49 protein-coding genes and 1 pseudogene (2 of these 50 only partly in view) are annotated in these 57,671 nt (G+C 73.7%); 19 read left to right on the top strand and 31 right to left on the bottom strand.

From position 1 onward, the window contains the following. The 5 genes from sufC to Q3W71_RS24385 form a co-directional block, all read right to left on the bottom strand. Positions 1–650, bottom strand: the 5' portion of a protein-coding gene (gene sufC / locus Q3W71_RS24405; RefSeq protein ID WP_302921768.1) for a Fe-S cluster assembly ATPase SufC. The gene continues 124 nt to the left of window position 1, outside the view; the window shows 650 of its 774 coding nt (coding positions 1–650); the start codon lies at positions 648–650; its stop codon lies beyond the left edge, outside the window. Next, complete coding sequence (locus Q3W71_RS24400) at positions 650–976, bottom strand: non-heme iron oxygenase ferredoxin subunit (RefSeq protein ID WP_167185851.1); 327 nt, start codon at positions 974–976, stop codon at positions 650–652. Before Q3W71_RS24400 ends, sufC begins: the two co-directional genes overlap by 1 nt. Further along, positions 976–2,118, bottom strand: a complete 1,143-nt coding sequence (gene sufD / locus Q3W71_RS24395) for a Fe-S cluster assembly protein SufD (protein ID WP_302921766.1) — start codon at positions 2,116–2,118, stop codon at positions 976–978. The genes Q3W71_RS24400 and sufD overlap by 1 nt, the downstream gene beginning before the upstream one ends. A gap of 160 nt (positions 2,119–2,278) precedes the next feature. Further along, complete coding sequence (sufB, locus tag Q3W71_RS24390) at positions 2,279–3,709, bottom strand: Fe-S cluster assembly protein SufB (protein WP_302921764.1); 1,431 nt, start codon at positions 3,707–3,709, stop codon at positions 2,279–2,281. Then, the gene (locus Q3W71_RS24385) at positions 3,706–4,509 is read right to left on the bottom strand and encodes a metalloregulator ArsR/SmtB family transcription factor (RefSeq protein WP_302921762.1); all 804 of its coding nucleotides are present in this window, start codon (positions 4,507–4,509) and stop codon (positions 3,706–3,708) included. Before Q3W71_RS24385 ends, sufB begins: the two co-directional genes overlap by 4 nt. A 98-nt stretch (positions 4,510–4,607) precedes the next feature. Between Q3W71_RS24385 and Q3W71_RS24380 the strand changes: the two genes are divergently transcribed. Further along, positions 4,608–5,573, top strand: coding sequence for a heme A synthase (locus Q3W71_RS24380; RefSeq protein ID WP_302921761.1), 966 nt, complete (start codon positions 4,608–4,610; stop codon positions 5,571–5,573). Between the two features lie 299 nt (positions 5,574–5,872). On the opposite strand, the gene Q3W71_RS24375 is transcribed toward Q3W71_RS24380, so the two are convergent. From Q3W71_RS24375 to Q3W71_RS24365, 3 genes are all read right to left on the bottom strand, one after another. Continuing rightward, positions 5,873–6,793 carry a RimK family alpha-L-glutamate ligase gene (locus Q3W71_RS24375; RefSeq protein WP_302921760.1) on the bottom strand — a complete coding sequence of 307 codons (921 nt, stop codon included), beginning with the start codon at positions 6,791–6,793 and terminating at the stop codon, positions 5,873–5,875. A gap of 2 nt (positions 6,794–6,795) precedes the next feature. Then, complete coding sequence (locus tag Q3W71_RS24370; RefSeq protein WP_088992902.1) at positions 6,796–7,131, bottom strand: hypothetical protein; 336 nt, start codon at positions 7,129–7,131, stop codon at positions 6,796–6,798. Between the two features lie 324 nt (positions 7,132–7,455). Beyond that, positions 7,456–8,415, bottom strand: coding sequence for a heme o synthase (locus Q3W71_RS24365; protein ID WP_302921759.1), 960 nt, complete (start codon positions 8,413–8,415; stop codon positions 7,456–7,458). 266 nt (positions 8,416–8,681) lie between these two features. On the opposite strand from Q3W71_RS24365, the gene tkt reads away from it, so the two are divergent. From tkt to pgl, 6 genes are all read left to right on the top strand, one after another. After that, positions 8,682–10,820: a transketolase gene (tkt, locus tag Q3W71_RS24360; protein ID WP_302921757.1), complete on the top strand. Its 2,139-nt coding sequence runs from the start codon at positions 8,682–8,684 to the stop codon at positions 10,818–10,820. A 15-nt stretch (positions 10,821–10,835) separates the two neighbouring features. Then, positions 10,836–12,014: a transaldolase gene (gene tal / locus Q3W71_RS24355; RefSeq protein ID WP_302921756.1), complete on the top strand. Its 1,179-nt coding sequence runs from the start codon at positions 10,836–10,838 to the stop codon at positions 12,012–12,014. A 58-nt stretch (positions 12,015–12,072) separates the two neighbouring features. Beyond that, complete coding sequence (locus Q3W71_RS24350; RefSeq protein ID WP_302921755.1) at positions 12,073–13,722, top strand: glucose-6-phosphate isomerase; 1,650 nt, start codon at positions 12,073–12,075, stop codon at positions 13,720–13,722. A 2-nt stretch (positions 13,723–13,724) separates the two neighbouring features. After that, a complete protein-coding gene (gene zwf, locus Q3W71_RS24345) occupies positions 13,725–15,275 on the top strand; it encodes a glucose-6-phosphate dehydrogenase (protein ID WP_302921794.1) in 1,551 nt (516 codons plus the stop codon). A 49-nt stretch (positions 15,276–15,324) separates the two neighbouring features. Beyond that, the gene (locus Q3W71_RS24340; protein WP_302921753.1) at positions 15,325–16,341 is read left to right on the top strand and encodes a glucose-6-phosphate dehydrogenase assembly protein OpcA; all 1,017 of its coding nucleotides are present in this window, start codon (positions 15,325–15,327) and stop codon (positions 16,339–16,341) included. 82 nt (positions 16,342–16,423) lie between these two features. Further along, positions 16,424–17,188, top strand: a complete 765-nt coding sequence (gene pgl, locus Q3W71_RS24335) for a 6-phosphogluconolactonase (protein ID WP_302921752.1) — start codon at positions 16,424–16,426, stop codon at positions 17,186–17,188. Between the two features lie 95 nt (positions 17,189–17,283). On the opposite strand, the gene Q3W71_RS24330 is transcribed toward pgl, so the two are convergent. From Q3W71_RS24330 to rapZ, 8 genes are all read right to left on the bottom strand, one after another. Then, positions 17,284–17,628, bottom strand: a complete 345-nt coding sequence (locus Q3W71_RS24330) for an RNA polymerase-binding protein RbpA (protein WP_302921751.1) — start codon at positions 17,626–17,628, stop codon at positions 17,284–17,286. 137 nt (positions 17,629–17,765) lie between these two features. Continuing rightward, positions 17,766–18,026, bottom strand: coding sequence for a preprotein translocase subunit SecG (secG, locus tag Q3W71_RS24325; RefSeq protein WP_088992894.1), 261 nt, complete (start codon positions 18,024–18,026; stop codon positions 17,766–17,768). 93 nt (positions 18,027–18,119) lie between these two features. Then, the gene (gene tpiA, locus Q3W71_RS24320; protein WP_302921750.1) at positions 18,120–18,911 is read right to left on the bottom strand and encodes a triose-phosphate isomerase; all 792 of its coding nucleotides are present in this window, start codon (positions 18,909–18,911) and stop codon (positions 18,120–18,122) included. Beyond that, positions 18,911–20,110, bottom strand: a complete 1,200-nt coding sequence (pgk, locus tag Q3W71_RS24315; protein ID WP_302921749.1) for a phosphoglycerate kinase — start codon at positions 20,108–20,110, stop codon at positions 18,911–18,913. The genes tpiA and pgk overlap by 1 nt, the downstream gene beginning before the upstream one ends. Continuing rightward, entirely contained in the window at positions 20,107–21,111 is a 1,005-nt protein-coding gene (gene gap / locus Q3W71_RS24310; protein WP_302921748.1) for a type I glyceraldehyde-3-phosphate dehydrogenase, read from the bottom strand. The genes pgk and gap overlap by 4 nt, the downstream gene beginning before the upstream one ends. Positions 21,112–21,375: 264 nt before the next feature. Further along, the gene (whiA, locus tag Q3W71_RS24305) at positions 21,376–22,356 is read right to left on the bottom strand and encodes a DNA-binding protein WhiA (RefSeq protein ID WP_076467662.1); all 981 of its coding nucleotides are present in this window, start codon (positions 22,354–22,356) and stop codon (positions 21,376–21,378) included. A 54-nt stretch (positions 22,357–22,410) separates the two neighbouring features. Next, the gene (gene yvcK / locus Q3W71_RS24300; RefSeq protein ID WP_302921747.1) at positions 22,411–23,385 is read right to left on the bottom strand and encodes a uridine diphosphate-N-acetylglucosamine-binding protein YvcK; all 975 of its coding nucleotides are present in this window, start codon (positions 23,383–23,385) and stop codon (positions 22,411–22,413) included. Continuing rightward, entirely contained in the window at positions 23,382–24,269 is an 888-nt protein-coding gene (gene rapZ / locus Q3W71_RS24295; RefSeq protein WP_088997526.1) for an RNase adapter RapZ, read from the bottom strand. The genes yvcK and rapZ overlap by 4 nt, the downstream gene beginning before the upstream one ends. Positions 24,270–24,590: 321 nt before the next feature. On the opposite strand from rapZ, the gene recQ reads away from it, so the two are divergent. After that, on the top strand, positions 24,591–26,444 hold the full coding sequence (gene recQ / locus Q3W71_RS24290; RefSeq protein WP_302921746.1) for a DNA helicase RecQ: 1,854 nt from the start codon (positions 24,591–24,593) through the stop codon (positions 26,442–26,444). A gap of 73 nt (positions 26,445–26,517) precedes the next feature. On the opposite strand, the gene Q3W71_RS24285 is transcribed toward recQ, so the two are convergent. Next, a complete protein-coding gene (locus Q3W71_RS24285; RefSeq protein WP_302921745.1) occupies positions 26,518–27,363 on the bottom strand; it encodes an NAD(P)H-binding protein in 846 nt (281 codons plus the stop codon). Positions 27,364–27,445: 82 nt separating this feature from the next. On the opposite strand from Q3W71_RS24285, the gene Q3W71_RS24280 reads away from it, so the two are divergent. Both Q3W71_RS24280 and Q3W71_RS24275 read left to right on the top strand, forming a co-directional pair. Beyond that, positions 27,446–28,087 carry a TetR/AcrR family transcriptional regulator gene (locus Q3W71_RS24280; RefSeq protein ID WP_302921744.1) on the top strand — a complete coding sequence of 214 codons (642 nt, stop codon included), beginning with the start codon at positions 27,446–27,448 and terminating at the stop codon, positions 28,085–28,087. A 117-nt stretch (positions 28,088–28,204) separates the two neighbouring features. Continuing rightward, entirely contained in the window at positions 28,205–30,517 is a 2,313-nt protein-coding gene (locus tag Q3W71_RS24275; RefSeq protein WP_302921743.1) for a WD40 repeat domain-containing protein, read from the top strand. Positions 30,518–30,540: 23 nt separating this feature from the next. Here the strand turns inward: Q3W71_RS24275 and uvrC are convergent, their stop codons facing one another. The 4 genes and pseudogenes from uvrC to rsgA all read right to left on the bottom strand — a co-directional run bounded on the left by uvrC (position 30,541) and on the right by rsgA (position 37,779). Beyond that, a complete protein-coding gene (gene uvrC, locus Q3W71_RS24270; RefSeq protein ID WP_302921742.1) occupies positions 30,541–32,598 on the bottom strand; it encodes an excinuclease ABC subunit UvrC in 2,058 nt (685 codons plus the stop codon). 150 nt (positions 32,599–32,748) lie between these two features. Beyond that, positions 32,749–33,231 carry a Rieske (2Fe-2S) protein gene (locus Q3W71_RS24265; protein ID WP_302921740.1) on the bottom strand — a complete coding sequence of 161 codons (483 nt, stop codon included), beginning with the start codon at positions 33,229–33,231 and terminating at the stop codon, positions 32,749–32,751. A 251-nt stretch (positions 33,232–33,482) separates the two neighbouring features. Beyond that, a pseudogene (gene uvrA / locus Q3W71_RS24260) lies at positions 33,483–36,380 on the bottom strand (excinuclease ABC subunit UvrA); the annotation flags it as partial. A gap of 319 nt (positions 36,381–36,699) precedes the next feature. After that, positions 36,700–37,779, bottom strand: coding sequence for a ribosome small subunit-dependent GTPase A (gene rsgA / locus Q3W71_RS24255; RefSeq protein WP_302921738.1), 1,080 nt, complete (start codon positions 37,777–37,779; stop codon positions 36,700–36,702). A gap of 169 nt (positions 37,780–37,948) precedes the next feature. On the opposite strand from rsgA, the gene Q3W71_RS24250 reads away from it, so the two are divergent. After that, complete coding sequence (locus tag Q3W71_RS24250; RefSeq protein WP_302921737.1) at positions 37,949–38,665, top strand: maleylpyruvate isomerase family mycothiol-dependent enzyme; 717 nt, start codon at positions 37,949–37,951, stop codon at positions 38,663–38,665. 8 nt (positions 38,666–38,673) lie between these two features. Continuing rightward, complete coding sequence (locus Q3W71_RS24245; RefSeq protein WP_302921736.1) at positions 38,674–39,327, top strand: MBL fold metallo-hydrolase; 654 nt, start codon at positions 38,674–38,676, stop codon at positions 39,325–39,327. Positions 39,328–39,635: 308 nt separating this feature from the next. Here the strand turns inward: Q3W71_RS24245 and Q3W71_RS24240 are convergent, their stop codons facing one another. Together Q3W71_RS24240 and Q3W71_RS24235 are read right to left on the bottom strand one after the other, a co-directional pair. Continuing rightward, positions 39,636–40,244 carry a DedA family protein gene (locus Q3W71_RS24240; protein ID WP_302921735.1) on the bottom strand — a complete coding sequence of 203 codons (609 nt, stop codon included), beginning with the start codon at positions 40,242–40,244 and terminating at the stop codon, positions 39,636–39,638. 100 nt (positions 40,245–40,344) lie between these two features. Next, positions 40,345–41,040, bottom strand: coding sequence for a methyltransferase (locus Q3W71_RS24235; RefSeq protein WP_302921793.1), 696 nt, complete (start codon positions 41,038–41,040; stop codon positions 40,345–40,347). Between the two features lie 174 nt (positions 41,041–41,214). Between Q3W71_RS24235 and Q3W71_RS24230 the strand changes: the two genes are divergently transcribed. Next, positions 41,215–41,418: a cold-shock protein gene (locus Q3W71_RS24230; protein ID WP_088992880.1), complete on the top strand. Its 204-nt coding sequence runs from the start codon at positions 41,215–41,217 to the stop codon at positions 41,416–41,418. A 45-nt stretch (positions 41,419–41,463) separates the two neighbouring features. Here the strand turns inward: Q3W71_RS24230 and Q3W71_RS24225 are convergent, their stop codons facing one another. The 5 genes from Q3W71_RS24225 to Q3W71_RS24205 form a co-directional block, all read right to left on the bottom strand. Continuing rightward, entirely contained in the window at positions 41,464–42,771 is a 1,308-nt protein-coding gene (locus Q3W71_RS24225; RefSeq protein ID WP_302921734.1) for an MFS transporter, read from the bottom strand. Next, on the bottom strand, positions 42,768–43,343 hold the full coding sequence (locus tag Q3W71_RS24220) for a helix-turn-helix transcriptional regulator (protein WP_302921733.1): 576 nt from the start codon (positions 43,341–43,343) through the stop codon (positions 42,768–42,770). Before Q3W71_RS24220 ends, Q3W71_RS24225 begins: the two co-directional genes overlap by 4 nt. A 212-nt stretch (positions 43,344–43,555) precedes the next feature. Further along, positions 43,556–44,440, bottom strand: coding sequence for a hypothetical protein (locus Q3W71_RS24215; protein WP_302921732.1), 885 nt, complete (start codon positions 44,438–44,440; stop codon positions 43,556–43,558). 158 nt (positions 44,441–44,598) lie between these two features. After that, positions 44,599–46,260, bottom strand: a complete 1,662-nt coding sequence (locus Q3W71_RS24210) for a CocE/NonD family hydrolase (RefSeq protein ID WP_302921731.1) — start codon at positions 46,258–46,260, stop codon at positions 44,599–44,601. A gap of 5 nt (positions 46,261–46,265) precedes the next feature. Beyond that, complete coding sequence (locus Q3W71_RS24205) at positions 46,266–46,778, bottom strand: MarR family winged helix-turn-helix transcriptional regulator (protein ID WP_302921792.1); 513 nt, start codon at positions 46,776–46,778, stop codon at positions 46,266–46,268. Positions 46,779–46,940: 162 nt separating this feature from the next. On the opposite strand from Q3W71_RS24205, the gene Q3W71_RS24200 reads away from it, so the two are divergent. Then, positions 46,941–49,061, top strand: a complete 2,121-nt coding sequence (locus tag Q3W71_RS24200; RefSeq protein ID WP_302921730.1) for an efflux RND transporter permease subunit — start codon at positions 46,941–46,943, stop codon at positions 49,059–49,061. Positions 49,062–49,153: 92 nt separating this feature from the next. Here Q3W71_RS24200 and Q3W71_RS24195 read toward each other — a convergent pair whose 3' ends face one another. After that, positions 49,154–50,557 (bottom strand): DedA family protein, encoded by a 1,404-nt coding sequence (locus tag Q3W71_RS24195; RefSeq protein WP_302921729.1) that lies wholly within the window; start codon positions 50,555–50,557, stop codon positions 49,154–49,156. Between the two features lie 136 nt (positions 50,558–50,693). On the opposite strand from Q3W71_RS24195, the gene typA reads away from it, so the two are divergent. After that, positions 50,694–52,562, top strand: coding sequence for a translational GTPase TypA (gene typA / locus Q3W71_RS24190; RefSeq protein WP_302921728.1), 1,869 nt, complete (start codon positions 50,694–50,696; stop codon positions 52,560–52,562). Positions 52,563–52,802: 240 nt separating this feature from the next. On the opposite strand, the gene Q3W71_RS24185 is transcribed toward typA, so the two are convergent. After that, the gene (locus tag Q3W71_RS24185) at positions 52,803–53,309 is read right to left on the bottom strand and encodes a tetratricopeptide repeat protein (RefSeq protein WP_302921727.1); all 507 of its coding nucleotides are present in this window, start codon (positions 53,307–53,309) and stop codon (positions 52,803–52,805) included. Positions 53,310–53,421: 112 nt separating this feature from the next. On the opposite strand from Q3W71_RS24185, the gene Q3W71_RS24180 reads away from it, so the two are divergent. From Q3W71_RS24180 to Q3W71_RS24170, 3 genes are all read left to right on the top strand, one after another. Then, positions 53,422–54,390 carry a DUF5937 family protein gene (locus Q3W71_RS24180; protein WP_302921726.1) on the top strand — a complete coding sequence of 323 codons (969 nt, stop codon included), beginning with the start codon at positions 53,422–53,424 and terminating at the stop codon, positions 54,388–54,390. Positions 54,391–54,489: 99 nt separating this feature from the next. Continuing rightward, a complete protein-coding gene (locus Q3W71_RS24175; RefSeq protein WP_302921725.1) occupies positions 54,490–55,422 on the top strand; it encodes a serine hydrolase in 933 nt (310 codons plus the stop codon). A 236-nt stretch (positions 55,423–55,658) separates the two neighbouring features. Beyond that, entirely contained in the window at positions 55,659–56,360 is a 702-nt protein-coding gene (locus Q3W71_RS24170; protein WP_302921724.1) for a lysoplasmalogenase, read from the top strand. On the opposite strand, the gene Q3W71_RS24165 is transcribed toward Q3W71_RS24170, so the two are convergent. Beyond that, the gene (locus Q3W71_RS24165) at positions 56,326–57,123 is read right to left on the bottom strand and encodes a tyrosine-protein phosphatase (RefSeq protein ID WP_302921723.1); all 798 of its coding nucleotides are present in this window, start codon (positions 57,121–57,123) and stop codon (positions 56,326–56,328) included. The genes Q3W71_RS24170 and Q3W71_RS24165 overlap by 35 nt on opposite strands. A 124-nt stretch (positions 57,124–57,247) precedes the next feature. Between Q3W71_RS24165 and Q3W71_RS24160 the strand changes: the two genes are divergently transcribed. Next, positions 57,248–57,671, top strand: the 5' end (the start) of a protein-coding gene (locus tag Q3W71_RS24160; RefSeq protein ID WP_302921722.1) for a mandelate racemase/muconate lactonizing enzyme family protein. Its footprint extends 674 nt past the window's final position; 424 of the gene's 1,098 nt are visible here — the first part of the coding sequence; it begins with the start codon at positions 57,248–57,250; its stop codon lies off the right edge, out of view.

The raw sequence follows: 57,671 nt of genomic DNA, 5'->3' as shown, positions 1-57,671 counted from the left end.
GGCTTGATGTAGCGCAGGATCCGGGTGTAGTGGGTGATCAGCAGCAGGCCGGTGTCGCCGGTGTCGCGGACCCGGTTGACCCCCTCGCTGACCACGCGCAGCGCGTCCACGTCCAGGCCGGAGTCGGTCTCGTCGAGGATGGCCATCTTCGGCTTGAGCAGCTCCAGCTGCACGATCTCGTGCCGCTTCTTCTCACCGCCGGAGAAGCCCTCGTTGACGTTGCGCTGGGCGAACGCCGGGTCCATCTGGAGCCGCTCCATCGCCCCGCGCAGCTCGCCGCCCCAGGTGCGCAGCTTCGGCGCCTCGCCGTCGATGGCGGTCTTGGCGGTACGCAGGAAGTTGGCCACCGAGACGCCGGGCACCTCGACCGGGTACTGCATGGCCAGGAAGAGGCCGGCGCGGGCCCGCTCGTCGACGGACATGTCCAGCACGTCCTCGCCGTCGAGGGTCACCGAGCCGCCGGTGATCTCGTACTTCGGGTGGCCGGCGATCGAGTAGGCCAGGGTGGACTTGCCGGAGCCGTTCGGGCCCATGATCGCGTGGGTCTCGCCCGAGCGGACGGTCAGGTCGACGCCGTGCAGGATCGGCTTGAGCTCACCCTCGGGCAGCTTGACCGACACCTGCAGGTCACGGATCTCCAGGGTGCTCATTATCGGGTCACTCCATTGCTCGGCGTGAGGCTGACGTAGATGTCGCCGTCGCGGACTTCGACGGGGTAGACGGGTACGGGTTCGGTGGCGGGCAGCCCGGTGGGCTCGCCGGTGCGCAGGTCGAAGCGGGAGCCGTGCAGCCAGCACTCCAGCGTGCAGCCCTCCACCTCGCCCTCGGAGAGGGCGACCGCGGCGTGCGAGCACTCGTCGTAGACGGCGTAGAACTCGCCGTCCTCGCCGTGCACCAGCGCGATCTGGGTGCCGTCGACGTCCGCGCTGATCGCGGTCCCCTTCGGCACGTCCTCGGTGGAACAGATCCGGATCATCAGGCGCCCGCCTTGGCCAACCGCGCCTCGATGGCCTCGCCGAGCCGCTCGCGCAGCTCCTCGACCGGGATCTTGTTGATCAGCTCGGCGAAGAACCCGCGCACCACCAGGCGGCGCGCCTCGGCCTCCGGGATGCCCCGGGCCATCAGGTAGAACAGCTGCTCGTCGTCGAACCGGCCGGTCGCGCTCGCGTGCCCGGCGCCGGCGATCTCGCCGGTCTCGATCTCCAGGTTCGGTACGGAGTCCGCCCGCGCGCCGTCGGTGAGCAGCAGGTTCCGGTTGATCTCGTACGTGTCGGTGCCGGTCGCCTCGGCCCGGATCAGCACGTCGCCCACCCAGACGGTGCGCGCACTCTCGCCCTGCAGGGCGCCCCGGTAGCCGACGTAGCTGCGGCAGTCCGGCACCGCGTGGTCGACCAGCTGCCGGTGCTCCAGGTGCTGGCCGGAGTCGGCGAAGTAGAGGCCGTACAGCTCGGCCTCGCCGCCCCGCTCGGTGTACTCCACGCTGGTGTACTGCCGCACCAGGTCGCCGCCGAGACTGACCTGGACGTGGATCACCTTGGCGTCCCGGCCCAGCTTGACCTTGAGGTGCTGCGCCTGCACCGCGTCGTCGGCCCAGTCGGCGATGGTGACCAGGGTCAGCTTCGCCCCGTCGGCCACGCTCACCTCGACGTTGTCGGCCAGCGTGGCCGAGCCGACGTGCTCCAGCACCAGGGTCACCTCGGCGAACCGGCCCACCTCGACGAAGGTGTGCCCGAAGGCCAGGCCGTCGACGCCCGAGCCGACCACCCGCACGGTCGCCGGCTCGGCGACCACGGCGTCCCGCGCGACCTGCACCAGCAGCGCCTGCTCGGCCCGGCCGTAGGCCAGCGCGCTGATCCGGTCGAACGGGGTGAGCACGCTGCCCACCCGCGGATCGTCCTTGCCGACGCGCGTGACGGTGACGCCCGCCGGCAGGTCGCCGTGCTCGTGCCGGACCGTGCCGGCGGCGGGCTGCGCCCCACCGGCCAGCCCACGCAGGCGCTTGAGCGGAGTGAAGCGCCACTCCTCCTCCAGGCCGGTCAGGGCCGGGAAGTCGGCGACGTCGTACGAGCGGAGCGCCTGCGACTTGGTGCTGGGCGGCGCGGAAGCCTGGGTAGTCATCTCTTCCTTGGTCTGTTCTGCGACGACGGTGTCATTGGTCGGAGGGTCGGTCGGTGTTCGCGCGGCCCGGCCAGACGGTCGGCGTCCGCGCGGCCCCGCAGTGGGCCGGCGTCCGCGCGGCCCCGCAAGCGGGTCGGGCTGGTCGCCGCCCGGGTCGGGGTCAGCCGACCGCGCCCTCCATCTGGAGCTCGATCAGGCGGTTGAGCTCCAGGGCGTACTCCATCGGGAGCTCCTTGGCGATCGGCTCGATGAAGCCGCGCACGATCATCGCCATCGCCTCGTCCTCGCTCAGGCCCCGGCTCATCAGGTAGAAGAGCTGGTCCTCGCTGACCTTGGAGACGGTCGCCTCGTGCCCCATCGACACGTCGTCCTCACGGATGTCGACGTACGGGTAGGTGTCGGAGCGGGAGATGGTGTCGACCAGCAGCGCGTCGCACTTCACCGTGCTGGCGCTGTGGTGCGAACCCTCCAGCACCTGCACCAGGCCCCGGTACGAGGTGCGGCCGCCGCCGCGGGCGATCGACTTGGAGACGATGGTGCTGCTGGTGTGCGGCGCGGCGTGCACCATCTTGGCGCCGGCGTCCTGGTGCTGGCCCTCACCGGCCATGGCCACCGAGAGCACCTCGCCCTTGGCGTGCTCGCCGGTCATGTAGACCGCCGGGTACTTCATGGTGACCTTGGAGCCGATGTTCCCGTCGATCCACTCCATGGTCGCGCCCTCGTGGCACACGGCGCGCTTGGTGACCAGGTTGTAGACGTTGTTCGACCAGTTCTGGATGGTCGTGTAGCGGCACCGGGCGTTCTTCTTGACGATGATCTCCACCACCGCGCTGTGCAGCGAGTCGGAGGAGTAGATGGGCGCGGTGCAGCCCTCGACGTAGTGCACGTACGCGCCCTCGTCGACGATGATCAGCGTCCGCTCGAACTGGCCCATGTTCTCGGTGTTGATCCGGAAGTAGGCCTGCAGCGGGATCTCCACGTGCACGCCCTTCGGCACGTAGATGAACGAGCCACCGGACCAGACGGAGGTGTTCAGCGCGGCGAACTTGTTGTCGCCGACCGGGATGACCGTGCCGAAGTACTCCTTGAACAGGTCCTCGTGCTCCTTGAGGGCGGTGTCGGTGTCGAGGAAGACGACACCCTGCTCCTCGAGGTCCTCACGGATCTTGTGGTAGACCACCTCGGACTCGTACTGGGCCGCCACGCCGGCGATCAGCCGCTGCTTCTCGGCCTCGGGGATGCCCAGCTTGTCGTAGGTGTTCTTGATGTCCTCGGGCAGGTCCTCCCAGCTGGTGGCCTGCTTCTCGGTGGACCGGACGAAGTACTTGATGTTGTCGAAGTCGATCCCGGTGAGGTCGGCGCCCCAGGACGGCATGGGCTTGCGGTCGAACAGCCGCAGGCCCTTCAGCCGCAGGTCGAGCATCCAGGCCGGCTCGTTCTTCTTGGCCGAGATGTCCCGCACCACCGCCTCGTTGAGGCCGCGCTGGGCGGAAGCCCCGGCGACGTCCGGGTCGGCCCAGCCGTACTCGTAGCGGCCCAGGGCGGCGAGCTGCTCCTCCTGGGTCAGGGGCTGGACGATCTGCTCGGTCATCTATCTGTCCTCACAGTGGTGACGGTCTTACCGGACTGGGCACGCCCCGGCTGGGTCGGGATGTGCGTGGTGCACACCCCGTCGCCGTGCGCGATGGTGGCCAGGCGCTGCACGTGGGTGCCGACCAGACGGGAGATCACCGCGGTCTCGGCCTCGCACAGCTGGGGAAACTCGGCGGCCACGTGCGCCACCGGGCAGTGGTGCTGGCAGAGCTGGCCACCCGAGGCGATCGTGGACGCGTTGGCAGCGTAGCCCTCGGCGGTCAGCGCGGCGGCGAGCGCCTCCGCCCGGGCGAGCGGGTCGTCGCCGGCGTCCTCCATCGCCGTGCGGCAGCGCGCCTCCAGGGCGGCGACCTGCTCGGCGGCGAACGCCGCGACGGCCGCGGACCCGCCGTCGCGGGCGATCCAGCGCAGCGCGGCGGTGGCCATGTTGTCGTAGTGGTGGGTGCCGCAGCGGACCCGGGCCGCGTCGGTCAGCAGGAACACCTTCGCCGGGCGGCCGCGGCCGCGGTGGCCGCGCACGGTCTGCTCGCGGGCGACCACGTCACCCTCGGCGAGCATGGCGTCGAGGTGCCGGCGGATCGCCGCCGGGCTGAGCCCGAGCGCCGAGCCGAGCTGCGCGGCGGTGGTCGCGCCCCGCTCCAGCAGCAGCTGGGTGACCCGGTCGCGGGTGGAAAGATCCGTGGCGGACGCGGACGACTCCAGCTCGGCGCGTCTCACGCCGCGCGGCGACCTGGCGCCGTCGCCGGCGACCGGAGGGGTCGCCGGCTGGTGCCCGGGAAGGCTCGCCGCGTTTTTCACAACGCCAACGTTACGTAATTCGCTGGGGGCCCGCAAACCCGGGTCCCGGTGATCCGAACCACCGTCCGGGCGGAGTCGTACGATCCTCGATCACTACGGTGCGTAGGATTTGCGCCGTGAAGCGTCCCGTCCGGTTTCCGGTGTCCGCCGCCCTGCTGCGCCGACTCGCCCTCGCGTCCATCATCGCGAACGTGGGGATCGTGGTCACCGGCGGGGCCGTCCGACTGACCGCCTCGGGCCTCGGCTGCCCCACCTGGCCGCGGTGCACCGACGCGTCCTACGTCGCCACCGCCGAGATGGGCGTGCACGGGGCGATCGAGTTCGGCAACCGGCTGCTCACCTTCGCGGTGGGGATCATCGCGGCGGCCGTGGTGCTGGCGGTGCTGCTGCACCGGCCCCGGCGGCAGGGGGTGCTGCCGCTCGCGGTCGCCGTGCTGTTCGGCATCCCGGCCCAGGCGGTGATCGGCGGGTTCACCGTGCTGAGCAACCTGAACCCCTGGGTGGTCGGGCTGCACTTCCTCGCCTCGATGGTGGTGATCGCGGCCGCGTACGCCCTCTGGCGGCGGATCAAGGACCCGGACGTGCCGGCGGTGCCGGTGGTGCCCGCCCCGCTGCGCACCCTGACGCTGCTGACCACGCTGGCGAGCGTGGCGGTGCTCGTGGTCGGCACCTGGGTGACCGGCAGCGGCCCGCACGCGGGCGACCAGGGAGCCAGCCGCAACGGCCTGGACCCGGAGACCATCTCGCAGGTGCACGCCGACGGGGTGTTCCTGCTCATCGGGCTCTCGGTGGCGCTGATCTTCGCATTCCGGGCGGTTGGCGCCCGGCGCGCCGAGCGGGCCGCCGTGGTGCTGGTCGCCGTGGAACTCGGGCAGGGCCTGATCGGCTTCGTGCAGTACTTCACCCACCTGCCGGCGCTGCTGGTCGGCGCGCACATGCTCGGCTCCTGCCTGGTGCTGCTGGCCACGCTCTCGGTGCTCTGGTCGACCCGGGAACGCCGCCCGGTCACCGTCGAGCCCGTTCCCGCCGCCCCGGCCGCCGAACCGGTCCCCGCCACCGCCTGACCCCGCGCCCGGCGCGGCCCCACGCTCACCGGCCGCCTCAACCGGGCTCCCCCGCCCGGCCGGCGACCACAGGGCGGCCCTCGCGCTGGCCGCTCACCCGACCCGGAAACGCGCACCGGCGGAACATCACCACATCCGCGATGTTGCGGACTCCCCCGCCGTCGAGGCCGCTACATCCGGCACGTGGTGCGGCGGCTGTGACGGCGGAAGCCGGCCGAACGTGGGCCGGCCCCGCGGTCCGCGGCGGGGCGGACCGGCGGGGCCGGTGGGTGTGCCTGGCGCCGGTCAGGGCCGGCGGGTCAGGGCCGGCGGTCGAGGTGGGTGCGGATGGCGGCGGCCAGCCGCTCGGGGGCGCCGTCGGCGTGGCCGAGGAAGAGCGACGGCTCGGTGAGCTCCAGCTCGACCAGGACCGGCGCGCCGTCCGCGCCCGGAATCAGGTCGACCCGGGCGTAGAGCAGCCGCTCCGCGCCACCCGGCACCGCCGCCAGGGTCTTCTCCGCCACCGCCAACTGCTCCTCGGTGGCGGTTCGCGCGGTGATCTCCTCGGGCCTGTAGAGCCCCGCCACGCCGAGGTCCGGGCCGGTGAGCATCGGCCCCTTGCGGATCGCGTGGCTGAACGCCAGGCCGTCCGGGCCGGCCAGGAAGAGCAGCGCGGTCTCGCCGGCGGTGTCCACCGCCCGCAGGTACGGCTGGACCATGGTCACCCGGCCGGCGGCGGAGAGCCGCCGGACGTGCGCCACGGCCAGTTCCCGGTGCTCGGGGTCGGCCAGGTCGTACCGGCCGGTGTCCTGGCTGCCGGCGCTCACCGCCGGCTTGACGACGTACTCGCCGGAGTCGGCGGGCGGCTGCCAGCTCTCCCCGGGCGCGACCCAGGACGTGGGCACGGTGGGCACCCCGGCCGCGGAGAGCTCGGCCAGGTAGCGCTTGTCGGTGTTCCAGCGGACCACGTCGGCCGGGTTGGCCAGGGCGGGCACCGTGGCGGCCCAGGCGACGAACTCGTCGCGGCGCAGCGCGTAGTCCCACGGGGAGCGCAGCACGGCGAGGGCGTAGCCGGCCCAGTCGACGGCCGGGTCGTCCCAGACCACCGGCTCGGCGGCGACGCCGTGCCGGGCCAGCGGGGCGAGCACCAGCCGGTCGTCCGGGTCGAGGTCGCGCAGTTCGGTACAGGTGACGAGAGCGACCCGGGGTTCCCCCCGGGTCGACTGGTGGTGGTCGGTCAAGGTCAGCGGGCCATCGTGCGTCGTGCCATGGACCGCCAGAGGTCGTTGCTCGGACGCATCTGGTCCATCAGCTCACGCTCCCAGGCGTTCTCGACCGCGACCCCCGCCTTGGCGCAGGCCTGCCGCGCGACGACGGTGTCGTCGGCGAACTGGTCGCCCCACGCCCCGTCCGCGCCCACCAGGACGATGCGTGCGCCCCGCTTGCCGACGTACTCGATGACCGCCTTCGCGCCGCCGTGCCCGGCGGCGAACGACTTGATCCCCGCGACCAGGCCGTTCGGGGCCTGCTCGGGAGCGGTCTGCTCGGCCGTCAGCGTCGTATCGGAACCATCTGCCATGACGCGAAGCCTAAGCAGACTTCCACCCGGGCGGGCGAGAACCATGAACCTTTTGTGATGCCAATTACCTCGAGGTTTAAGGAGAACCACAGGCGATTCGCCCGGTTATATCCGGACTTCCGCTGGCAAAGCGGCCCGGCAAACCACTGCGGCCCGGTACAGGTTGAGCCCATCGGACTCATGCCGAAAGTTACTCGGATGTGACGCGATACCCGGACAACTCATCCATGATGGTGATTTGTCGAACCCTGCTCGCCCGCCCGGAAGCTGTCCAGCCGCCCCGCGGCCCGGCCGACACGGGCCGGCCGGCCCGTCGGGCGTGGGTCAGATCAGGGCGTCCAGCGCGACGGCCGCGAAGAGGATGGTCAGGTAGGTCGTCGACCAGTGGAACAGCCGCATCGGCTTGACCGCCTGCCCCCGGGCGCTCCGGCGGGCCAGCTTGTGCGCCTCGACCAGGAAGATCGCGCCGACGACCAGGCTGGGCAGCCCGTAGATCGGGCTCATCCCCAGCGGCCAGACCGCCAGCGACGACGCCACGGTGAGCCAGGCGAAGATGATGATCTCGGCGTTCACCCGGCGGGTGGAGGCCACCACCGGCAGCATCGGGATGCCGGCCCGGGCGTAGTCGTCCTTGTACTTCATCGCCAGCGGGTAGAAGTGCGGCATCTGCCAGAAGAAGACCACCGCGAACAGCGCCCACGCCGCCGGCGCCAGCGACCCGGTCACCGCCGCCCAGCCGATCAGCACCGGCGCGGCCCCGCAGGCGCCGCCCCAGAACGTGTTCGCCGTGGTGGTGCGCTTGAGCCAGAGGGTGTAGACCACGTCGTAGTAGACGATCGCGGCCAGGGTGAGCCCGGCGGCCAGCAGGTTGGTGAACGCGGCCATCAGGGCGACCGAGACCGCCGCCAGCACCAGCCCGAAGATCAGCGCGTTGCGCGGGGTCACCGTGTGCGCCGGCAGCGGGCGGCGCTTGGTGCGCCGCATCACCTGGTCGATGTCGCGGTCGATGTAGCAGTTGATGACGCTGGCCGCGCCGGCCGCGAGCGAGCCGCCGACCAGCACCACCGCGACCAGCCAGAGCGACGGCAGGCCGCCGTCGGCGAGCATCATCGCCGGCACGGTGGTGACCAGGAGCAGCTCGACGATCCGCGGCTTGGTCAGCGCGACGTACGCCGACAGCACCGCCCGGATGTCCCGGGGCGCCGCCACCGCCTCCTTGGCCGCCGTGCGCACCGGCTGCTGCCCGGCAGGGGTGCTGACGGGGCGGTCGGTGATCATGCTCACGGATTGCCACCTTCCGGCGTCGGCAGGGGAGGTCGGTCGGCCGGGCCCGGTTCGGGTCCGCACACCGCCCCACACACTACGCGCTGTCGTTTTGGCTGCCCGGCCGACCCGGCAACGGTGCCAGCCGTCACACCGTCGCGGGATCGAACGTCGATCCGCCCGGACACGTACAGACCAGCATGCAGAGATCCCCGGGCGGACGTTTAGGACCGCTCGATAGGGTCATCAGTGAGGGTTCCGCCCATCTGCCGAGGAGCACAACCATCGTGGCTGCCAACCGTCCCGAGCACCCCGCACTGAACTGGTCCGACCTCGACCGCCGGGCCGTCGACACCGTCCGCGTGCTGGCCATGGACGCCGTGGAGAAATCCGGCAACGGCCACCCGGGCACCGCGATGAGCCTGGCGCCCGCGGCGTACCTGCTCTTCAACCGGGTCATGCGGCACAACCCGGCCGACCCGAACTGGCCCGGCCGGGACCGTTTCGTGCTCTCCGCCGGCCACTCCAGCCTCACCCTCTACATCCAGCTCTTCCTCTCCGGCTACCCGATGAGCCTGGACGACCTGAAGTCACTGCGGCAGTGGGGTTCGCTCACCCCGGGCCACCCGGAGCACGGGCACACCCCGGGCGTGGAGACCACCACCGGCCCGCTCGGGCAGGGCCTGGGCAACGCGGTCGGCATGGCCATGGCGGCCCGCCGCGAGCGCGGCCTCTTCGACCCGGAGGCCGAGCCGGGCACCTCGGTCTTCGACCACGACATCTGGTGCATCGCCTCGGACGGCGACATCGAGGAGGGCATCAGCCACGAGGCCAGCGCGCTGGCCGGGCACCAGCAGCTGGGCAACCTCTGCGTGATCTACGACGACAACGAGATCTCCATCGAGGACGACACCCGGATCGCCAAGAGCGAGGACGTGGCGGCCCGCTACGAGGCGTACGGCTGGCACGTGCAGACGGTCGACTGGCGCCGCGGCGACGCCGACCAGGGCGACTACCACGAGGACGTGGAGGCGCTCCACCGGGCGCTGCTGGCGGCGAAGGCGGAGACCACCCGCCCCTCCTTCATCGCGCTGCGCACCATCATCGGCTGGCCCGCCCCCAACAAGCAGAACACCGGCAAGATCCACGGTTCGGCGCTCGGCGCCGACGAGGTGGCCGCCACCAAGCAGATCCTCGGCTTCGACCCGCAGCGCACCTTCGAGGTGGACGAGGAGGTCCTCGGGCACGCCCGCCGGGTGATGGAGCGCGGCGCGGAGGCCCAGCGCGCGTGGACCGGGGCGTTCGACGCCTGGGCGCAGGCCAACCCGGAGCGCCGGGCGCTGTGGGACCGGCTGGCCACCCGGACGCTGCCGCAGGGCTGGGCGGACGCCCTGCCGGAGTTCCCGGCCGACGCCAAGGGCATCGCCACCCGGGCCGCGTCCGGCAAGGTGCTGGAGGCGCTCGCGCCGGTGCTGCCGGAGCTGTGGGGCGGCTCGGCCGACCTGGCCGAGAGCAACAACACCACCATGAAGGGCGAACCCTCCTTCATCCCGGCCACCCACGCCACCAAGGACTTCCCCGGCCACGAGTACGGCCGCACGCTGCACTTCGGCATCCGCGAGCACGCCATGGGGGCGATCCTCAACGGCATCGCCCTGCACGGCGGCACCCGCCCGTACGGCGGCACCTTCCTGGTGTTCAGCGACTACATGCGCCCCTCCGTCCGGCTCGCCGCGCTGATGAAGCTGCCGGTGGTCTACGTCTGGACGCACGACTCGATCGGCCTCGGCGAGGACGGCCCCACCCACCAGCCGGTGGAGCACCTGACCGCGCTGCGGGCCATCCCGGGCCTGGACGTGGTCCGCCCGGCCGACGCGAACGAGACGGCCTGGGCCTGGCGGCAGGCGTTGGAGCACACCGACCGGCCGACCGCGCTGGCGCTCAGCCGCCAGGCGCTGCCGACCTTCGACCGGTCGACGCTGGCCGGCGCGGAGGGCGTGGCCAAGGGCGGCTACGTGCTGGCCGAGGCGTCCACCGGCAAGCCGCAGGTGATCCTCATCGGCACCGGCTCCGAGGTGCAGCTCTGCCTGACCGCGCGGGAGCGGCTGGAGGCGGACGGCACGCCCACCCGGGTCGTCTCGATGCCCTGCCAGGAGTGGTTCGCCGAGCAGGACGAGGCCTACCGGGAGTCGGTGCTGCCGCGCGGGGTAAAGGCACGGGTGAGCGTGGAGGCGGGCATCGCCATGTCCTGGCGCGCGATCGTCGGCGACTGCGGCGAGAGCGTCAGCCTGGAGCACTACGGGGCGAGCGCCCCGCACTCCGTGCTCTTCGAGCAGTTCGGGTTCACCCCTGACCGGATCGTGGCCGCCGCGCACGCGGCCCTGACCCGGGTGGGCGACATCACCGGTTTCACCACCGGCAACTGAGGGAGCGTGGACGGCATGACGGACAGACTGGGCGAGCTCAGCGCCGCGGGCGTGGCGATCTGGCTCGACGATCTTTCCCGGACGCGACTGAGCTCCGGCGGGCTGGACCAGCTCCGGCGGGAGCGGCACCTGGTCGGGGTGACCACCAACCCGACCATCTTCGCCAAGGCGCTGAGCGACGCGGACGAGTACAACTGGCAGCTCAAGGACCTCGCCATCCGTGGGGTGGACGTCGAGGAGGCCGTCCGCATGCTCACCACGTACGACGTGCGGTGGGCCTGCGACGTGATGCGGCCGGCGTACGACGCGAGCGGCGGGGTGGACGGCCGGGTCTCCATCGAGGTGGACCCCCGGCTGGCGCACGAGACCGAGAAGACCGTCGCCGAGGCCGGTGCGCTGTGGTGGCTGATCGACCGGCCCAACCTCTTCATCAAGATCCCGGCCACCGAGGCCGGCCTGCCGGCGATCACCGCCGCCCTGGCCCAGGGGATCAGCGTCAACGTCACGCTGATCTTCGGGCTGGACCGCTACTCCCAGGTGATGGAGGCGTTCCTGGCCGGTCTGGAGCAGGCGAAGGCGAACGGCCACGACCTGTCCAAGATCGGGTCGGTGGCGTCCTTCTTCGTCTCCCGGGTCGACACCGAGGTCGACAAGCGGCTGGAGAAGATCGGCTCCGAGCAGGCCAAGGCGCTGCGCGGCAAGGCCGCCGTCGCCAACGCCCGGCTGGCGTACGAGCGGTACGCCGAGGTCTTCTCCTCCGACCGCTGGCAGGCGCTGGCCGACGCCGGCGCCCACCCGCAGCGGCCGCTGTGGGCCTCCACCTCGACCAAGAACCCGGACTACCGGGACGTCATCTACGTCGAGGAGCTGATCGCCCCGGGCACCGTCAACACCATGCCCGAGCCGGTGATCCACGCCTACGCCGACCACGGCGAGACCCAGGCCGACACCGTCACCGGGGCGTACGACGACGCCCGGAAGGTCTTCGCCGACCTCGAGTCGGTGGGCGTCGACATGTCCGACGTGATCGCCGTGCTGGAACGCGAGGGCGTGGAGAAGTTCGAGGCCAGCTGGCAGGAGCTGATCGACGGGGTGCGCAAGTCGCTGGCCGCCGCCGGGCAGGGCACCGGCCACCCCGGCCGGGCCGCCAAGGACAACGCCCGGGCCGCGCAGCAGGCGGGGGGCAACGCGTGAGCGAGCGGACCATCAGTTCAGTGCCGCACGCCGCCGCCGAGCGAAGCGAGGCGGCGGCGTGAGCGACCTGCTGGCTGGGCCGGTGGAGGCGGCCGCCGGGGTCGCCGTGCACGGGGCGGACGCGGTCGACCGGTCGGCTCCCGCCTCCACCCGGCAGGCGCTGGTCGCGGGCGGCGTACCGGGCCGGCTGGCCGCGAAGGACGCCACCCTGTGGGGCCCGGACGCCGAGGCCGAGGCGAAGATCCGCCTCGGCTGGGTGGACACCCACCGCCGCAGCCGGGAGCTGCTCCCCCAGCTCGCCGCGCTGAAGGCGGAGCTGGCCGACCTGGACCACGTGGTGCTCGCCGGGATGGGCGGCTCCTCGCTGGCCCCCGAGGTCATCGCGCGCACCCTCGGCAAGCAGCTGACCGTGCTGGACACCACCGACCCGGGTCAGGTGCGCGCCGCGCTGGCCGACCGGCTGGAGCGCACCGTCGTGGTGGTGGCCAGCAAGTCGGGTTCGACGGTGGAGACCGACAGCCACCGCCGGGCGTACTGGCAGGCGTTCCTCGACGCCGGGATGACCGAGGCGGAGGCCGGCCGGCACTTCGTCATCGTCACCGACCCGGGCTCGCCGCTGGAGCAGACCGCCGTCGAGATGGGCGCGATGACCGTGCTGGCCGACCCGGACGTGGGCGGCCGCTACTCGGCGCTGACCGCCTTCGGGCTGGTCCCGTCGGCGCTGGCCGGGGTCGAGGTGGCCGAGCTGCTGGACCAGGCGGAGGCGCTGTCCGAGGCGCTCGGCCGGGACACCGACAACCCCGGCCTGGCGCTCGGCGCCGCGCTGGGCGCGGCGGCCACCACCGGCCGGGACAAGGTCGCGCTGATCGCCGACGGCACCGGCATCGACGGCCTGGGCGACTGGGCCGAGCAGCTCATCGCCGAGTCCACCGGCAAGGCCGGGGTCGGCATCCTGCCGGTGGTGGTCGAGTCGCCGCGGAGCCCCGGCGCCACCGGGCCCGACGTGCTCACCGTCAGCTACGGCGGCGCGCTCGCCCCCGGCGACCAGCCGGGCGGCGGCGCCACCCCGGACGTGGCGGTCAACGGCCCGCTCGGCGCCCAGTTCCTGACCTGGGAGTACGCCACCGCGGTCGCCGGCGTGGTGCTCGGCATCGACCCGTTCAACCAGCCGAACGTCACCGAGAGCAAGGAGAACACCAACGCGATCCTGGCCTCGGGCCCGCCGGCGGAGACGCCGTCGTTCACCGAGGGCGCGATCGAGGTGTACGCCCCGGCGGGCGCCCCGGGAGACCTGGCCGGGGTGCTGCGCTGGCTGGTCGACGGGCTGGGCGACGACGGCTACCTGGCGGTGATGGCGTACCTCGACCGGTTCGCCGACGCCGGCGCGGCCCGGCTGCGGCCGCTGCTCGCCGGCGCCAGCGGACGCCCGGTCACCTTCGGCTGGGGTCCCCGGTTCCTGCACTCCACCGGCCAGTACCACAAGGGCGGCCCGCAGGTCGGCAGCTACCTCCAGCTGACCGGCGCGGTCACCGAGGACCTGCCGGTGCCGGGCAAGCCGTACACCTTCGGCGAGTTGCAGGCGGCGCAGGCCGCCGGCGACCGGCAGGCGCTGGCCGGGCGGCAGCGCCCGGTGCTGCGGCTGCACCTGACCGACCGGTCGGCGGGGCTGGCCCAGCTGCTCGATGCGACGGGGGCGCTGCGGGCGTGACGATGGACGACGTGGACCACGCGGAGCGAGGAGGCGGCGTGAACCCGCTGCGCGACCCGCAGGACCGGCGGCTGCCGAGGATCCCGGAGCCGTGCGCTCTGGTGATCTTCGGGGTCACCGGTGACCTGGCGCGGAAGAAGTTGCTCCCGGCGGTGTACGACCTGGCCAACCGCGGCCTGCTGCCGCCGGGTTTCGTTGTGCTCGGGTTCGCCCGCCGGGACTGGGGCGACGGCGACTTCGAGACGCTGGCCTGTGAGGCGGCGAAGAAGCACGCCCGCACCCCGTGGCGGGAGGAGGTCTGGGCGCGGCTGGCCGGCAACATCAAGTTCGTCGGCGGCTCGTTCGACGACGACGCCGCCTTCGACCACCTGGCCCGCTGCCTGGACGAGCTGCGCCAGTCGCACGGCATTCCCGGCAACGCGGCCTTCTACTTCTCCATCCCGCCGGCCGCGTTCCCGGTGGTGCTCAAGCAGCTGGCCCGTACCGGGCTGGCCGACAACGAGAAGTCGGGCGGCTGGCGCCGGGTGGTGGTGGAGAAGCCGTTCGGCCACGACCTGCCCTCGGCGAAGGCGCTCAACGACCTGGTCGACGACGTCTTCACCCGCCGGGACGTCTTCCGGATCGACCACTACCTGGGCAAGGAGACGGTCCAGAACATCCTCGCCCTGCGGTTCGCCAACAACCTGTTCGAGCCGCTGTGGAACTCCAAGTACGTCGACTCGGTGCAGATCACCATGGCCGAGGACGTCGGCATCGGCACCCGGGCCGCTTTCTACGACTCGGTCGGCACCGCCCGGGACGTGCTCCAGAACCACCTGCTCCAGCTGCTCGCGCTGGTGGCGATGGAGGAGCCGACCAGCTTCGACGCCGACGAGATCCGCACCGAGAAGCTCAAGGTGCTCAAGGCGATCACGCTGCCCAAGGACGTCTCCCAGGGCACCGTGCGCGGCCAGTACCTGCCCGGCTGGGTGGGCGGCCAGCGGGCGGTGGGCTACCTGGACGAGGAGGGGGTCCCCCCGGACTCCACCACGGAGACGTACGTGGCGGTGCGGCTGGGCATCCAGAACCGGCGCTGGGCCGAGGTGCCGTTCTACATCCGGGCCGGCAAGCGGCTGCCGCGGCGGGTCACCGAGGTGGCCATCATGTTCAAGCGGGCGCCGCACCTGCCGTTCAACCCGGCCGACATGGAGTCGCTGGGCAACAACCAGCTGGTCATCCGGGTGCAGCCGGACGAGGGAGTGGTGCTGAAGTTCGGCGCCAAGGTGCCGGGCACCACGATGGAGGTCCGCGACATCGCGATGGACTTCCAGTACGGCGAGGCGTTCACCGAGTCCAGCCCGGAGGCGTACGAGCGGCTGGTGCTGGACGTGCTGATCGGCGACCGCACCCTCTTCCCGGACGCCGCCGAGGTCGAGCAGAGCTGGCAGGTGGTGGACCCGCTGGAGCACGCCTGGGCGGGCACCAAGCCGGAGCCGTACCGGGCCGGCGAGTGGGGTCCGCGGGCCGCCGACGAGATGCTGGCCCGCGAGGGCCGCGCCTGGCGGCGGGCATGACCGCGCGGAGCGAGCGAATCATCGGGCACGGACGGACCGGGAGGCTCCAGTGATCGGCCTGTGGGACACCACCGGCAACGAGGTGGTCAAGGCGCTGGCCGCCGAGCGTCGCAGCGCCGGCGGGGTGGCCAGCGGGATGGCCCTCACGCTGATCGTGGTGGTGGACGAGAAGCGGGTCCGCGAGGCGGAGGCGGCGGCGACCATAGCGTCCGCCGCCCACCCGTGCCGGCTGGTGGTGGTGGTCCGCTCGGACGTCGAGCGGGACCGCAACCGGCTGGACGCGGAGATCGTCGTCGGCGGCCGGCTCGGCCCGGGCGAGGCGGTGGTCACCCGGATGTACGGCCGGCTCGCGCTGCACGCCGAGTCGGTGGTGATGCCGCTGCTGGTGCCGGACGTGCCGGTGGTGACCTGGTGGCACGGCGAACCGCCGGAGGAGATCGCGACCGACTTCCTCGGCGTGGTGGCCGACCGGCGGATCACCGACACCGCGCAGGCCGCGGATCCGATCGAGGCGCTGCGGCAGCGCGCCCGGGACTACGCGCCGGGCGACACCGACCTGGCCTGGACCCGGATCACGCCGTGGCGCACGCTGGTGGCCGGGGCGTTCGACACCACCCAGGCGCGGGTCACCGAGGCGACAGTGGTCGCGCCGGGCAGCGACCCGACGGCCGCGTTGATGATCGGCTGGCTGGGCAGCCGGCTGGGCATCACCCCGCGTTGGGAGACCACCGACCAGTTCCCCCGGATGCGTGAGGTGCAGCTGCGCTGCGCCAACGGCGACGAGCTGACGCTGACCCGGGACGACAGCGTGGCCACGTTCCGCCGGACCGGCCAGGAGGACCGTCAGCTGCCGCTGGTGCGCCGCCCGCTCGGCGACGAGCTGGCCGAGGAGCTGCGCCGGCTTGACGCCGACCAGGTGTACGCGGAGGCGCTCGGCGCCGCCGCCGGGCTGACCGGCCTGGAGCAGCGCCCGGGCCAGCGGGTGCACGTCTGGAAGGATCCGGCCACCGCGCAGCGCGCCGAGGCGGGGGTCACCGCGCACGCCGGCACGAGCGCCGAGCACTGAGCGCCCCGACGGCCGGGCCCGGCCCCGGGGGCGGGGATCATGGACAGCGACCGCCGAGCGGTCGGGAAACGAAGGCACACGAATGAGTGAGGCGAGTGTCGCCGTCCACGCCGACGCCGACCTGCTGGCGCAGACCGTGGCGGCCCGGCTGGTGGTCCGGCTGCTCGACGCGCAGGCCGCGCGGGGGCAGGCGGCGATGGTGCTGACCGGGGGGCGGATCGCCGCGGCGGTCTACCGGGCGGTGGCGGCGCTGCCGGCCCGGGACGCGGTGGACTGGTCCCGGGTGGACGTCTGGTGGGGCGACGAGCGGTTCCTGCCGGCCGGCGACCCGGAGCGCAACGAGACCCAGGCCCGGGCGGCGCTGCTGGACGCCGTGCCGCTGGACCCGGCCCGGGTCCACCCGATGCCGGCCTCGGACGCCGGCGCCGACCCGGAGGAGGCCGCCGCCCGGTACGCCGCCGAGCTGGCCGCCGCGGCCCGGCCGGGCACCGCCCTGCTCCCCCACTTCGACGTGCTGCTGCTCGGCGTCGGCGAGGACGGGCACGTCGCCTCCGTCTTCCCGGAGCACCCGGTGCACTACGAGAGCCGGCCGGTGAGCGCGGTCCGGGGCAGCCCGAAGCCGCCGCCGGTGCGCACCACGCTCACCCTGCCGGCGATCAACACCGCCGAGGAGGTCTGGCTGATCGCCAGCGGGGCGGACAAGGCCCACGCGGTCGGCATGGCGCTGGCCGGCGCGGGGCCGGTGCAGGTGCCGGCGGCGGGGGTGCAGGGCACCGGCCGTACCCTCTGGCTGCTCGACCGGGCCGCGGCGGCCGACGTGCCGGCCCGGCTGCGCAGCCTGCGCTGAGCCGAGCGGCGGCCCGTTCGGGCGGCGTCGCGGCCCGGACAGACGGCCTCGCCGGTGGCCCGGACAGACGGCCTCGGACGAGGCGGGGGCGCCGGTCAGCCGGTGCCGCGGCGGCGGCGCAGCGCGGCGAGCGCCTCGGCCAGGATGGCCTCGCCCTCGGCGTCGGTGCGCCGCTCCTTCACGTACGCCAGGTGGCTCTTGTACGGCTCGGACCGCGCCCGGCCGGGCGGGTTCTGCGCGTCCTGGCCGGCCGGGTGGCCGCAGCGCGGGCAGTCCCAGACCGGCGGCGCCTCCGCCTCGGCGGCGATCCTGATCTGTGTCTGGTGCCCGTTGCGGCACCAGTAGGCGACCGGCCGGCAGGGAGCCGGCTCGTAGCGTTCGGCGGGGCGGACGGGTGCGGACCCGACCCGCGAGCCCCGGATGACGTGGCCGTTCGGCACGGCTGCTCGCTCCTGTCGTCGGAGGGGACCGCCGCTCGGGGAGGGCGGCGGGCGACGCGGTGCAGCGGGGTGAAACGAACTGCGCGCGGCCCGTCGGGGGACGGACCGCGCGCAGATTGTACGACTTGACGGGCTGCTCAGGCGGCGCCGTCGAGTTGCAGCCGGAGCCAGAGGCCGAGCCCCACGATGCAGGCGAACCAGACGATGCCCACCAGAACGGTGTAACGGTCCAGGTTCTTCTCGGCCACCGACGACCCCGCCAGGCTGGAGCTGACGCCGCCGCCGAACATGCTCGACAGCCCGCCACCCTTACCTCGGTGGAGCAGGATCAGCAGGGTGAGCAGGACGCTCGTGATGATCAGCAACACGATCAACGTGTATGCGAACCAGATCGGCATGGCTGGGGTCAGTCCTCTCGTAGCGATCCTCGCCCGGCAGGTCGGGCACGCGGCACCGACCGGCGGACGGGCGGAGTCAAGGATAGCGAGCGATCAGCGGGCGATGTGCTCCGGGAACCGGCAGATCTGCGCGAATTCCTCGGCATCGAGGCTCGCCCCGCCGACCAGGGCCCCGTCCACGTCCGGCTGGGCCATGATCGCCGCGACGTTGGACGCCTTGACCGAGCCGCCGTAGAGGATCCGGACCTGGTCCGCGGTGTCCTGACCGAAGGTCTCCACCAGCCGGGTACGGACCGCGCCGCACACCTCCTGGGCGTCCTCCGGGGTGGCCGTCTTGCCGGTGCCGATCGCCCAGACCGGCTCGTACGCGACCACCACCCGGGTGACCTGCTCCGGGGTCAGCCCGTGCAGCGCGGCGTCGAGCTGGTCGCAGCAGTGCGGCACGTGCTCGCCCCGCTCGCGGACCTCCAGCCCCTCCCCCACGCAGAGGATCGGGGTCAGCCCGTGGCTCAGCGCGGCCTGCACCTTGGCGTTGACGATCGCGTCGTCCTCGTGGTGGTAGGCCCGCCGCTCGGAGTGCCCGACCACCACGTAGGTGCAGCCCAGCTTCGCCAGCATCGGGCCGGAGATGTCCCCGGTGTAGGCCCCGGAGGCATACGGCGAGAGGTCCTGCGCGCCGTAGCCGATCAGCAGCTTGTCGCCGTCCACGGCGGTCTGCACCGTGCGCAGGTCGGTGAACGGCGGCAGCACCACCGTCTCGACCTCGCTGAGCTGCTTCTCGCTGAGGCTGGCCGCCAGCTTCTGCACCAGCAGGTTCGCCTCGAGGTGGTTCAGGTTCATCTTCCAGTTGCCGGCCATCAGCGGCCGGCGGGTGGCGCTCGCCATCAGTTCTCCAGGGCCGCGATGCCGGGGAGGGTCTTGCCCTCGAGGTATTCCAGGGAGGCGCCGCCGCCGGTGGATATGTGATTGAAAGCGGACTCGTCCAGGCCTAGTGCACGGACCGCCGCCGCGGAGTCACCGCCACCGACCACGGTGAACGCGTCGGACTTGGCGATCGCCTCGGCGATCCCGCGGGTGCCGTTGGCGAAGGCCGGCATCTCGAACACGCCCATCGGGCCGTTCCAGAAGATCGTCTTCGCGCCCTTGAGCGCGGCGGCGAACCCGGCCACCGTCTCCGGGCCGATATCCAGCCCGACCCGCTTGCTCGGGATCCCGGCGGCCGGCACGGTGTCGTGCGCGGCGTCCGGGGCGAAGGCGTCAGCGGCCACCACGTCGACCGGGAGCAGGATCTTGCCGCCCGAGCGCTCGATCAGGTTGCCGCAGGTCTCGACCATGTCCTCCTCGAGCAGCGAGCTGCCCACCTCGTGACCCTGGGCCTTGAGGAAGGTGAAGCACATGCCGCCGCCGATGAGCAGCCGGTCGACAGTGGGCAGCAGCGCCTCGATCACGGCGAGCTTGTCGGAGACCTTCGAGCCGCCGAGCACCACCACGTACGGGCGGGCCGGGTCGCCGGTGAGCGTGGAGAGCACCTCCACCTCGCGCAGCACCAGCCGGCCGGCGACGTGCGGCAGCCGGGCCGGCACGTCGTAGACGCTGGCGTGCTTGCGGTGCACCGCGCCGAAGGCGTCGTCGACGTAGGCGTCGCCGAAGGCGGCGAGCTGGTCGGCGAAGGCGCCCCGCTCGGCCTCGTCCTTGCTGGTCTCGCCGGCGTTGAAGCGCAGGTTCTCCAGCAGCGCGACCTCGCCGTCGGCGAGCGCGTCCACCGTGGCGCGGGCGGACTCGCCGACCGTGTCGGTGGCGAAGTGCACCGGGGCGCCGAGCAGCTCACCGAGGCGCCCGGCCACCGGCCGGAGGCTGAACTGCGGGTCGGGCGAGCCCTTGGGACGACCCAGGTGCGAGCAGACGACCACCTTCGCGCCGGCCCCGGTGAGCGCGCTCAGGGTGGGCAGCACCGCGCGGATCCGGCCGTCGTCGGTGATGTCGCCGGACTGCTTGTCGAGCGGGACGTTCAGGTCGGCGCGCACCAGCACGCGCCGACCCGACACCCCCTCGGCGAGCAGGTCGTCGAGGGTCCGGATGCTCACAGCGACTGACCCACCAGCTTGACCAGGTCCACCAGGCGGTTCGAGTAGCCCCACTCGTTGTCGTACCAGCCGACGACCTTGACCTGGTTGCCGACCACCTTGGTCAGCGGCGCGTCGAAGATGCACGACGCCGGGTCGGTCACGATGTCGGAGGAGACGATCGGGTCCTCGTTGTAGACCAGGATGCCCTTGAGCGGGCCGTCGGCGGCCGCCTTCATCGCGGCGTTGACCTCGTCGACCGTGGTCTCCCGGTTGAGGTTCACGGTCAGGTCGGTGGTCGACCCGGTGGGGATCGGCACCCGCAGCGCGTAGCCGTCCAGCTTGCCCTTCAGCTCCGGCAGCACCAGCCCGATCGCCTTCGCCGCGCCGGTCGAGGTCGGCACGATGTTCAGCGCGGCGGCCCGGGCCCGGCGCAGGTCCTTGTGCGGGGCGTCCTGCAGGTTCTGGTCCTGGGTGTACGCGTGGATGGTGGTCATCAGGCCGTGCTGGATGCCGAACGTGTCCTGCAGGACCTTCGCCATCGGGGCGAGGCAGTTGGTGGTGCAGGAGGCGTTCGAGATGATGGTGTGCTTGGCCGGGTCGTACTGATCCTGGTTGACGCCCATCACCACGGTGACGTCCTCGTTCTTCGCCGGCGCGGAGATGATGACCTTCTTGGCCCCGCCGTCGATGTGCGCCTTCGCCTTGGTGGCGTCGGTGAAGAAGCCGGTGGACTCGATGACGACGTCCGCGCCGACCTCGCCCCACGGCAGCTTCGCCGGGTCCTTCTCGGCGTACGCCTTGATGGTCTTGCCGCCCACGGTGATCTCGTCGGCGGTGGCCTTGACCTCCTGCGGGAGGCGACCCAGGATGCTGTCGTACTTGACAAGGTGGGCGAGCGTCCCGTTGTCGGTCAGGTCGTTGACCGCCACGACCTCGACGTCAGCGCCGGACGCCAGCACTGCCCGGAAGAAGTTGCGGCCGATCCGGCCGAAGCCGTTGATGCCAACCCGGATGGTCACAGGTCCCATCTCCTCGCGTTCTGTCCGCCGGCGTGGGATCACCGCCGGCGAAGTGGTGTGCGCCGACCGTTGGAGCCGGCCGTTGACGGTTCATCTCGGCCACCCCGCCGCGGTCGTTGGAGACCTGACCGCCCGAGGCGGTGAGCACGGCGAGGAGAACCGGTGCCGGCCCCCTTGCCGTACGCAGCGACCTTATCCGAGCACGCGGCGGCGCGCTGCGTCGGGTGGTGATCCCGCACGCGACCGCGACGCCTCACCGTCCTATCAGACCACGAGCATGTCGGGCGTGACGGCCGCTTCGGTATCCGGGATGCCCAGGTCCCGGGCCCGCTTGTCGGCCAGCGCCAGCAACCGGCGGATCCGCCCGGCGATGGCGTCCTTGGTCAGCGGCGGGTCGGCCAGCGCACCCAGCTCCTCCAGCGACGCCTGCCGGTGCTCCAGCCGCAGCCGGCCGGCCGAGGTGAGGTGGTTCGGCGCGTCGTCGGCGAGGATCTCCAGGGCCCGGGTCACCCGGGCGGCGGCGGCGACCGCCGCCCGCGCCGAGCGGCGCAGGTTGGCGTCGTCGAAGTTGGCCAGCCGGTTCGCGGTGGCCCGCACCTCGCGGCGGACCCGCCGCTCCTCCCAGGCCAGCACGCTGGAGTGCGCGCCGATGCGGGTGAGCAGCGCGGCGATCGCGTCGCCGTCCTTGACCACCACCCGGTCCACCCCGCGCACCTCGCGGTTCTTGGCGGTGATGCCGATCCGCCGGGCCGCGCCGACCAGGGCGAGCGCCGACTCCGGCCCGGGGCAGGTGATCTCCAGCGCGCTGGAACGGCCCGGCTCGGTCAGCGAGCCGTGCGCCATGAACGCACCGCGCCAGGCCGAGACCGCGCAGCACACGTTCGCCGCGACCACGTGCGGTGGCAGCCCGCGTACCGGCCGGCCGCGCACGTCGAGCAGGCCGGTCTGCCGGGCCAGCGCCTCGCCGTCCTTGACCACCCGGACGATGAAGTGGCTGCCCTTGCGCAGCCCGCCCGAGGCGAGCACGTGGATCTCGCTGGGGTAGCCGTAGACCTCCGCGATCTCCCGCCGCAGCCGCCGGGCCACCGCACCGGTGTCGAGTTCCGCCTCCACGACCACGCGGCCGGAGACGATGTGCAGCCCACCGGCGAAGCGGAGCAGCGCCGCCATCTCCGCCCGCCGGCAGCAGGGCTTGGGCACGTCGACCCGACTCAGCTCGTCCTTGACCGCAGCCGTCATCGCCATTGTGCGTCCCCTCACGGACCGGTTCCGGCGTGTCGCCGGAGATTACGTACGTGTCTAACGATCGGCGCCCAGGACGGGCACCAGTGCGGCGCCCAGGGCGGCCGGATCATGACGGGGAGTGCCGTCGGTGACCGCGACGGGGGCGAGGACCAGTCGGGCACCCAGCGATTCTGCCGCACGTTCGACCGGTTCGGGGTCACCCACCGCCTTGGAATCCGCCAGCACGAAGTCGACCTTGAGTTCCGGCAGGTACCAGCGCAACGCGGCGAGATGGTCGGCCACCGACAACCCGAGGGTCTCCTTCTCGGCCGCCAGGTTCAGGGTGACCAGCCGGCGGGCCGGGCTGCTGACGATCGCCCCGGCCAGCTCCGGCACCAGCAGGTGCGGCAGCACGCTGGTGTACCAGCTGCCCGGCCCGAAGATCAGCCAGTCCGCCGCGCCGATCGCGGTGAGCGCCTGCGGGCAGGCCCGCGGCGCGGCCGGGGTGAGCCGCAGCGACTCCACCCGGCCGGCGGTCACCGCTACCTGGTGCTGACCGGTGACGGTCCGCACCTCGTCCGGGTGCTCCGGATCGACGCCGCGGACCCGCGCCTCGATGCCGACCGGCTCGCAGGACATCGGCAGCACCCGGCCCACCGCCCCGAGCATCGCGCCGGCGTGCTCCAGGGCGGCCACCGGGTCGCCGAGCAGCTCCATCAGCCCGTGCAGGACCAGGTTGCCCACCGCGTGCCCGGCCAGCGCGTCGCCGTCCGGGCTCGCCGGCACCTCGGCGAAGCGGTGCTGGAACAGCCCGGCGCTGCGCCGCGTCGCGGGGTGGTCGCCGGCCAGCGCGACCAGCGCCTGACGCAGGTCGCCCGGCGGCAGGCCGCCCCGTTCGGCGCGCAGCCGGCCGCTGGAGCCGCCGTCGTCGCCGACGGTGACCACCGCGGTGATGTCCAGGTCGAGTTCGGGGGCGCAGCGGCGCAGCGCGCGCAGGGACGCGGACAGGCCGTGCCCGCCGCCGAAGGCCACCACCTTCGCCGTCGTCATTCCCGCCCCAGGTCCCGGTGCTGCGCGTTGGCGGCGAGGCCGGACTGGCGCAGCCGGGCGGCCAGCTCCTCGGCGATCGCCACGCTGCGGTGCTTGCCGCCGGTGCAGCCCACGGCCACGGTCAGGTAGCGCTTGCCCTCCCGCTCGAAGCCGGTGGTGGTGGCGTTGACCAGGTCGGCGTACGAGGCCACGAAGGCGTCCGCGCCCTCCTGGCCGAGCACGTACGAGCTGACCGCCTCCTCCCGCCCGGTGTGCTCACGCAGTTCCGGCACCCAGTACGGGTTGGGCAGGAACCGGGCGTCCAGCACGAAGTCGGCGTCCGGCGGCAGGCCGTACTTGAAGCCGAAGGAGAGCACGGTGACCCGCAGCCGGCGGGCGTCCTCGCCGCCGAACAGCTCCTCGATCCGGCGGCGCAGCTGGTTGACGTTCAGGTGGCTGGTGTCGATGATCACGTCGGCCTGGTCCCGGGCCTCCTCCAGCAGGCCGCGCTCGACGGCGATGCCGTCGGCCAACCGCCCGTCGCCCTGCAACGGGTGCGAGCGGCGGACGCTCTCGAACCGGCGGATCAGCACCTCGTCGTCGGCGTCGACGAAGACCACCCGGGGCGAGAAGCCGCGCTCCTTCAGCTCCCGGATCGCCCCGGCCAGGTCGGTGGAGAAGGCGCGCGAGCGGACGTCGAGCACCATGGCGGTCCGCCGGGCCGCCCCGCCGGCCTTGAACGCCAGCTCGGCCATGTCGAGCATCAGCGCCTGCGGGAGGTTGTCCACCACGTAGTAGCCGACGTTCTCCAGCGCCCGGGCCACCGTGCTGCGGCCGCCCCCGGAGAGCCCGGTGACCACCACCAGTGTGGTGTCCGACTCCGCCGGAGCGGGCTGCCCGGCGATCCCCGCCGGGATGCCGTCCCGCTCCTCGGCCGTGCGCGCCTCGCTCACCCCTACCCCCAAGCCGTGGCGCCGCGGCCGGCTGGTCCCGGCCGCGATGTGGTCAAACAGCGACTCTATCCCGCCCGGTCGACCGGCCCGGCGGACGCCCGTCCCGGGGTGTCCCCCGCTGTCCGGGTCCGCTCCCGGCGCGCCCGGCGGCGCGGGGCCGGCCGGCTGTGCGCCCGCGCCCGTCCCCCGGGTGTCCCCCTGTCCGGTCCGCTCCCGGCGCGCCCGGCGGCGCGGGGCCGGCCGGCTGTCGGCGGCCGCTCGTAGAATCCGCGGATGGCTTCCCCCACCGACCTGCGCACCGCCGACCCGGTCGAGGTGCTGCGCCGGGTGTTCGGCTACGACGCCTTCCGCGGCTTCCAGCAGGAGGTGATCGAGCACGTGGTGGCCGGGGGCGACGCGCTGGTGCTGATGCCCACCGGGGGCGGCAAGTCACTGTGCTACCAGATCCCGGCACTGGTCCGCCCCGGCGTGGCGGTGGTGATCTCGCCACTGATCGCGTTGATGCAGGACCAGGTCGACGCGCTGACCGCGGTCGGCGTACGCGCCGGGTTCCTCAACTCGACCCAGGATCCCGACGCCCGCCGGCGGGTCGAGGCGGCGTTCGTCGCCGGCGAGATCGACCTGCTCTACCTCGCCCCCGAGGCGCTGGGCACCCGCTCCGCCCAGGCCCTGCTCGACCGGGGCGAGATCGCCCTGTTCGCCATCGACGAGGCGCACTGCGTGTCGCAGTGGGGGCACGACTTCCGCCCCGACTACCTGGCCCTGTCGATGCTGCACGAGCGCTGGCCCGACGTGCCCCGCATCGCGCTGACCGCCACCGCGACCAGCGCCACCCGCGCCGAGATCGCCACCCGGCTCAAGCTCACCGACGCCCGGCACTTCGTGGCCAGCTTCGACCGGCCCAACATCCAGTACCGGATCGTGCCCAAGCGGGAGCCGCGCAAGCAGTTGCTCGCCCTGCTGCGCGACGAGCACCCCGGCGACGCGGGCATCGTCTACTGCCTGTCCCGCGCCTCGGTGGACAAGACCGCCGAGTTCCTCACCGCCAACGGCATCCCGGCCCTGCCCTACCACGCCGGCCTGGACGCGGCCACCCGCGCCCGCAACCAGCAGCGGTTCCTGCGCGAGGACGGGCTGGTCATGGTGGCGACGATCGCCTTCGGCATGGGCATCGACAAGCCGGACGTGCGGTTCGTCGCGCACCTGGACCTGCCGAAGTCGGTCGAGGGCTACTACCAGGAGACCGGCCGGGCCGGGCGGGACGGCCTGCCGTCAACCGCCTGGCTCGCGTACGGGCTGCAGGACGTGGTGCAGCAGCGCAAGATGATCGAGACCTCGGAGGGCGACCTGGCCCACCGCCGGAACCTGGCCGCCCACCTCGACGCGATGCTGGCGCTCTGCGAGACGGTCCGCTGCCGCCGCGCCCAACTGCTCGACTACTTCGGCGAGCGGCGGACGACCGAGTGCGGCAACTGCGACACCTGCCTGAACCCGCCGGAGTCCTGGGACGGCACGGTCGCCGCGCAGAAGCTGCTCTCCACGGTGTTCCGGCTCGACCGGGAGCGCAACCAGCGCTTCGGCGCCGGGCACTGCATCGACATCCTGCTCGGCCGGGCCACCGACAAGGTCACCCAGTACGGCCACGACTCGCTGACCGTGTTCGGCATCGGCGGCGAGCTGCGCGAGGCCGAGTGGCGCGGGGTGGTCCGCCAGCTGCTGGCCGAGGGCCTGCTCGCCGTCGAGGGCGACTACGGCACCCTGGTGCTCACCGACGCCAGCGCCGAGGTGCTCGGCCGCCGCCGGACGGTGATGATGCGCCGCGAGCCGGAGAAGGTCGCCCCGTCCCGGGCCGCCAAGCCGCGCGGGTCGGCCACCGTCGTCGCCGAGCTGTCCCCGGCGGCGACAGCGGTCTTCGAGCGGCTGCGGTCCTGGCGGGCGGCCACCGCCAAGGAGCAGGGTGTCCCGGCGTACGTGATCTTCCACGACGCGACGCTGCGGCAGATCGCCACCGACGCGCCGGCCTCGCTGGCGGAGCTGTCCCGGGTCAGCGGCGTCGGGGAGAACAAGCTGGCCAAGTACGGCGAGCAGATCCTGACTGTCCTGGCCGACGGGGCCGGCCCGGCCTGACCCGCCCTCGACGCCGGCCGGGCGTCGCCGGCCCCGGCCCGGGCCACCGGGCAGCCCGGTGGCCCGAGGTGCGTCAGCGGAACCGGTCGGCGTGCGCGGTGACGAAGTCGGCGAGCGTACGAGGCGGCCGACCGGTCAGCTCGCGGACGGCACCGGTCGTGCTCGCCCACCGGCCGTCACCGACGAGGCGCATCAGGGTGGCGAGGTCGTCGGCGGCGGCGGCCGGCATCCCGGCCGCCCGGAGTCGCTCGGCCATGGCGGGCACGGTGAGGTCGACGTACCGCACGGGCCGGCCCAGGGTCCGGGTCAGCACCTCGCCAATCTCCTCGTGCGTCGGCGCCTCGGACCCGGTCAGCACCAGCGTTTCGTTGTCGCCCACGGGCCGGGTCAACAGGACGGCGGCCACCTCCGCGACGTCCCTGGCGTCGATGTAGCCCACCCGGCCCGGGCCGTAGGAGCCGTGGAACCGCCCCTGTTCGTCGCCGTCGAAGGCGACCTCCGTGAAGAGGTTCTGCATGAAGCCGACCGGCTGGAGGATCGACCAGGCCAGCCCGGAGCGCTTCAGGTGTGCCTCGACCTCCCCGTGCATACCGAGGCCGAGCAGTCCACCGGGGGTGGCGCCGCGCACCGACACCTTCACGACGTGGGCGACGCCCGCCTCGGCGGCGAGGTCGACGAGCTTCCGCTGTTGCCTGACGAAGTCCGGCCCGAGGGAGCTGTTCAGCAGTAGCCGCGCCCCCGGCTCGAGGGCCTTCCTGATCGAGTCCGGGTCGTCGAAGTCGCCGACGACGTAGCTGCCGCCCAGCTCCGCGCCCTGCCGGTGCTGGCGCACCACCGCGCGGCGGCGTACGCCCCGCCGGTCGAGTTGCCCGATCAACGCGCGGCCGATCTGCCCGGCCGCCCCGGTCACCACGATCATGCCCACCTCCTAAGCGGAATGCGTCCCTCCGGTTATGTGGGTTACCCTAACCGGAAGAAGACGTTCCGGATAGGGGTCGGCATTGAAGATCGGTGACGCGGGGCCGGAGCAGTTGCGGGCGGACGCCGCACGGAACCTCGGCAAGATCCTCGCCGCCGCCCGCACGGTGATGGCCGAGCAGGGACTTGCCGCCCCGATGGACCTGATCGCCCGTCGGGCCGGCGTCGGCATCGGCACGCTCTACCGCCGGTTCCCGACCCGCGAGGCGCTCATCGCCGCCGTCGCCGAGGAATACGTGACGGACCTCGTGGCCGTCACCCGCCGCCTCGGTGAGAGCAGCCGGGACGCCCGGACGGCGCTGCGCGGACTGGTCCACTGGTGTGCGGACCCCGGCCGGGGCGCCCTCGCCGCCGCGTTGGCCGACCTGTCGACGGCGAGCTTCCATGCCTCGCCGTCGTTCGCCCGGGCCCGCCAGGAGTGGCTCGAACTGCTCGACGACCTCGTCCGTCGCGGGCAGCGGGACGGGCTGGTCCGCCACGACGTCGGCACCGGCGACGTCGTCCTGCTGCTGAACGTCTTCGCCTGCCATCCCGACCGCCTGCCGGGGCACGTCGCCGCGCAGCCCGCACGGTATCTGCACCTCGTGTTCGACGCGCTCATGACCGGCCCGCCGGCCCCGGACGCCCTCCCGGGCGCACCCGTCGACCTCGACGCCGTCCGGTAGGACGGGAAACGGACACCCGGCCGCTGCTCTCACGGCCTGCGCGTCATCCGCGACGCCCCACCAGCGTGTCGAAGCGACCCGGCACCGGTCGCCCGCGGTCTGTCGGTGCTGCCGCCTATGTTCCTCTCCATGGATATGCCGGGCAGCGCTCCGCGGAGCGACGTCACTCGCCGCGCACCGAGCTTTGTGGATCTTCGCCCGTCAGCTGCGGATCCCGATGCGTACCTGACGGTGCTGCGTGCGGCGGACTGGTCGGCGTTCACGCCGGTGCGTGACCTGCCGCCGTTGCGCGCCGCGTTGGTCGCGCTGGAGCAGGCGTACGGGGTGACCGAGGCGCATCGGTTCGCGACCGCGCGGGTCAGGGCGGCCGGCGCGGTCCTGCGTCATCCCGACGTGCATCCCAGGGAGATTCACGCCTTCGCGTTGAGCCCGTGCGGTCGTTACCTGGCAGTCGGCAGTCACTGCGGTGACGACTACGAGCGCGGCGCGGCGTTGCAGATCTGGGAGGTGCCCACCGGCCGCTGCGTCAACGTGCTCGACGGCATCCGTGGTGGTGTCGGCTGGCCCGGCCACCCGGGGCTGTTGCAGTGGTCCGCCGACGGCCGGCGCATCACGGCGGCCTTCGACACCAACGTGGTGGGGGCGTGGGATCCGTTCGGCGAGAGCGTCGAGCCGATCGGGGCCGCGGCCGTGACCGACGGGTCCGGGCGGCCGCCCGGGTTCGCCCTGGCCCCGGACGGCACCCGTGCGTACGTGCACGTCGGGTTCGACCGGCAGGTGTCGGGCTGCCTCGTCTCCCTGACGAACGGCTGGGTCTACGACGACGAGATACCCGACGGCGGGGAGCACGACGGCGGTGACGAGCAGGCGTCGGTGCTGTTGCTGGCCGACACGCTCCCCGACTGGGCCGAGGACGCATCCGAGCCCAGATGGCTCTACCCCGAGCAGTCCGTGTGGTCGCGGGACGGAACGCGGATCTTCGCCCGCGCCGAAGCGGGCGAGGTGTACGCGATCGACGTCGACAGCCGGCAAGTGTGCTGGCTCGTTGACACCGCAACGCCGGGAGCGGCGGTGTCGTGGAGCCCCGACCAGCGGCTGGTGGCCTACCGGTCGCAGGGCCGACTCGTGATCGCCGAAACGACGACCGGCCGACCGGTCGCCGACCTGCCCCAGCGCCCCGGCGCCGGCGAACTGCGCTGGGCGGACCGCAACGGCCTGAGCCGACTGGCAGTCGTGATCCCCGCCGGCAACGAACCCGGCGCTCGACCCGCCGTCGCCATCTACGACAACGGCGAACACCGCTACGACCTCGACGTGGCGCTCCCACACATCGACACCGCCGAAGAAGATCACACCGCCTGGGCGTGGGCGCCCGACGGCGACCGCGCGGCATGCCTCACCACCGGCGGCCACATCGAAATCTGGTCGCTGGCCGGAGAGCCTGAACGGCAGCACGTCGTCGACGCGGCCGAAGACACCAGCGGAGTGCTCTGGGGCGCGGACGACGTCATCATCGCCACCGGCGGGACGACCCTACGGTTCATCCGGCCCGCAACCGGCGACATACCCGGAGACGTCACGTTCCTGCGCCAACCACCCGGCCCCCGCCCGCTGGAGCTCGACCGCGTCGACACCGGCGACGACATCCGCCGCGACCTCGGTCTGGACCCCACCTTCGCCCTGACCGCCGACACCTGGGCGGTCGCCTTCGAAACCGGACTCGTCATCGCCCCCGAGACACGGCGCGACGCCCTCGACAAGGCCCTCACCTGGACCATCGACCGCCGGCACGCCTGGCCGACCCGTTGGGGCGACCTCGACATCGTCCCCGACGCCGCCACCGCCGCCGACCGCCTCGGTCCGCCGCTGGCACCGTACCTCGACCGCTTCCGCGGCCGGCCCGCACCGGCCACCACACCATGGCCACCACCGAACACCGCCACCCTGGAGGACCTGTACCGGGTAGCCCTGGAATCGGTACGGCACCTCGCCGCCGGGTGGCACACCATCGTCAGCGAGAACCTCATGGTCGCGGCACTGCTGCGCGCCCGTCGTGGCGAGGCGACCGGCGCCCTGGAACTGGTGGCGGCGATCCCGATCGACAACCTCCGGGTCACGGCCGCGAAGCGGGTGGAACGGCTCCTGGCCGCCGCCAGCGGCAACCCAGGCACCGTCCAGCAGGTCGAGCCGGCGTCCCGGCTCGGCCAGGCGGAGATCAACTCTCTCGCGGAGGCCTACGCCACGCTCCAGGCTCTCCCCCGAAGCCAGCGTCGTCACCCGACCAGACAACTGATCGACCAGGCTGCGCGGTGCCGCCACATCAGTGCCGTGCTCGATCTGCTCGCGCGGCTGCCCGACGACGACTTCAACGACCGGCCCGGCGCCGCATTCCGAGCCCTCCGGACGCTCACCCGGGAAAACGCCTCCTGATACGCATCTGCCCTGCCGTGAGGTTACGGCGACTCCGGCTCGGCGCCGCCGCGCTGCTCCGGCCCGGCGGCTGCGTCGTGTTCCCCCGACCCGGCGGTTCTGCCGCGCTCCCCCGACGCGCCGTCGTTGCCGGCCAACCGCGCGAGGATCGCCTCGGCGGTGCGCCGGCCCACGCCGGGCACCTCGGTGATCTCCTCCACCGTGGCGGCCGAGAGGCGCTTGAGCGAGCCGAAGTGCCGCAGCAGCGCCTTGCGCCGTACCTCCCCCAGGCCGGGGACCTTGTCCAGCGCCGACTCCGTCATCCGCTTGGAGCGCCGCTGCCGGTGGAACGTGATGGCGAACCGGTGCGCCTCGTCGCGAACGCGTTGCAGCAGGTAGAGCCCCTCGGAGGTGCGCGGCAGGATGACCGGGAACTCGTCGTCGGGCAGCCAGACCTCCTCCAGCCGCTTGGCCAGCCCGCAGAGCGCCACGTCGTCGATGCCCAGCTCGGCGAGCGCCTGGGCGGCGGCCGCGACCTGCGGCGCCCCGCCGTCGACCACCACCAGCTGCGGCGGGTACGCGAACTTGCGCGGCCGGCCGGTGGTCGGGTCGACCAGCGCGCCCACCCGGGGCTCGTCGCCGTCGGTCTGGCCGGCGGGGGCGCCCGGGTCGTCGGCCGCCTCCACGCCCGCCTCGCCGGTCTCGGCACGGGAGTCCAGGTAGCGGGCGAAGCGGCGGCGCAGCACCTCGGACATCGCGGAGAGGTCGTCGGTGGCGCCCCGGATGATGAACCGGCGGTACTCGCTCTTGCGCGGCAGCCCGTCCTCGAAGACGACCATGCTGGCCACCACGTCGGTGCCCTGGATCTGCGAGATGTCGAAGCACTCGATCCGCAGCGGCGAGGTCCGCATGCCGAGCGCCTCGCTGATCTCGTCGAGCGCCTTGCCGCGGGTGGTCAGGTCGCCGGCGCGGCGCAGCTTGTGCCGGGCCAGCGCGTCCTTGGCGTTGCGCGCCACCGTCTCCAGCAGGGCCCGCTTGTCGCCGCGCTGCGGCACCCGCAGGCTCACCCGGCTGCCCCGGTGGCTGCCGAGCCAGTCGGCCAGCGCGTCGGCGTCGGCGGGCAGCTCGGGCACCAGCAGCTCGCGCGGCACGTCGGCCTCGCCCTGCTCGCCGCCGTAGACCTGGGTGCAGAAGTGGTGCACCAGGTCGCCGGTGGTCAGGTCCTCGGTCTTCTCCACCACCCAGCCGCGCTGGCCGCGCACCCGGCCGTCGCGGACGTGGAAGACCTGGACGGCCGCCTCCAGCGGGTCGTCGGCGAACGCCACCACGTCGGCGTCGGTGCCGTCGCCGAGCACCACCGTCTGCTTCTCCATCGCCCGGCGCAGCGCGGCGATGTCGTCGCGCAGCCGGGCCGCCCGCTCGAACTCCAACTGCTCGCTGGCCTCGGCCATCTCGCGTTCCAGCTTGCGCACCATGGTGTCGGTGCGGCCGGCCATGAAGTCGCAGAAGCCGTCGACGATCTCGCGGTGCTGCTCGGCGGAGACGCTGCCCACGCAGGGCGCCGAGCACTTGCCGATGTAGCCCAGCAGGCAGGGGCGGCCGACCTGGCCGGCCCGCTTGAACACCCCCGCCGAGCAGGTACGCGCGGGGAAGACGCGCAGCAGCAGGTCGAGCGTCTCGCGGATGGCCCAGGCGTGCGAGTAGGGCCCGAAGTAGCGCACCCCCTTGCGCTTGGCGCCGCGCATCACCTGCAGGCGCGGGAACTCCTCGTCGAGGGTGACCGCGAGGTAGGGATACGACTTGTCGTCGCGGTAGCGGACGTTGAACCGGGGGTCGTACTGCTTGATCCAGGTGTATTCGAGCTGGAGCGCCTCGACCTCGGTGCCGACGGTGACCCAGTCGACCGACTCGGCCGTGGTGACCATCTGCTGCGTGCGCTGGTGCAGGCCCCAGAGGTCGGCGAAGTAGGAGTTGAGCCGGCTGCGCAGGTTCTTCGCCTTGCCGACGTAGATCACCCGGCCGGTGCCGTCGCGGAAGCGGTAGACCCCGGGCGACTCCGGAATGGTGCCGGGCGCGGGACGGTAGGTCGAGGGGTCAGCCACGGCAGCAAGCCTAGTCCGCACCCCCGACAGCCCTCGGCCGGCGCGGCGGACGCCCCGGCCGGCCGCCCGTCGGCCGGGAGGCGGCAGCCCGGGGCGTCGCCCCACCGGGGACACCCCGGGCTGCCGCAAGGGCCGGTCGCGCCCGGGCGGTCAGGCGAACGAGATCTGGTCGCCGGTGACCTTGACGTCCTTCGGCGCCAGCGGCTTGGTGGCCGGACCGGCCTTGACCGAACCGTCGGCGATGGAGAACTTGCTGCCGTGGCAGGTGCAGTTGATGGTGCCGCCGTCGACGTTCGTCACCGGGCAGCCCTGGTGGGTGCAGATCGGGTCGAAGCCCTTGAACTCGCCGGCGGACGGCTGGGTGATCACGACGCCCTCCGCGGCGAGGACCACGCCGCCGCCGACCGGGACGTCCGCGGTCCGGGCCAGCGACTGCGCCCCCTGCCGGTCGCCGCCGCCGGCGTCGCCGGAGCTCGGTACGGCCGGCCCGCCGCTGGTCGGCGCGGACCCGTCACCGGAGTCCTCGCCGCCGCAGGCCGCCAGGACCACCGCCGCCCCGACCGCTCCCGCACCGGTGAGCAGGGCCCGCCGGGTCTGGGTGACCGGCCCGGTCAGCTCCTGATCGTCACTCATGCCTCGCCTCTCTCTCGGCTGCCGCCGCCCCTCATGATCCCGCGGCCGCACCTGGTGACACGCACCACGGTCCCGACCGGTTCACCCGATCGGGACGGCCGCTGCCCCTCCCCGCGCGGGACAGCGTCCGTTGATCACGAGGTTAGCCGCGGGTCGACGGCGGTGACGGCCGTCGATCCCGCGGCCACCGTGGGATCCGTGGTGGCGGGTCAGCGGGCGGAGGCCGCCGCCTTGCGGGGGGCGCGCTTGGTGCCGTTGGCCTTGGCCGCCCGGGTGGTGGCCGCTGTCGCGCCCTTCGCCGCGCCGTCGAGCTTGAGCACCTGGCGCAGGAACTGCCCGGTGTGGCTCTCGGCGACCTCGGCGACCTCCTCCGGGGTGCCGGTGGCCAGCACCGTGCCGCCCCGGTGCCCGCCCTCGGGGCCCATGTCGATCAGCCAGTCCGCCGACTTGATCACGTCGAGGTTGTGCTCGATGGTGATCACCGTGTTGCCCTTGTCGACCAGGCCCTCGAGCACCATCAGCAGCTTGCGGATGTCCTCGAAGTGCAGGCCGGTGGTCGGCTCGTCGAGCACGTAGACCGTCCGCCCGGTGGAACGCTTCTGCAACTCGGAGGCGAGCTTCACCCGCTGCGCCTCGCCGCCGGAGAGGGTCGGCGCCGGCTGCCCGAGCCGGACGTAGCCGAGGCCGACGTCGACCAGCGTCCTGAGGTGCCGGTGGATGGCCGGGATGGCGGAGAAGAACTCGGCCGCCTCCTCGATCGGCATCTCCAGCACGTCGGAGACGGTCTTGCCCTTGTAGTGCACCTCCAGGGTCTCCCGGTTGTAGCGAGCGCCCTTGCAGACCTCGCAGGGGACGTACACGTCGGGCAGGAAGTTCATCTCGATCTTGATGGTGCCGTCGCCGGAGCACGCCTCGCAGCGGCCGCCCTTGACGTTGAACGAGAACCGGCCGGGGCCGTACCCCCGGACCTTGGCCTCGGTGGTCTCGGCGAAGAGCTTGCGGACGTGGTCCCAGACCCCGGTGTAGGTGGCCGGGTTGGACCGTGGCGTCCGCCCGATCGGCGACTGGTCGACGCCGACGACCTTGTCGACGTGCTCCAGCCCGGAGACCCGGGTGTGCCGGCCGGGCACCAGCCGGGCGCCGTTGATCTGGTTGGCCAGTACGGCGTAGAGAATGTCGTTGACCAGGGTCGACTTGCCGGAGCCGCTGACCCCGGTGACCGCGATCAGCTGGCCGAGCGGGAACGACACCGTCAGGTTGCGCAGGTTGTGCTCCCGCGCGCCGTGCACCACCAGCTCGCGGCCCGGGGTCTGCGGACGGCGCGTCGACGGCGTCGGGATCGACTTGCGGCCGGACAGGTACGCCCCGGTCACCGAATCCTGGTTCTCCAGCAGCGCCGGCACCGAGCCGCTGTGCACGATCTTGCCGCCGTGCTCGCCGGCGCCCGGACCGATGTCGACGATCCAGTCGGCGGTACGGATGGTGTCCTCGTCGTGCTCGACGACGATCAGCGTGTTGCCCAGACCGCGCAGCCGGACCAGGGTCTCGATCAACCGGTGGTTGTCGCGCTGGTGCAGCCCGATGGACGGCTCGTCCAGCACGTAGAGCACGCCGACCAGGCCGGAGCCGATCTGGGTGGCCAGCCGGATGCGCTGCGCCTCGCCGCCGGAGAGGGTGCCGGCCGGCCGGTCCAGGGAGAGGTAGTCCAGGCCGACGTCGAGCAGGAACCGCAGCCGGGCGTTGATCTCCTTGAGCACCCGCTCGGCGATCATCTTCTGCCGGTCGGTCAGCTCGATGCCGGCCAGCAGCTCGGCGCACTCACCGACCGAGAGGTTGCAGACCTCGGCGATGCTCTTGCCGGCGATGGTGACCGCGAGCACCTCGGGCTTGAGCCGGGCGCCGCCGCAGGCCGCGCAGGGCACGTCCCGCATGTAGCCCTCGTACTTGTCGCGCGACCACTCCGACTCGGTGTCGGCGTGCCGGCGCTCGATCCACTGCACCACGCCCTCGAAGCCGGTGTAGTAGGAGCGCTCGCGGCCGTACTTGTTGCGGTAGCGCACGTGCACCTGGTCGTCGGAGCCGTGCAGGATGGTCTTCTGCGCCCGGGACGGCAGGGCCCGCCACGGCGTGTCGACGTCGAAGTGCTCGGCCTCGCCGAGCGCCTCCAGCAGCCGCAGGAAGTATTCGAGGTTGTGCCCGGTGGCCCAGGGCTGGATGGCGCCCTCGCGCAGGGTGCGCTCCGGGTCGGGCACGACCAGCTCCGGGTCGACCTCCTTCTTGGTGCCCAGGCCGGTGCACTCCGGGCAGGCGCCGTAGGGGGCGTTGAAGGAGAAGACCCGGGGTTCCAGGTCCTCGATGGCGAGCGGGTGGTCGTTCGGGCAGGCCAGGTTCTCCGAGAAGCGGCGCTCCCGCTCCGGGTCGTCCTCGGGCAGGTCGACGAAGTCGAGCAGGACCAGCCCACCGGAGAGGCCCAGGGCCGCCTCGACCGAGTCGGTGAGCCGCTGCTTGGCGCTCGGCTTGACGGTGAGCCGGTCGATCACCACCTCGATGGTGTGCTTCTCCTGCTTCTTGAGCTTCGGCGGCTCGGTCAGCGGGTGCACCACGCCGTCGACCCGGGCCCGGGCGTAGCCCTTGGCCTGGAGCTCGGCGAAGAGGTCGACGTACTCGCCCTTGCGGCCGCGGACCACCGGGGCGAGCACCATGAACCGGGTGCCCTCGGCCATGCCGAGCACCCGGTCGACGATCTGCTGCGGGCTCTGCCGCGAGATCCGTTCGCCGCAGACCGGGCAGTGCGGCTCCCCGATGCGGGCGAAGAGCAGGCGGAGGTAGTCGTAGACCTCGGTGATCGTGCCGACGGTGGACCGCGGGTTGCGCGAGGTGGACTTCTGGTCGATCGAGACGGCCGGGCTGAGGCCCTCGATGAAGTCGACGTCCGGCTTGTCCATCTGGCCGAGGAACTGCCGGGCGTACGAGGAGAGCGACTCGACGTAGCGGCGCTGCCCCTCGGCGAAGATCGTGTCGAAGGCCAGGCTCGACTTGCCCGACCCGGAGAGCCCGGTGAAGACGATCAGGGCGTCCCGGGGCAGGTCGAGACTGACGTCACGCAGGTTGTGTTCGCGCGCGCCACGGATGATCAGTCGGTCGGCCACTGCCGTGTACTCCCGGTGAGGAAGAGGAGGAGGATCTGTCCGCTCCGTGATGGTTCTGAGCGGTTGTGCGGGCGCAGAAAAGCGCCTCGGCAACTCTAGCCCCGAGGTACGACACTTTTCTCCGCCGGCACATTCCCCCAGCTCAGACCGGTCGGCCGCGCCCACGGTCCGGCGGCGCCGGGAGGCTCCGGGGGCACCTCGCGCCGACTCGGGAGTGACTCACTCCGCCCCGCCCGACACACCCCGGACCCGGCCCACCCGACGCCGGCAGGCGCCGGCTGCCGGCAACGCGCCGGGGCGCCGGGATGCGTCGGGCGGCTCAGAGGCCGCCGGGCGAGGGTGGGCGGGCCGGCCGGTTCGCCCGTCGGCGGGCGCCGCGCCAGCCGCCCCGGCGCTCGGCGGCCAGCCGGGTCTCCCGCCGCCGGGTCTCGTACGCCACCTCCCGTTGCAGCCGCCGCCAGCTCTCCCAGCGCCGGGGCGGCAGCTCCCCGCTCTCCAGCGCCTCGCGCACCGCGCAGCCGGGCTCCCCGTCGTGCCCGCAGTCGCCGTAGCGGCAGCCGGTGGCGAGTTCGGCGATGTCGGCGAACGCCCGGTCGAGCCCGGCCGAGCCGTCGAGCAGGCCGACCGCGCGCACCCCGGGGGTGTCCAGCACGGCCCCGCCGCCGGGCACCGGGACCAGGGCCCGCCAGGTGGTGGTGTGCCGGCCCTTGCCGTCGACCCGGCGGATCGCCTGGGTGGGCATCACCACCGTCCCGGCCAACGCGTTGACCAGGCTCGACTTGCCGGCGCCGGACGGGCCGAGCAGGGCCAGCGTGCGGCCGGGCGCCACCTCGGCGCGCAGCGGTTCCAGCCCGGTGCCGCGCTCGGCGCTGACCGGCAGCACGGGCACCCCGGGCGCGACCGCGGCGAGCTGCCGGGCGACCGCCGCCGGGTCGGCCGCCAGGTCGGCCTTGGTGAGCACCACCAGCGGCCGGGCGCCCGACTCGTGGGCGAGGGAGAGCAGCCGCTCGATCCGGCCGACGTCCGGCTCGGGGTGTACCGGTTCCACCACGGCGGCGGCGTCCAGGTTCGCGGCGAGCACCTGGCCGCTGGCGTCCTTGCCGGCGGTCCGGCGGATCAGCGCGGTACGCCGGGGCAGCACCGTCTCGACGGTGATCCGCCCGTCCGGCCAGGTGCCGAGCAGCACCCAGTCCCCGGCACAGGGCAGCCGGGTCAGGTCGTGGGCGGCGGCGGCCAGCACCGGCCCGCCCAGGGTGGCGCGCACGGGGCCGTCCGCGCCGAGCACGGTGCACACGCCGCGGTCGACCCGGGCCACCCGGCCCGGGCGATGGTCGGTACGGCGGTGCGGGTGTGCCGCCCGGTCGGCGTCCCAGCCGAGGGCGGTCAAATCGATGGTCATGCAGTCCTCATCGGTGTCGGAGTGGGTGACGTACGGGCGCTGAGACCGGCATGATCACCACCTCCTCCGAGTCCCGGTGCCGCGTTGGAGCCGACGGTAGGGGCCCCGGCGACGCGCCGAAAGCGATTTCCCCGGCGACGGGCGGGCGCCCGACGGATAGGGTCGGACCGTGACCACGGATCCGCTCCTGCTGACCGGTGAGGTGGACGACGCCACGGCGCGCCTGCTGCGCACCGCGGCCACCTTCGACAGCGCGGACATCGCCGCCGCGTCGCTGCTGCCGGGCTGGACCCGCGGGCACGTGCTGACGCACCTGGCCCGCAACGCCGACGGCTTCGTCAACCTGCTCACCGCGGCCCGGACCGGCGAGCAGGTGCCGATGTACGCCTCGGCGGCGGCCCGGGCCGCCGACATCGAGGCCGGCGCCGGCCGCCCGCCCGAGGCCCACCTGGACGACCTGCGCCGCTCGGCCGACCGGTTCGCCGAGGCGGTGGCCGCGATGCCCACCGAGGCGTGGACGGCGACCGTCGACACCCCGCGCGGCCCCAAGGTGGCGGCCCTGCTGGTGTGGGGCCGGCTGCGGGAGTTGGAGGTGCACCACGTCGACCTGGCCGCCGGGCACCGCCCGGCCGACTGGCCCGAGGCGTTCGGTCACCGGCTGCTGCACGAGGTGGCCACCGACCTGGCCGAGCGCGGCGACGCGCCGCCGATGGTGCTGCGGTTCGACGGCAGCCGGCACGAACTGGTGATCGGCGACCGGGCGCACGCGCCGGTGGTCACCGGCGCCGCCCCCGAACTCGCCGCCTGGCTGATCGGACGCAGCCGCGGCACCGTGCTGACCGTCACCCCGGACGGTCCGCTCCCCGAGCCACCGGAATGGATATAGACACCGTCATGACCTACCGCGGAGACGTCTCACCCGGCGGCGCGCCGGCCGTACGCGAGCTCGACCGGCTCACCATCACCAAGGTGTCGGTGGGCCCGATGGACAACAACGCCTACCTGCTGCGCTGCCGGGCGACCGGCGAGCAGTTGCTGATCGACGCCGCGAACGAGGCGCCGCGCCTGCTGGAGCTGGTCGGCGACGCCGGCCTGGCCACCGTGGTCACCACTCACCAGCACATGGACCACTGGGTGGCGCTGGAGGAGGTGGTCGCCAAGACCGGCGCCCGCGCCCTGGCCCACGCCGACGACGCGGCGGGGCTGCCGATCGAGTCGGAACCGCTCGCCGACGGTGACACGGTGCGGGTCGGTGACTGCCCGCTGGAGGTCATCCACCTGCGCGGGCACACCCCGGGCTCGATCGCGCTGCTCTACCGCGACCCGGCCGGCATCCCGCACCTGTGGACCGGTGACAGCCTCTTCCCGGGTGGGGTGGGCAACACCAACAAGGACCCGCAGCGGTTCGGCACGCTGATCGACGACGTCGAGCACAAGCTCTTCGACCGGCTGCCCGACGAGACCTGGTTCTACCCGGGCCACGGCAAGGACAGCACCCTCGGCGCCGAACGCCCCGCCCTCCCCCAGTGGCGCGCCCGCGGCTGGTAGTCCCGCGGTCATGACGCGGCCTCGGGATTGGTCCCTGGTCGGCGCTGCGTGTCCGGGATATGGCGGCATCCCGAGCCTGCGGACACCCCGATATCCCGGACACGGTGTGGGTCACCAGTACCTGGCGAATCGCCAGCGACACCAGCCCCACAACCCCGTCGGCCCGGCTCGCCCGACCCGGCGGCGACGGAACCCAAGCCGCGCGGACGACCTCGGCCACGCCGGGGAGGGGCTCGCCCGCGACCGGCGCGGGGATCAGGCCTGACCGCCCGGAGCCGGGCACGGGGCCCCCACCCGCCAAGCGCAGCTCAGGCGGTCAGCGACCGCAGCCGCCGCCGCGTGCCCAGCAGCACCAGCGTGGCCAGCAGCAGACCGACCCCCATGGTCACCAGCATCGGGCTGGCCGAGCCGGGCAGCAGCCCGGCCAGCGACCGGGACGCGGTGCCGAGCACCAGGTAGAGGCCGGCCCAGGCGGCGGCGCCGAGGGTGGCGCAGCCGAGGAAGCGCCGGTACGACATCCGCAGCCCGCCGGCGGCCAGCGGCAGCAGCGCGTTGAACACCGGCAGGAACGGGGCGATCAGCACCATCCGGCCACCCCCGCGGCGCAGGATCCCCTCGGCCGCCGCCCAGCGCGACTCGCCGATCCAGCCGCCGACCCGGCTGCGTCGCAGCCGGTCACCCCACCGGCGGCCGGCCAGGAAGCTCAGCGACCAGCCGGCGAGGCAACCGACCACCACGGCGGTGAACGTGGCCAACCCCGTCGCCGGCCGCCCCACCCCGACCGCGGCGAGGATCGCCACGTCGCCCGGGACCAGCACCCCGAGCAGCGGCACGGCGTCGAAGAGCATGACCACTCCGAGCACCCCCATCAGCAGGGTGATGGGAAGCTCTCCGACCTGGGCCAGCCAATCCGCCATGCCCCGTACGCTATGACCCGCGGACCATCTTGGACATCGGGTTTGCTCCCCCACCCGCCCCTGAGTCCCGCTCGGGGTCGTCCCTGAGTCGGTCCCCGCCTCAGCGGGGGCGCAGCACCTGCACCCGGCGCACCGGCGAGTCGACGCTGGGCTCGGTGGTGGGCACCGGATAGTCGGCGACCACCGTCAGGCCGTCCGCCGGCAGATGCCCCCGGCCGGGGTCGCCGACCAGCACGTCGGCGCCGGTGGCGGCGACCCGGCGCAGGAAGGCCAGCATCCGCGCCGCCAGCGGCCCGTCGTAGAGCACGTCCCCGGCCACCAGCAGGTCCACCCCGGCGCCGTCGGTGTCGAGCAGGTCGCCACCGGTGGCCGCGACGGCGACCCGGTTGGCCCGGGCGTTGACGGTGACCGCCGCCACCGCGTACGGGTCGATGTCGTTGGCCACCACCCGACGGGCGCCGGCGAGCGCCGCGGCGATGGCCACCAGGCCGGAGCCGGCGGCCAGGTCGAGCACCCGGCGTCCGCTGGCCAGTTCCGGGTGGTCGAGCAGGTAGCGGGCGAGGGCCTGCCCGCCGGCCCAGACCGACGCCCAGTACGGCGGCGGAAGGTGGCGTCCGGCGTGCGCCTCCATCCGGGCCCACCAGACGATCGCGTCCTCGGCCAGGTGCAGCCGCACCTCGGGGACGAACGGCGTACGCACCAGCCGGAGCCGGTCCAACCCACCGCCGGGGGCGAGGATCTCCCGCTCCAGGTCGGTCAGGGCGGCGTGCGCGGCGTCGGTCACCGGCGCAAGCATGCCGTAGCGGGCCGGCCGCCGGGCGGCTTTCACGATGCCGGCCGGCGGAACTGTCGACACCACCTGCGGCACTTCGCCCGGCAGATCGGGGTTTGGCCGGTTACTGTCGACAAGGTACAGGGCGATCATCGGCCGAGACGGCCGGCGGTCAGCCGCTTCGAACAGGAGAGATGCATGGCAACCGGCACGGTCAAGTGGTTCAACTCGGAAAAGGGCTTCGGCTTCATCGAGCAGGACGGCGGGGGTCCGGACGTGTTCGTCCACTACTCGGCGATCGCGACGAGCGGTTACCGGGAGCTGAGCGAGGGCCAGAAGGTCGAGTTCGAGGTGACCCAGGGGCAGAAGGGTCCGCAGGCGGACAACGTCCGGCCGATGTGACCGGAGCCGGGGCGGCGGCCGTGGCCCGGCCGCCGCCCCGGCACGTCAGCGTCGTTCCGGCCCGGCGGGCAGGTCGCGCCGCCGGCGCAGCGGACCGACCAGCAGGATCAGCGGGGTGAGCGCCAGCCAGCCGGTCATCACCCCGAGCGCGGCGCGGGTGCCGAAGGCGGCGCCGAGCGCACCGGCGGCCACCGCGGCCAGCGGGATGGTGCCGTAGTTGAGCAGCTGCATGCTGACCGTCACCCGGCCGAGCAGGTGGTGCGGCGGGTACGCCTGCCGGAAGCTGCTCTTGAGCACGTTGCCCACCGCCACCCCGAGGCTGACCAGCACCCCGCCGAGCGCTGGCCAGGCCAGCCCGGCGCCCGGCCCGGCCAGCGGGATCAGCAGCGCGGGCGGTCCGGTCAGCGCCGCCGCCAGCAGCATCGTCCGCGCCGTGCCGACGCGACGCCCGAGCGCGGTGGCCAGCACCGCGCCGACGACACCACCGAGGCTCATCACCGCCACCAGCACGCCGACCGGGCCCGGCGCGACGTCCACCTCGCGGACCAGGAAGACCACCAGGACGGCCTGGTAGCCGACCAGTCCGATGTTGCTGGCCGCGCCGAACAGCGTCAGCACCCGCAGGTACGGATCACCGGCGACGAACCGGATCCCCTCGGCGATCTCCCGGCGCAGCGAGGACGTCCGCCCGGCCCGCTCCGGCCGGGGTTCGGCCCGGCGGATGCGCAGCAGGCAGGCCGCGGAGACCAGGAAGCTCAGCGCGTCCAGCAGCAGCGCGGTGACCGCGCCGGCGAGCTGTGCCACCAGGCCGGCGATCCCGGGGCCCAGCACGTAGCTGGCGGTGTGGGTGGCCTGGATCCGCGCGTTGCCCGCCGGCAACTGCTCCGGGCGCAGCAGGACCGGCAGGTAGACCTGGTCGGCGGTCTCGAAGAAGACCCGGGACACCCCACCACCCAGGGCCACCACCAGCAACTGCCCGACGGTGAGCACCTCCAGCACGGCGGCCAGCGGCACGCTGAGGAACAGCAGCGCCGAGGCCACGTCGCAGACGATCATCACCGGGCGGCGGCGCAGCCGGTCCACCCAGGCCCCGACCGGCAGGCCGATGAGCAGCCAGGGCAGCCAGGCGGCGGCGGTGAGCACCGCGACGGCGAAGGTGCTCGCGTCGAGCACGGTCACCGCGACCAGGGGCAACGCCACCGCTGTGACGTTGCTGCCGAGACTGCTGACCGCCTGCGCGGCCCAGAGCAGCCGGAAGTCGCGGTGCCCGCGCAGCCCGCTGGCCGGGCGGGGGTCGGCGTCCCCCGCCCGCTGGTCCGGGACGGCGGGTCGGGTCGCTGCCGGCGGGCTCACGGCCGGGCCGGGATGCCGTGGGCGAACAGGAAGACCGGTTCGCGGTGGCGGCCGTCGTCGAGCGCCTTCCGCTCGGCCCACCGGGCCAGCAGGTCGGTCAGCTCGCGGCCCAGCTCGGCGAGCTCCTCCGGAGTGAGGTGCAGCCAGCGGTCGACGGAGAACGGGCCCTCACCCCAGGCGTCGTGCGCGTCGTCGCCGGCGGCGTGCCAGGCCCGGGCCAGCGCGACGTGCCGGTCGAGGTTGAGCGAGGTGGCGGCGTCGGCCACCGCCCGGGCGGCCGGGTCGTCGTCGAAGTCGGCGCTGGACCAGGCCACTGACCGGCTGACCAGGCGCCACCACCGCTCGCGGCGGTCGCGCGCCAGCTCCGGCGCCTCGGCGACCAGGTCGGCGGCGGCGAGCACCTTGAGGTGGTGGCTGACGTTGGCCGGAGCCTGTTCGGTGCGCTCGGCGAGGGCGCCGACCGTCGACGGCCCGTGCACCTTCAGCACATCCATCAGGCGCCGGCGCAGCGGGTGGGCGAGCGCGGCCAGGACGCGCGAGTCGGTCACCTGGCGTACGTCGGGGTTGGGCATGCCGCCAGCCTGACATTGGCAAGAGCAGTTACGCAAGAGCTATTGCGCAACTCTTCTTGCTGACTCGTGCTCCGGCCGGCGGTCGGGTGGCGGCGAGCGGCGGGAAGCAGGCGGGACCGGGCCTGATGCCGCGGAGTTCGTCGGGCCGACTCCGCGGCATCACGCTCGCCGGACACCGGGCACGACCGCCCCACGCCCTGCCCGGGGTCGGGTCAGGAGGCCAGCCGACGGGCCAGTTCGTCGGCGACCTGCCGGGCCATCGTGGGTGGGATCGCCGCGGCGATCTTCTCCGGGGTCAGCCCGGCCAGTACCCCCGCGATGATCGCCGGTTCGTCGGTGACGTCCCGGCCGGCGAGTTGGCTCAGCGCCGTCTGCACCGCGCTGAGCTGCGCGCCGAGACTCTTCAGGCTGGGGTGCGGCACGACGTAGCTGGTGTTCAGGTGGTCCTCCCCCATCGCCATCCGGGTGTAGATCTGCCCGACCGGGTTGCGGCCGTCGAGCACTGTCAGGTTGCGGTGGATGGTTTCCAGCCAGGCGTGTTCCTGCGGGGTCATGTCGTCTCCCTCGATCAGGCCGATGGTGGTCAGGTAGCGGCGGAACAGCGGGGTCTGGTCCCGGCCCGCCTTGATCGCGTCGCGGAAGAAGCTGAAGTGGGTGTGCCACAGGTGGGAGTCGTCGCCGGTGCTGCGCCGCCCGAGCCGGTCCCACCGCCGGACGACCCTGCCGTCCGGGGAGTAGATGATCTCCCGGATGTCCCGGGTGTCCGGGGCGTTGGCCGCGCACTGGCCGACGCACCAGACGGAGAAGCTGCGCAGGTCGTGGGTGCGTCCGCCGGAGCTGACCTGGAACTGCCCGACGTCGAGCGCCGCGGCGTCCAGGGTCAGCCCGTTGCGGTCCCGGGGCGACTCCACCACGGAGTAGTCGCCGGCGACCACCCGGTCGGAGCCGCAGTGGTAGCCGCCGCGGTGTGCCGAGTCGCCGACGATGCCGACCTCGGCCGGTTCGAGGTCCTGGCTCCGTACCCGGTTCGGATCGACGTTGAGATGGGCGAGCAGCAGGTTGCGCACTGTCAACAGATTGGTGGGTGCGCGCGTCATGGGTCCCCCTCGTCGGGTCGGGGGCCGGGCACGACTGTGACGCCGCGTATGCGGCGAGGGGGCTACACGCGCGAGCCCGGCCAACTGGTGCACAACGCCGGGCGTTGCCCAACCATAGCTCGGTCGATGGACGAACGCCCAGTTCAGGACGGGTCTGTTCAGCGTGGACGGAGCGGCGGAGGGGACTCCAGCACGGGCAGGACGATCGCCGAGGGGTGCTCGGGGTCGTGCAGGATCTCCCGGCGACCGGCACGCAGCGTGACGGCGGTACCGAGCGGTTCCCCGGTGCCGGGGTTGCGCGCGTACCGGGGGTGCGCGCCGCCGGAGACCTGGACCCGCAACCGGTGCCCGGGCGCGAACCGGTGGGCGGTGGGCCACAGCTCCACCGGCACCCGTACGACGCCGGCCTGGTCGGCCGGGTAGCGGCCGGGCTCGATGCGGACCAGCCCGTCGCAGACGTTCCAGGACCGGCCGCGCCGGTCCACGTCGCACAGTCGCACGAAGACGTCGAGATGGGACAGCTCGCTGCGCACGTGCACCTCGGCGTGCACCGGGCCGGCCACCTCGACCGGGTCGGCGAGCGGCGCGCTGGTCCAGGTGAGCACGTCGGGCCGGGCCTCCACCGGGCGGTTGTCGACCGGCCCGGCGCGCTGGGCGACGAGCAGCGGGCCGCCGAGGGAGGGGGTGGGGTCGGCCGGGTCGTACCAGAATCCGTCCGGCGCGGACTGCACCGGCGCACCGGTGGTCAGCGCGCCGGCCGGGTGCAGGTGCCACCGGGTGGGGGTGGCCGGCGGCGGCCAGTCCGGCAGGTCCCGCCAGCCGCCGCCGGCGCCGCCGACGTGCACCCGCACCGGCGCGGTCCGGCTCCCCGGGCGGCCGGCGAGGTGCTCGTCGAGCCAGTCCAGCCCGTCGCGCAGGGCGGCGACGAACAGGCCCGGGCTGCCGTGGGTCCACGGCCCGACGGTCAGCCGGGGCGCGGCGCCGGCCGCGCGCAGGGCGGCGAAGTCACGCAGCTGCGCCGGCAGGAAGATGTCGTGCCAGCCGCTGACCATCGTCACCGGCGCGCGCACCTGGGCGATCCGGTCGTCGAAGACCCGGGTACGCCAGTAGTCGGCGGCCGGGGTGTGGTGGCGCAGCCACTCCTGGAAGAACGGCACGGTGACCCCGGTGGCGATCCGGTCCGCCTCGGCCAGCGGCAGGTGGCTCAGCGCGGCGACCAGCCGGGGCTGCCCGCGTTTGAGTTCCCACTGCCGGGTCAGCCAGGGCACGGTCTGCGCCTGCAGCAGCTCGGCCCAGGTGAGCACGGTGTCCAGCGCGAACGAGTCCCCGGCGTAGGTGGAGTCGCGGGTGGCCGAGGCGGTCACCACGGCCACCATCGCGCGCAGCTCGTCGCCCGCGTCGGCGGCCAGGGCCCACTGCACGAACCCCTGGTAGCTGGCGCCGAACATGCCGAACGCCCCGGTCCACCAGCGCTGGCGGCGCAGCCAGTCCAAGGTGTCCAGGCCGTCGTCGCGCTCGTGCACCAGGGGCTCGAACGCCCCGCCCGAGCCGTACGTGCCGCGGCAGGACTGGATCACCACGTGGAAGCCCCGTTCGGCGGCGAGGCGGCCGAGCAGCCGCATCGGCCCGCCCCGCCCGTACGGGGTGCGGATCAGCACGACCGGCGCGCCGGGCAGGTCGGGGGCGTAGTGGTCGGTGCGCAGCAGCACCCCGTCGCGGACCCGCACCGGGAGGTCCCGGGTCAGGGTGACCCGCCGGGTGCGCGCGGCGGGCAGCCGCAGCACCGCGGTGGCGGCCCGGGTGGCCAGCCGGTCCAGCACCACGGTCAGCCCGGGCGACGGGCCGGGGCCAGACGGGCCGAGCGGACGCTGTCGCGGTGTTCGCGCATCGAGGCGCTCATCGCCGACATGAACCGGTGCACCACCGCCAGCTCGTCGTCGGTGAACCCGGACATCACCTCGTCGGTACGCCGCCCCAGCGGCCGGAAGAAGTCCGTCGCCAGCTCGGCGCCCCGGTCGGCGTAGCGCAGGAAGACCTTCCGCCGGTCGGCGGTGTCGCGGTCGCGGCGGATGTGCCCGGCCCGTTCCAGCCGGTCGATCAGGGCGGTGACCGAGCCGGAGGAGAGGTTGAGCTGCTCGCCCAGGCGCCCGGGGGTGATCGGCTGGTCGGCCAGTTCGGCGTCCATCACCGCGATCAGCGCCTGCAGGTCGGTGGCGTTGAGCCCGTGCAGGTTGGCGAAGGCGTGCCCGATGTGCTGGGCGTCGCTGGAGTAGCGGCGCAGCTCCGCGGCGATCTCCGCGACCAGCCGTTCGCGTCGGGTCTCCCGCCGCCGGTACATGCCGTGCGTCGCCACGTCCGCCTTCCCTGCCCCCGTCGGTGTCGAGTTGCAGCATAACTCAGCGGTCGATAATCTCGGTTGTCGAGATACTTGGCAGCCGGGAGAAGGTGCCGCCGCGTCCGCGGCCGCCGCCCGCCGGCCGCAGACCGGGAGGCGCCGCCCATGTCCCTGTTCACCCGCGTCGCCCGTGGCCGGCTGGCCGCGTGGCTCACCGTGGTCGCCGCGATCGTCGTCGGCGCCGCCGTCTTCGGGCTGCCCAAGCCGGACAACCCGGAACCGGTCTCGGCCACCGGCCTGTCCGTGCAGTGGCAGTCGACCCAGGTCGAACGGCTCCAGGACCAGCTGCCCTCCCGCGACGTGCAGCCGGCGATCGTGGTCACCAGCCGCGCCGACGGCGGCCCGCTCACCGAGGCCGACCGCGCGGCGCTCGCCGGCCAGGCGGGCGAGCTGGGCGGGTTCGCCGCCGGCGGCCGGGTCAGCCCGCCGCAGGTCTCCCCGGACGGCACCGTCGCCCTGGTCGTCGTGCCGCTGTCGACCGCCGGCGGGCAGGAGGAGGTCGCCGGCCGGGTCGACCAGCTCCGCGCCGCCCTCGACGACGTGCCCGAGACACTCACCGTCTCGGTGACCGGTGGGCCCGCCTTCACCACCGACCTGACCAAGGTCTTCGACGGCGCCGACACCACGCTGCTGACCGTCACCGCCGCGGTGGTCGCGCTGCTGCTGCTCGTCACCTACCGCAGCCCGTTCCTGTGGATCGTGCCGCTCGTCGTCGTGGCCGCCACCGAGCAGCTCACCCTGCGCGCCCTGGACACGATCGTCCCCGCGGTCGGCATCAACATGCCCGGCGGCGCGGTCACCGGCATCGCCAGCGTCCTCGTCTTCGGTGCCGCCACGGACTACGCGCTGCTGCTCATCGCCCGCTACCGGGAGGAACTGCGGCGCGAGGAGGACCGCTTCGTGGCGATGCGCGCCGCCCTGCGCCGCACCGCCGAGCCGATTCTCGCCAGCGGCTTCACCGTCGTGCTCGGCGTGCTCACCCTCCTGCTGTCCGAGCAGGAGCTCAACCGGGCCCTCGCGGTGGCCTGCGCCACCGGCGTCGTGCTCGCCATGGCGTCGGCGCTGTTCGTCCTCCCCGCCGCCCTGGTGATCTTCGGCCGGGGCCTGTTCTGGCCGTTCGTGCCCCGGGTCGGTGGCGCGGTGCGCGAGGGCCGGCTGTGGGGCCGGCTCGGCGCCGCCGTCGAGCGCCGGCCCGCGCCGGTGGCGGCGCTGTCGGTGCTGCTGCTCGCCGCGCTCGCCCTGGGCGGGCTCGGCATCCGCACCGGCCTGTCGGAGACCGAGCAGTTCCGGGTCAAGCCCGAGGCGGTCGCCGGCGCGGAGATCCTCGCCCGGGCCTTCCCCGCCGGCACCACCCAGCCGGTCGCCGTGCTCACCACGCCCGCGGCGGTGCCGGCCGTCACGGCGGCCGCCGCGGCCGTGCCGGGCGTCGCGTCCGCGCGCCCCGGCGAGGCGGGCGCCGCGGTGGCCCAGGTCGACGTGGTGCTCGAGGACGAGCCGGGCACGGCCGGCTCCGACCGGACGGTCGAGGCGCTGCGCGACGCGGTCGCCGCGGTGCCCGGCTCCGCCCCGCCCGCGGTCGACGGCGCCGACCCCTTCACCGGGGCGGTGGTGGGCGGCACGGTCGCCGCCACCTACGACTCCGACGAGGCCAACGGCAAGGACCTGCGGCTGATCCTGCCGATCATCCTGCTGCTCGTCGGCGCCGTGCTCGTGCTGCTGCTGCGCGGCCTGCTCGCCCCGGTGCTGCTGGTGCTCACCGTGATCGCCTCGTTCTTCGCCAGCCTGGGCGCGGCGTGGCTGCTCTTCGACCACGTGCTCGGGTTCCCGGCGCTGGACAGCCAGGTGCTGCTGCTCGCCTTCGTGTTCCTGGTGGCGCTCGGGGTGGACTACAACATCTTCCTGGTCACCCGGGCCCGCGAGGACGCCCGCGCCACCGGCACCCGCGCCGGCATGCGGTCCGCGCTGGGGGTCACCGGCGGGGTGATCACCAGCGCCGGGGTGCTGCTCGCCGCGGTCTTCGCCGTGCTGGGCGTGCTGCCGCTGATCCTGCTCACCCAGATCGGGATCATCGTCTGCATCGGCGTCCTGCTCGACACCCTGCTGGTCCGTACGGTGCTGGTGCCGGCGCTGGCGTTCCTGCTCGGCGACCGGTTCTGGTGGCCGGGCCGGATCGAGCGGACCGAGCCGGCCCCGGCCCACCCCGACCCGGTCGCCGCCCGGCGGTGAACCCGCGGCGGGGTCGGGCGCCCGCCCGGCCCCGCCGCCCCGCCCGGGGTGCGCCGGGGGCGTCGCCGCGCCGGAAGCCGTGGACGCCGCCGCTAGCAGGGCTGGACCGGCCGGCGGGGCTCCGACGGCAGCTCCTCCGGCCCGTCCGCCGGCTCCCGGGCGCCGCCCACCGCCCGGTCCCGGGTGGCCCAGGCCACCATGAACACGGTTGTCCAGGCGATGCCGAGCAGCACCGACCCGAGGGTGCCGCTGGCGGTGCTGAAGCCCAGGTAGAGCCGGGCCCCGCCGAGGCCCACCACGCCGACCGCGGCGGCCGTCCAGGCGGCGACCGCCACCGGCCAGCGGGCGTGCCGGGACACCAGCCAGGCGAGGGTGGCCAGGCTCGCCGTCACCACCGCGGTCTGGGTCGGGAAGACGACAGCCCCGCCGCCCGGGCCGGTGAGGTCGGTCACCACGGCCAGCACCACCAGCGGCATGAACGCCCCGGCCGTGCCGACCACGCTGAGCAGGTCGGCCTGCCAGGGCCGGTGCCGCCAGGCCAGGACCGCGGCCAGCACCGCCACCACCGCGATCAGGACCGAGCCGCGCAGCACCGAGACCACCGCGAGGGTGGCGTCGGCAGTGCCGGGGGTACGCCGGTCGGCGAACCAGCCGGCGATCGCCCCGTCGACCACGGCCAGCCCGCTGTGCCGCACCACCGCCCCGAGCAGCCAGGCGATGGCCAGCCCGGCGACGAAGAGCAGCAACAGCCCGGCGGCCAGGTTGAGCAGCAGCGTCCAGGCCGGGCCGATCCGCATGGCGAGCAGGAAGAACAGGATGCCGTAGCGGGCGCTGAGCCAGCGCACCGGCGGCAGCCCGGCGGCCCGGGACAGCAGCGCCCGGGCCGGGTCCGGGTTGCGCCCCAGCCACCGCCCGGCCAGCACCACCGCGACCAGGCCGGCCAGCAGCACCAGCACCGCGCCGGTGGCCCGGCCGAGCAGCCGGGAGACCGTCTCGTACGACTCGCCGGCCAGGTAGCCGACCAGCACCGACCCGCCCACCCAGCTGGCCACCCCGGCCGCGTTCCACGGCGCGAACCGCCGGTACGGCATGCCCGCCGCGCCGGCCAGCCGGGGCACCAGGGTGCGGGCGAAGGCCACCCAGCGGGCGGTGAACACCCCCCGCCCGCCGAGCCGGCCGAGCATCGCCTCCGCCCGGCTCCACCGGTGCGGGCCGACCCGGGCGCCGAGCCGGCTGGCCCGCAGCCGCGGCCCGTACCGCCGGCCGGCGCGGAACGCGAGTGTGTCGCCGATCACGGCGGCGCCCACCATCACCAGCAGCGCGGGGGCGAGCCGTAACGTCCCCGCGTACGCTAGGAAGCCGACCAGCAGCAGGGTCGCCTCGCCCGGCACCAGCAGCCCGAAGATCACGGCGGTCTCCGCCGCGACGATCAGCGCGGCGACCAGGTAGATCAGCAGGGCCGGCAGGCTCTGCAGAGACGTCAGCAGGTCGTGCACTCGGCCCCCATGAACACGAGGGTCAGCATGCCAGCCGTCCGGACGGCTGGGACAGCAGTTTCGCCACAGACCGGGGCCATCTGGGGGTTGACCCCGACCCGACCCCGGCAACCGCAGACAGGAGAGTATGGAGGGTATGCAGCTTCGCACCGACCTCCGCAACGTCGCCATCATCGCCCACGTCGACCACGGCAAGACGACCCTGGTCGACGCCATGTTGCGGCAGGCCGGCGCGTTCAGCGCCCGGGCCGAGATGGCCGACCGGGTGATGGACTCCATGGATCTGGAGCGGGAAAAGGGCATCACCATCCTGGCCAAGAACACCGGCGTGCGGTACCTGCCGGCCGACGGCTCGGACCCGGTCACCATCAACATCATCGACACCCCCGGGCACGCCGACTTCGGCGGCGAGGTGGAGCGCGGCCTGACCATGGTCGACGGCGTGGTGCTGCTGGTGGACGCCAGCGAGGGCCCGCTGCCGCAGACCCGGTTCGTGCTGCGCAAGGCGCTCAAGGCCCGCCTGCCGATCATCCTGGTGATCAACAAGGTGGACCGGCCGGACGCCCGGATCAAGGAGGTCGTGGACGACACCTACGAGCTCTTCCTCGACCTGGACGCCGACGAGGAGCAGATCGACTTCCCGATCGTCTACGCCTGCGCCCGCGACGGCATCGCCTCGCTGACCCAGCCCGCCGACGGGGCCGTCCCGGACGACAGCCACAACCTCGAACCGCTGTTCCGCACCCTGCTGGACACCATCCCGCCGCCCGCGTACGAGCAGGACGCGCCGCTGCAGGCGCACGTCACCAACCTCGACGCCTCCCCATTCCTGGGCCGGCTGGCGCTGTGCCGGGTGCGCCAGGGCACCATCAGCAAGGGCCAGACCGTGGCCTGGTGCCGCACCGACGGCAGCACCCAGCGGGTACGCATCTCCGAGCTGCTGATGACCGAGGGCCTGGAGCGCAAGCCGGCCGACTCGGCCGGCCCGGGCGACATCATCGCCGTCGCCGGCATCCCCGAGATCATGATCGGCGAGACCCTCGCCGACGCGGAGAACCCGCAGCCGCTGCCGTTGATCACGGTCGACGAGCCGGCCATCTCGATGACCATCGGCACCAACACCTCGCCGCTGGTCGGCCGGGTCAAGGGCGCCAAGGTCACCGCCCGGATGGTCAAGGACCGCCTCGACAAGGAACTCGTCGGCAACGTGTCGCTGCGGGTGCTGCCCACCGAGCGTCCGGACGCCTGGGAGGTGCAGGGCCGCGGCGAGCTGGCGCTGGCCATCCTGGTCGAGCAGATGCGCCGCGAGTCCTACGAGCTGACCGTCGGCAAGCCGCAGGTGGTCACCAAGGAGATCGACGGCAAGACCTGCGAGCCGGTCGAGCGGCTGACCATCGACGCCCCGGAGGAGTACCTGGGCGCGATCACCCAGCTGCTGGCCAGCCGCAAGGGCCGGATGGAGCAGCTGGTCAACCACGGCACCGGTTGGATCCGGATGGAGTGGCTGGTGCCCGCCCGCGGGCTGATCGGCTTCCGCACCGAGTTCCTCACCGAGACCCGGGGCACCGGCATCCTGCACCACGTCTTCGAGTCCTACGAGCCGTGGTTCGGCGAGCTGCGGACCCGCAACAACGGCTCGCTGGTCGCCGACCGGTCCGGCGCGGTCACCGCCTTCGCGATGACCAACCTCCAGGAGCGCGGCCAGCTCTTTGTCGAGCCGGGCACCGAGGTGTACGAGGGCATGATCGTCGGGGAGAACTCCCGCTCCGACGACATGGACGTCAACATCACCAAGGAGAAGAAGCTCACCAACATGCGCTCGTCGACGGCCGACGAGACCGAGAAGCTGATCCCGCCGCGCAAGCTGTCGCTGGAGCAGGCCCTCGAGTTCTGCCGCGAGGACGAGTGCGTCGAGGTGACCCCGGTCGCGGTCCGGATCCGCAAGGTGGTGCTCGACCAGACCGCCCGCGCCCGGGCCGCCGCCCGCCGCAAGCACGCCGGCTGAGCGGCCACCGCACCGACCGACCGGGGCCGGTCCGCCACGCGCGGGCCGGCCCCGGCCTCGTCGCCGCCCCTCCTCCGGCCCCGGCCGGACGGCAACACTCCGACCGGTTCCGGCCGGCCGGCAACACACTGACCGGCCCTGGCCGGCCGGCCACACCTCCCCCCGGCCCCCCGGCCGGACGGCCGCACCTCCCCCGGCCCCAGTCGGGACGGCCGCACCGCGACCAGCCCGTTCGGCCGGTCAGGTGGGCTCGACCAGGAGCCGGGCGTAGTTGGCCATCGACCGCTGGTAGCGCGGCAGGTGCTGGGCGAGCGCGCCGACGGCGATCGACACCGCCTCCCGCTCCCGGCCGACGCTGGTCAGCGCCAGCGCGAGCGTCGCGCTGACCGCGTCGTCGAGCTCGTCCGAGCCGCGCTCGCGCTCCTCGGTCAGCAGCCGGACGCTCTCCGCGGCCTGCCCGATGTTCCGCAACGAACTGGCCAACTGGATCACCGAGCGGCGCCGGCGGATGCCGTCGATGCCCAGTTCCAGCGCCCTGCGGTAGAGCGGGACCGCCCGGTCCGAGTGACCGGTGGAGTCCCAGGCGCAGGCCCGCTCGAACGCCGCCACCGGATGATCCGGGCCCAACTCGTCGGCGAGGGCGCCGACCCGCCCGCGGAACTCCTCCGCGTCCCAGTCGTCGGGTGCCGCGTTGAAGGACGCCCACAGCTCCGCGCTGCGCTGCTCCCAGTCGGCGCTCGGGTTCATCGTCGTTCTCCTCGTCAGTCGTCGGTCCAGGCGGAAGGCACTCTGCGAGCGCTGGTACCGTCGCCGCCAGTGATTCGGCGACCGCCGAATCTTCCGGCGGAGGGTGGAGCGGATGGCGGTGACCCTGCGGTTCAGCCCCGCCGACCTGCTGCGCTGCCGCTTCGCCAGCTCGCCCCTTCTCGAGACGTTGTTCGCGGTGCGCCTGCTCTCCCCACGCGAGGGTGCCGGCCCCCACCGCCGCTGGCTCGACACCCTCGACACGCGGGACCTCGACCTGCGGCCGATCACCCTGCTCCAGCCGCGGCGGGGCTACACCCCCGACTTCCTCTCGCCGCCACCGATCAGCCCGCACGCCCGGTTCGCCGACGAACTCGCCGCCGTGGCCGCCACCGACCCTGACCGGGTGCGCGCGGAGGTACGACGATCACTGGCGGACACTCCCGGCGCGGCCGAGTCGGCGACCGGCCGGCTGCTGCTGGGCGACCCGGCAGTGGTGCTCCGGACGCTGGTCGCCCTCGTCCGGCGGGCCTGGGAGGTGCTGGTCGAACCGATCTGGCCGACCGTACGCGGGCTGCTCGACGCCGACGTGGGCTTCCAGACCCGACGCCTCGCCGAGGGCGGCTTGGACCGGCTCTTCGCCGAACTGCATCCCCGACTGCGCTGGCACAACGGCCTGCTGACCCGCGACTACGGCGACGACGAGCACCGCGAGCTGCGCGGCGAGGGGCTCGTGCTGGTGCCCAGCGCCTTCAAGTGGGACCAGGTCGTCGTCATCGTGGACCCGCCGTGGCAGCCCACGGTGATCTATCCGGCGCGTGGGCTCGGCACGCTCTGGCAGCCGCAGCCCACCGACCGGCACGCGGCGCTGGGTCGGCTGATCGGCCGGACCCGGGCGGCGCTGCTGGTCAGCCTCGACGAGCCGGCCAGCACGACCACGCTGGCCCACCGCCACGCGCTGGCCGCCGGCACGGTCTCCGAGCACCTGACGGTGCTGCGCGACGCCGGGTTCGTCACCGGGGAACGGCACCGGCACGAGATCCGCTACCGGCGTACGCCGCTCGGCGACGCCGCGCTGCGCTGAGCCGCCACCGCGAATCGCGCGACCACCCGCCGCCGACTTGACCGCGTGCCGGGTCGTCCGCCGCCGGCGCCGATCCGGTCATCGGCTACGGTCACCGGCATGACCTGGGATGACCTCGACGCCCGACTGGACCGGGTGCCCGGCACCGTCTCGGCGTACGTCGGCCGGCTCGACGCGGCGCCGACCTGGACCCGGCTGCCCGACGCCACCCACTACGCGGCCAGCACCATGAAGGTCGGCGTGCTCGCCGCCCTGCACCGGGCCGCCGAGGCCGGCACCCTCGACCTGGACGCCCCGGTCCCGGTGCGCAACTCGTTCGACTCGGCGCTGCCGGGCGCTCCCCGCTTCACCTGCGCCCAGCACTACGACAACGACGACGCCGTCTGGGACCGGATCGGCGGCACCGCCACGCTGCGCTGGCTCGCCCACCGGATGATCGTGCGCTCCAGCAACCTCGCCACCAACCTGGTCATCGGCCACGTCGGCCTGCCCGCCGTCGCCGAGGTCTGGACCCTCGCCGGGGCCCGGAACGCGGTCACCGGGCGCGGCATCGAGGACTTCGCCGCCCGCGACGCCGGCATCACCAACCTGGTCACCGCCGCCGACCTGGCCGCCCTGCTCGGCGCGCTGGCCACCGGCGCCACCCGGCCCGGCCCGCTGGCCTCCCCCGCCGACTGCGCCGCCATGCTCGACGTGCTCTTCGCCCAGGAACACCGCGAGGACCTCGCCGCCGGGCTGCCCCCGGGCACCCGGATCGCGCACAAGAACGGCTGGGTGCGCGGGGTGCGCCACGGCGCCGGCGTGGTCTTCCCCGCCGACGCGCCCCCGTACGCGGTGGTCGTCTGCACCACCACCGACCTCGCCGACGGCGGCCCCACCGGCGAGGAGGTCGAGGACGACGCCTGCCGCCTGATCGCCGACATCTCCGCCGCCGTCTGGGCCGCCCGCCACGACCTCCGCGCCGCCGGCCAACCCGACGGCGCATACGACACCGCCGGCCAACCCGACGGCGCACCCGGCACCGCCGGATAACCCGCCGGCGCACCCGGCACCGCCGGCCAACCCGGCGGCGCACCTCACACCGCCGGCCAACCCGCCGGCGCACCCCGACGACAGCCCGGCGGCGCACCCGCACCGACGACCCGGACCGCGCCGCCGGCTCGCCCGGCACCGACCCGCACCGCATCGCGGCACAACCCTCGCTCCGGCGGATGGCCTGCGGCCGCCGCACCGCCTACGCTGCTGGCCACCCCCCGGAGGAGCCGCCGATGCCCCGCAGCCGCACCATCCTGACCGCCTTCGTCGTGGCCACCGCGGCGAACCTGCTCGCCAACGCCACCGGCAGCGACCTCGGCGTGCTGCTCAGCAAGCCGCTGCTGATGCCGCTGCTGGCCGCGTACCTCTGGCGGGTCGCCGCCGACCGCGGCGTCGCACCGACCCGGCTGGTCCTCGCCGCGCTGGCCTTCTCCACCGGCGGCGACGTCGCGCTGCTCGGCGACGGCACCGCCGCCTTCCTCACCGGCATGGCGCTCTTCCTCGCCGCGCACCTCTGCTACATCGCGGCCTTCACCCGCGCCGGCGCGGCGACCGCGCTGCGCCGCCCGCCGCTGCTGGCCGTCGCCGTGGCGTACGCGGTGCTGACCGTCGCCGCGCTGGCCTGGATGTGGGACGGGCTCGCCGACGCCGGGCTGGCGGTGCCGGTCGCCGGCTACGCGGTCGCGCTGGCCGCCATGGCCACCACCGCCGCGGCACACGGCTGGCGGGTCGGCGTCGGCGGCGCCCTCTTCCTCGGCTCCGACCTGCTCATCGCGACCGGCGTGGCCGAGGTGGCCACCCTGCCCGGCCCGCCCATCTGGGTGATGGCGACCTACGCCGCCGGGCAGGCCCTGATCGTCACCGGCTGGGCCGCCCGCGACACACCGCACCCGGCGCCGGTCACTCCAGCAGGTGCGCCCGCAGCGACCCGATGAGCTCGTCGGTCAGCCCGAGCCCGTCGCGCAGGTACGCCCCGAACGAGCCGTGCACCCGGCGCACCTCCCCGTACGCCGCGTCGAGGTACTCGGGGCGCACCTCCAGCACCGGCCGCACGGCCGCCTCGTCCAGCGCGGGCTGCCGCTGCCGCATGGCCTCCAGGATCACCTCCCGCAGGCTCGCCGTCAGCGGGTTGTTCGCCAGGTAGTCGGCCCGGATCACCGCCTCGTCCACGCCGAGCGCGTGCAGCAGCACCACGGTCAGCCAGCCGGTGCGGTCCTTCCCGGCCGAGCAGTGGTAGAGCAACGGCAGGTTCTCCGGCCGGGCCGCCGCCCGCACCGCCGCGGCGAAGTTCGCCCGGGCCGCCGCCCCGGTGACGAACCAGCGGTAGATGGCCGCCATCGCCGCCGGCGTGCCCTGCCGGGCCAGTTCCGCGTACGCGGCCAGGTCGTGGCCGAGCAGCACCGCCGAGACGTACGTGAAGACCGGGTGCTCCGCGTCGTGCACCGGCAGGTGCAGCACCCGCGGCTCGCCGGGCAGCCGGTCCGGCGGGGCGACCGCCTGCTCCGAGTGGTGCCGCAGGTCGATCACGCAGGCCGGGCCGAGCTTGGCCAGCACCGGCAGGTCCTCGTCGGTCAGCCGGCCCAGCGCCGGGGTACGGATCAGCACCCCGGGCCGCACCCGCCGGCCACCGGCGCCGACCATGCCGCCGAGGTCACGCGCGTTCGGCGCGCCCACCAGTGCCCAGTCCCGCTCGCTCACGCCGCCGCCCCGCTCCACTCGCCGCCGGCGCGACACCTCGCCGCGCCGCGTCGATGACCCGCCCGGTGACCCTGGCTCATCCGGCCTCCCCTGTCGCCAACCCTGCGCATATAGGGTGCCGCACATGACGATCGCCGCGGTACGCACCCACCGGCTCAGCGCCCCCTTACACACCCCGTTCGTCACCGCGTTGCGCCGGACCACCACCGTCGAGACCCTGGTCGTCGAGCTGGTCGACGGCGACGGCCGGTCCGGTTTCGGCGAGGCGCCGCAGGTCTGGCAGGTCACCGGCGCCTCGGTGGCCGGCGCCGAGGCCTGCGTCCGGGACCTGCTCGGGCCGATGCTCACCGGCCGGGACCCGGACGACCTGGTCGCCCGCTGCGCCGAGGTGCAGCGCGCGGTGGCCGGCAACGAGGCCGCCAAGGCCGCCGTCGACGTGGCGCTGCACGACCTGGCCGCCCGACGGCTCGGCGTACCGCTGGTGCGGCTGCTCGGCGGCACCACCCTGCGGGTGCCCACGGACGTCACGCTCGCCGCCGGCGACGCCG

Origin of the sequence: Micromonospora sp. C28SCA-DRY-2 (assembly GCF_030519475.1) — a bacterium.
GTDB lineage: Bacteria > Actinomycetota > Actinomycetes > Mycobacteriales > Micromonosporaceae > Micromonospora.
The sequence above is the reverse complement of the archived record's forward strand: the minus strand, read 5'-3'. Positions and strand labels throughout refer to the sequence as shown.

Bases quoted from the DNA above. Each gene is read 5' to 3' on its own strand.
- whiA (WP_076467662.1), bottom strand. From the start codon at position 22,356: ATGGCGATGACGGCTGCGGTCAAGGACGAGCTGAGTCGGGTCGACGTG.
- Q3W71_RS24235 (WP_302921793.1), bottom strand. From the start codon at position 41,040: ATGCTTGCGCCGGTGACCGACGCCGCGCACGCCGCCCTGACCGACCTG.
- Q3W71_RS24285 (WP_302921745.1), bottom strand. From the start codon at position 27,363: ATGATCGTGGTGACCGGGGCGGCCGGGCAGATCGGCCGCGCGTTGATC.
- typA (WP_302921728.1), top strand. From the start codon at position 50,694: ATGCAGCTTCGCACCGACCTCCGCAACGTCGCCATCATCGCCCACGTC.
- Q3W71_RS24240 (WP_302921735.1), bottom strand. From the start codon at position 40,244: ATGGCGGATTGGCTGGCCCAGGTCGGAGAGCTTCCCATCACCCTGCTG.
- Q3W71_RS24175 (WP_302921725.1), top strand. From the start codon at position 54,490: ATGACCTGGGATGACCTCGACGCCCGACTGGACCGGGTGCCCGGCACC.
- Q3W71_RS24205 (WP_302921792.1), bottom strand. From the start codon at position 46,778: ATGTACCGGCGGCGGGAGACCCGACGCGAACGGCTGGTCGCGGAGATC.
- Q3W71_RS24180 (WP_302921726.1), top strand. From the start codon at position 53,422: ATGGCGGTGACCCTGCGGTTCAGCCCCGCCGACCTGCTGCGCTGCCGC.
- Q3W71_RS24220 (WP_302921733.1), bottom strand. From the start codon at position 43,343: ATGCCCAACCCCGACGTACGCCAGGTGACCGACTCGCGCGTCCTGGCC.
- sufD (WP_302921766.1), bottom strand. From the start codon at position 2,118: ATGACTACCCAGGCTTCCGCGCCGCCCAGCACCAAGTCGCAGGCGCTC.
- recQ (WP_302921746.1), top strand. From the start codon at position 24,591: ATGGCTTCCCCCACCGACCTGCGCACCGCCGACCCGGTCGAGGTGCTG.
- Q3W71_RS24245 (WP_302921736.1), top strand. From the start codon at position 38,674: ATGACCTACCGCGGAGACGTCTCACCCGGCGGCGCGCCGGCCGTACGC.
- tal (WP_302921756.1), top strand. From the start codon at position 10,836: ATGACGGACAGACTGGGCGAGCTCAGCGCCGCGGGCGTGGCGATCTGG.
- Q3W71_RS24265 (WP_302921740.1), bottom strand. From the start codon at position 33,231: ATGAGTGACGATCAGGAGCTGACCGGGCCGGTCACCCAGACCCGGCGG.
- Q3W71_RS24170 (WP_302921724.1), top strand. From the start codon at position 55,659: ATGCCCCGCAGCCGCACCATCCTGACCGCCTTCGTCGTGGCCACCGCG.
- Q3W71_RS24215 (WP_302921732.1), bottom strand. From the start codon at position 44,440: ATGACGCGCGCACCCACCAATCTGTTGACAGTGCGCAACCTGCTGCTC.
- secG (WP_088992894.1), bottom strand. From the start codon at position 18,026: ATGCCGATCTGGTTCGCATACACGTTGATCGTGTTGCTGATCATCACG.
- Q3W71_RS24275 (WP_302921743.1), top strand. From the start codon at position 28,205: ATGTTCCTCTCCATGGATATGCCGGGCAGCGCTCCGCGGAGCGACGTC.
- yvcK (WP_302921747.1), bottom strand. From the start codon at position 23,385: ATGACGACGGCGAAGGTGGTGGCCTTCGGCGGCGGGCACGGCCTGTCC.
- zwf (WP_302921794.1), top strand. From the start codon at position 13,725: ATGGACGACGTGGACCACGCGGAGCGAGGAGGCGGCGTGAACCCGCTG.
- Q3W71_RS24185 (WP_302921727.1), bottom strand. From the start codon at position 53,309: ATGAACCCGAGCGCCGACTGGGAGCAGCGCAGCGCGGAGCTGTGGGCG.
- Q3W71_RS24200 (WP_302921730.1), top strand. From the start codon at position 46,941: ATGTCCCTGTTCACCCGCGTCGCCCGTGGCCGGCTGGCCGCGTGGCTC.
- rsgA (WP_302921738.1), bottom strand. From the start codon at position 37,779: ATGACCATCGATTTGACCGCCCTCGGCTGGGACGCCGACCGGGCGGCA.
- pgl (WP_302921752.1), top strand. From the start codon at position 16,424: ATGAGTGAGGCGAGTGTCGCCGTCCACGCCGACGCCGACCTGCTGGCG.
- Q3W71_RS24400 (WP_167185851.1), bottom strand. From the start codon at position 976: ATGATCCGGATCTGTTCCACCGAGGACGTGCCGAAGGGGACCGCGATC.
- Q3W71_RS24370 (WP_088992902.1), bottom strand. From the start codon at position 7,131: ATGGCAGATGGTTCCGATACGACGCTGACGGCCGAGCAGACCGCTCCC.
- sufB (WP_302921764.1), bottom strand. From the start codon at position 3,709: ATGACCGAGCAGATCGTCCAGCCCCTGACCCAGGAGGAGCAGCTCGCC.
- Q3W71_RS24230 (WP_088992880.1), top strand. From the start codon at position 41,215: ATGGCAACCGGCACGGTCAAGTGGTTCAACTCGGAAAAGGGCTTCGGC.
- tpiA (WP_302921750.1), bottom strand. From the start codon at position 18,911: ATGGCGAGCGCCACCCGCCGGCCGCTGATGGCCGGCAACTGGAAGATG.